Source organism: Nonomuraea solani, assembly GCF_900108335.1.
GTDB classification, from domain to species: domain Bacteria; phylum Actinomycetota; class Actinomycetes; order Streptosporangiales; family Streptosporangiaceae; genus Nonomuraea; species Nonomuraea solani.
This window is the reverse complement of record NZ_FNVT01000002.1, coordinates 115,344-173,014: the sequence shown is the minus strand read 5'-3', so window position 1 is coordinate 173,014 and position 57,671 is coordinate 115,344. Positions and strand designations below refer to the sequence as shown.

Below are 57,671 nucleotides of genomic sequence, written 5' to 3'. Positions count from 1 at the left end.
AGATGCTCAGGCTCTATCCCGGCAACTCCTGGCGCACCGCGCCTGTCGGCGAAGTGTGCCAGGCGGTGCAGGTGTCGGCGTACCCGTCCCGCTACCAGCCCCAGGCCGGCGACGCGCAGCTCATCGTCAACGCCCTCCTGACGCCCACCGGCGGACAGGAGCCGGACGACGCGACGGGTGAGGCCGTGGACTTCGACGGCGATGGCAAGCCGGACCTGCTCGGGACCACAGCGGACGGCACGTTACGGGTGTATCGCGGCACGGGCAGCCCGGGTCGGCCGTCGGTGGACGCCGGCACGACGATCGGCAGCGGCTGGAACTCCATCACCCGGATCACGGTCGCCGACATCGACAACGACGGCAAGAACGACCTGGTGGGCCGAGGCGCCGACGGTGGCCTGTATGCCTACCTCAACAAAGGCTCGGCCGACTTCTCCGGCACACGCGTGACCATCGGATCCGGGTGGGAGGGCATCACCCGGGTGGTGGTCGGCGACTTCAACGATGACGGCAAGACGGATCTGCTCGGTCAGAGCACCGATGGCACCTTGTACGCCTATCTCAACACCGGGACTCCGGGCGCGCCCAACATTTCCACCCGCGTCCTGGTGGGGACCGGCTGGGACGGTATCGCCCGGGTGCTGGTGGCCGACGCCGACAACGACGGCAAGACGGACGTGATCGGCCAAAGCGCCGACGGCACCTTGTACGCCTACCTCAACACCGGCGCGCCGAACTTCGCCAACCGGGTGCAGATCGGTACCGGCTGGGACGGGGTCAGTCTGGTCTCCACCGCCGACATCGACGGCGACGACAAGACCGACGTGCTGGCCCGGCACGGCGACGGCACCCTGTCCGCCTACCTCAACAAGGGCGTCCCCGGCGCGCCGGATATTTCCGACCGCCGCCAGATCGGCACCGGCTGGAACAGCGTGGATCGACTCACCTTCGCCGACATGGACGCCGACGGCCGCACCGACGTCGTCGGCCGTTTCACCGACGGCACCCTGAACACCTACCTGGCCAAGGGCGCGGCCGACATCTCCACCACCGTCACCATCGGATCCGGCTGGCAGGGCATCACCCGCCTCGCCGTCGTCAACTGACACCCCGCAAAGGACACCCCCATGTTCAAGACTCTCGCGCTGACGACCATCACCGCCCTCATCCTGACCACCAACGTAAGCTCCGCCATGGCCGCCCCCAGCCTGCAACTGCCGTTCCCCTGCGGCCAGCAGTGGCGGCTGGACACCTGGGGCCACGCCCCCGCTCTCGACATGGTGAAGGAACCCGACCAGCACGGCACCGAAGGCGCCACCCTGGTCGCTCCCGCCGCCGGCACAGTGAACCAGTCCTTCTACCACAACAACGCCGGCAACGTGATCCAGATCAACCACGGCGGCGGCTACTTCACCACATACCTGCACCTGGAACACCGCGCCGTAGCGCCGGGAACCAGGGTCGAGATGGGAACGGTCATCGGCCGGGTCGGCAAGAGCGGTCCCACCTCCAACGGCCACCCCCACCTGCACTTCGAACTCGGTTACGACGCCGACGGCAGCGGCTCCGCGACATGGGGCTACGCCGGTGCCGAACGGGTCCGGCCGACGTTCAACGGAACCGTCTACGGAACCGCCAACAACCAGACCTCGCGCAACGTCACCAGCCGCAACTGCCAGGGCTCCGCCGAAGCGGACGACACGACGGGTGAGGCCGTGGACTTCGACGGCGACGGCAAGCCGGACCTGCTCGGAACCACGGCGGACGGCACATTACGGGTGTATCGCGGCACGGGCAGTCTGGGTCGGCCGTCGGTGGACGCCGGGACGACGATCGGTAGCGGCTGGAACTCCATCACCCGGATCACCGTCGCCGACATCGACAACGACGGCAAGAACGATCTCGTCGGCCGAGGCGCCGACGGCGGCCTGTATGCCTACCTCAACAAGGGTGACGCCGATTTCTCCGGGACCCGGGTGACCATCGGGTCGGGCTGGGAGGGCATCACCCGCGTAATGGTCGGCGACTTCAACGACGACGGCAAGACCGACCTGCTCGGTCAGAGCACCGACGGCACCTTGTACGCCTACCTCAACACCGGAACTCCGGGCGCGCCCAACATTTCCACTCGTGTCCTGGTGGGGACCGGCTGGGACGGTATCGCCCGGGTGCTGGTGGCCGACGCCGACAACGACGGCAAAACGGACGTGATCGGCCAAAGCGCCGACGGCATCCTGTACGCCTATCTCAACACCGGGGCGCCGAACTTCGCCAACCGGGTGCAGATCGGTACCGGCTGGGACGGGGTCAGTCTGGTCTCCACCGCCGACATCGACGGCGACGGCAAGACCGACGTGCTGGCCCGGCACGGCGACGGCACCCTGTCGGCCTACCTCAACAAAGGCACCCCTGGCGCGCCGGATATTTCCGACCGCCGCCAGATCGGCACCGGCTGGAACAGCGTGGATCGGCTCACCTTCGCCGACATGGACGCCGACGGCCGCACCGACGTCGTCGGCCGTTTCACCGACGGCACCCTGAACGCCTACCTGGCCAAGGGCGCGGCCGACATCTCCACCACTTTCACCATCGGATCCGGCTGGCAGGGCATCACCCGCCTCGCCGTCGTCAACTGACCTCCTCTCCCGCCCCAGGGCCGAGCCGCACCCGGCTCGGCCTTCGGGCTGTCAGCGGAGCGTCTGTGCTCCGATGACGGCCAGCACCTGCAACTTCTCGTAACTCTCACTACCGGGCGTGGCGGTGTAGACGAGCAGCGAGTGCGCCTGCCCCGGATCGACCAGCCGCTGGCAGGTCAACTCCAGCGCGCCGACCTCGGGATGGTCGAAGCGCTTGACGTCATGGGGACGGATCCCGATCTCGTGGTCGTCCCACACACGACGGAACTCCTCGCTGCAGTCCAGGAGCAGGTCGGCCAGGTGCGCGGCCCGGGAGCCCGGCCCGCGGAGGGTGACGAGCTCGCGCAGCCCCGAGGCGTACATGCGGGTGAGGAACGGATGCTCTTCCGGCGCGTAGATCTGCCGGACGGAGGGGTCGGTGAACCACCGGTACCCCGCGCTGCGGGCGGGCCCGGTGTACCGCGTCGTGTCGCCGGTGAGCGCGACGCCCATCGGGCTCTGCCGCAGCGTCTCGCCGAGCTCGACGCCAAGCCCGGCACCCTGTACGGCCCCAGCGGGCCAGGCAACCTCGGCGGCCCGCCCGCCGAACAGCGGCTCTACCCACCGCTGCGCGGCACCGACGCCGCCGCCCGCATCTGGCGGGTCTCCGAGGAACTGACGAAGACCCCCTTCCCGACCGCCTGACCTCCCAGGAGCCGTTCATGAGCGCTCTCACCTGTCCCATCGCCAAGCGGCGAAGCCCCTGGTGGGAGGTCATCGGTGGCGGCACGGCCCATGCCGAACGGCACGTCATCGGAGCCGTCCTCATCGCGACGCTGGGCCGCTACGCCAACCCGGCGGTCAACGGTTTCGACCGGCTCGCCGCCTCCGAGGCGCTGAGCGACATCGCCGAAGGCGGCTCATCGGAAAGGCCACGCGCCCAGATCCGCGACTGATCGACTTCGGGTGCCCGCGGGAAGACGATTCCGGTCTGCGGCGAAGGATGGGTGATCGTGACCGCCGACCGTGAGGCCGACCTTATGCCGGAGACAAGAACGTGAGCGCCGAAGTGAGCGAACAGGTGACCGATGCCGAGCTCGTCGCCCGGTACCGGCGCGACCCCGCCCTGTTCACCGCCGTCCATGACCGCTACTACCGCGACGTCTACCTGTACGCCGCCGGCCGCCTGGACACGCAGATCGCCGAGGACCTCGCCGCCGAGACGTTCCTGCTGGCCTTCGACCGGCGCGACCGGTACGACCCGGAACGCGGAGACCTGCGGCCCTGGCTGTTCGGCATCGCCACCAACCTGATCGCCAGGCACCGCCGCAAGGAGACCCGCCACTACAGGGCGCTGGCCAAGCTGGGTCCCGAGCCCGTCGTGGAAGGCCACGAGGACCGGGTCGTCACCTCCGTCGCCGCCGAGCGCATGCAGCCGCACCTGGCCAGGGCGCTCGCCTCCCTGACCGGCGGCGAGCGCGACGTGCTGCTGCTCGTGGCCCTGGGCCAGCTCAGCTACGACGAGGTGGCCCAGGCACTCGGCATCGCCGTCGGCACCGTGGGCTCCCGGCTCAGCCGGGCCCGCGGCAAGATCCTCGCCCGCATCGACGCCCGCATCGACGCCCGCATCGACGCCCGCATCGACGCCCGCATCGACAAGGAGAACGCCCGTGGATGACCTGAACGCCGTCGCGAGCCTGCTGGCCAAGCCCGAACCGTCCGCCGAGGCGATCACCCGCAGCAGGGGACGTCTCCAGGACAGGATGACGCGGGGGAGCGCCCGCCGGCGCCGCGGCCCGCTCCTGCCGGCACTGGGCATGGCGGTCGCCGCCGCGGCGGCCGTCGCCGTGATCGTCACCAGCGTGGTCTCGCCCGCCGCCGCGCCTGTCTCGGGCAGGGACGTCCTGCTCATGGCGGCGACCAGCGCCGAGCACATCCCCCAGGGCACGGGGACCTATTGGCACATCACGCGTACGTGGCTGATCTCGGACACGCCCGAGGTGCAGGAGAGCTGGACCGCCCGCGACGGCCGCCGCTGGTCCAGGAACGGGCCGTACGCCACTCCCGGCGCCGTCGTCGAGGACTCGGCCCCGTTCAGGCTCATGGGCGCCGAAATCGGGTTCGAGGAGCTCGAAGGGCTTCCGGCGGATCCGGCGGAGCTGAAGAAGCGCCTCGCCGGGCTTCCCCGGGATGACAACGCCATGATGTCCGCCGACCGGCAGGGCGAGCTCGTCTCCCCGCTGATCACCCTGATCACGGAGCTGCCGACGCCCGCGCAGGTCCGTTCGGCGGCGTTCGAGGCCCTCGCCGCGACGCCGGGGGTCACGAACGCGGGGCCGGTCGAGGGCGGGCAGGAACTGGTGATCCCGCTCACCGAGAGCCTGGAGATCAGGATGGTCGTCGATCCCGAGGCCGCGCGGGTGGCGCGCGCCAACATCCTGCTGACCTCCGAGGGGGGCGCGGTGATGAGCAACTCGTTCATCTCGGTGCACACCGAGTGGACGGACGAGCGCCCGCGGTGAACGATGGAATCAGCCACCGTCCGGGCGGAGCGGGATCCAGCCTCGCCGGATGGCATGGACACCCGCCTGGAAGCGGCTGCGGGCGCCGAGGCGGTCCATCAGTTCGGCCGCGATCCGGCGGGCGGTGCGCGGCGACACGCCGAACCGTTTGGCGATGGCCTCGTCGGTGAGGCCCGTGGCCAGGAGTTTCAGCATTTCGGCCTGCTGGGGCGTCAGGTCCTCCGCGTCCGATGGCGTCGCGGCGCCGAGGGGCGTCGCGGCGGACCAGGCGGTTTCGAAGAGGGCGCACAGCGCGGTGAGGATGCCCTCGCCGGTGAGGAGGACGGCACCGGCGCGAGCGTCGGCGGTGTCGATGGGTAAGACCGCCTGACGCCGGTCGAAGATGATCATCCGTACGGGGAGCGTCACGGCCGTGCGGACCGAGGCTCCGTGCCGGGTGAGCCAGTTGACGTGATCGAGCGTCGGCTGGTGGTTACGGACGCTGTCCAGGTAGATGCTCCGGCTGAGTACGCCCCTGCCGAGCAGCTCTTCGTTCGGGCCCCGGCTGGCCCGCAGATCGGCCGCCGTGTGCGCGCCGCCCGGCGCCAGGGTCATGATCTCGGACTCGGTCTCGGCGGCCAGTCGGCCGAGCCTGTCCCGGATCGCCTCCGGACCGATGACCAACTGGTCGTCCGCGCCGTCCGCGCGTACACCCGAACACTCCGCGATCAGCCGGGCCGCGGCGGCCCGCGACGCCTCCACCCGAAGTTGCTGCGCGGCCAGCTCGCTCTGCTGGCGCGCCAGCAACTTCTCCATGGCCGTTTCCGGGTCCATGGCCCGGAAGCCCCGGCTCTCCTGCCGCTCGGGCTGGATGATGGCCAGCGCGCTGAGCTGGTCGAGGCTGTCCCGGATCTCGCCCTGCGTCGCCCCCAGGCGAGCGGCGAGCTGCGTGACGCCCTCGCCGGGGTGGGCGAGCATCGCGCGGTACACCCGTTCCGCCGCCGGCGAGAGCCCCAGAATCTCCAGCACCACATCTCCTTCATGATCGGGTGACTGGGCAGCTTAGAGGCTGCGGGAGCGGAGTGTGGCCCGCATCGACCTCTTTATGCAATGACCTATTGGGGCCTGGGCGGCTCGCTTGTGCAGAGAAATCGGGCACGCGGATGCTCAAGGCATGTATCTGGTTCATGCTGAGCTGCGGCCGAAAGACGGTGGGACTCCACCCGAGCACACAGGTCAGTTGATCTTCGGGTGCCGGCGCCCGGCCGACGGGATCGAGCACGTGGTGCTGCACGCCGGCGCACCGGACGGCGGGCTGGTCGGGCTGTTCGTCCTCGCTCCATCCGTGGAGGAGGCGGAGCACACGGCGGCGGCGGTGTGCCGGCGAGCGCTGGACAGCTCACCAGAGCTGGCCGGCTTCCTGCTGGGGCGGTGCGGGGTGCGGATCGTGCCCGACTATTACGACCAGCGGCTTCGCGACGGCGACCATGGACGAGATATGCCACGGCAGGATTAGGACAAGAATTTCGCCTTCCCTGCCCATCGCCGGTGCGCCAGGTTAGCAATGCGCCGACGCGAGAGCACCGGATCGCCAGGCGCGACGTCGTTTCTTGGACTTTCACTCGAAGGGGCCGTCACCATGGTCGCGTTTCGCGCTGCGTTCTTCCTGACGATCGCCGTCGCTCTCGCAGGGGCGGTGACCATCCAGCCGGCGGAAATGACGCCGCGCCCGCTGGCGGCCGCCGAGCGGGACGTGCCTGTCACGACACATGACGTGACCTGGGGCGGCTGACGACGTCTCCTTCAAGAACTCGACGAATCGGAGGAACCCGCCCGATGAGCGTCATGCACGCCTCTCCGGTACAGCAATGCTCCGGAGAAACCGACTTCCACTCCCTCTGGAGATCGACCGCTTCTCCGGCACGTCAACGGCAACCGATCCGGCTCTCCGAAGGCACGGGGACTCCGGCCTTCTTCGTGCACTGGGGTTCCGGGAACATCGCGTTCGCCCGCGAGGCCGCCGCCGCGTTCCACCCGGGCCGCCCCGTCTTCGGGTTCGAGGCAGTGGGCCTGTGGAGGGAGGCTCGTCCGCTGCTGTCGGTCGGCGACATGGCGGAGCGCTACCTGCGCGAGATCAAGGAAATCCAGCCACGAGGCCCCTATCTGATCGGCGGTCTGTGCTCGGGCTCCCAGATCGCCTACGAGATCGCCTGCCGGCTCGCGGAGTCCGGCGCGGAGGTCGGCCCGCTCACCCTGGTCAACGCGGCCCGCGGTGAACTGTCCGCCGGGCCGCTCCTGGACCTGGAAGACCTGTACGACCTGCGCCTCGCCGCGCTGCGCAGGCAGTTCGCGGTCGCCGATCTGGCCGTCGACCTGCCGTACGTGATGGACGCCATGCGCTCCTTGCGATGGATCGACGACGACATGCCCGCCGGGCACTTCTTCTGGCGGCAACTCGTCTCCGCCGCCGACGCCTACGCGTTCACGCGGTGCGAGCTGCGCCGCTATGAGGGCCCGGTCAATGTCTTCGTGTCCCGCGCCGTGGCCACGGAGCCCGAGGTGCGGTGGCAGGACATCGCTCCCCAGAGCGTCATCGAGGCGCTCGACGCCGAGACGAGCGTCGACATCCTCACCCACCCCGGCTTCGTGAACGCCATGCGCCGCACTTCGGAGGCGGTCGCGTGAGCACCACGATGACGTCGGAAACGACGTCGGAAACGACGTCGGAAAGGCGGCCTCCGGCGCGGCTCGCCACGGCGGGTTCGCTGTTCGCGCAGAAGAACTTCCTGCTGTTCTGGGGCGGGCAGACCATCTCGAAGGTCGGCAACGGCGCCTACAAGGTCACACTCGGCTGGTCGGTCTACGAGCTCACCGGGTCGACCGCGGCCATGGGCCTGCTCCTGGCGCTGAACGTCGTACCCGAGATCGTGTTCCTGCTCGTCGGCGGCGCGATCGCGGATCGTTTCCCGCGACGTGGCGTCATCCTCGCCGCCGACGCCCTGGCCTGCGTGGTGCTGCTCGGCCTGGCGCTGGCGGCCGCCGCGGGCCACCTGAGCCTCGCGCTCCTCGCGACGACGGGTTTCGCGCTGGGCGTGATCAGCGCCTTCTACGGTCCCGCGTACGCGGCGATGAACCGCGACCTCATCAGCGACGGGCAGTTCCGCAAGGCCAACGCGTTCTTCACGGCCACCGACAACCTGGCCCGGCTGGCCGGGCCCGTCCTCGGCGGTGCCCTGTACGCCATGGGCGGCGCCACGACCGTCTTCACCGTCAACGCGGTCTCCTTCGCCGTCGCCGTGGCCGCCATGCTGCTCACCAGGACAGCGCGCGGACCGGCGCCGGCCACCCGGCAGAACCTGCGCCGCGACCTCGCCGAAGGGATCACCTGTGTACGGCGGACGCGTTCCCTGCTCCTGCTCCTCGTGATCTCGGTGGTGGCCAACTGCGTGTGCCTGGCGCCCTATCTCGTCCTGCTGCCGGACCTGGTACGCGCCGGCGGCAACGGCCTCGGCGTTCTCGGGCTTCTCAACACGGCGGAGATCGCGGCCGTCCTGCTGTCGGCGCTGCTGATCGGCCGTCTGGGCGGTCGCGGCGGCGCGGGCAAGGTCCTGCTGATGCTCACGTCGGCGCTCGGGCTGGCATGCGTCGTGCTGGGTCTGTCCGGGAACCACGTTGTGGCCCTGTTCGCCGGTGCCGTACTGGTGGGGGCCGGGCTCTCCTCCAACATCGTCGAGCACACGCTCCTCCAGACGCTCGTCCCGCCTGAACTGCTGTCCCGGGTCTACAGCGTCAACATGGTGTTCTCCTACTCGTTCCTCCCCGTCGCCTATGCCGTGTCAGGCGTGCTGGCCCGCCACGTCGGCACCCACGTCGTCCTCCTCGCCGGCGGGACCGCCCTGATCGCGCTGTGCGCGTACGCGTTCTTCCGCCGGGAGACCAAGAGCCTGAACGCGATCAGCTGGTGATATGACCGTCCACCTTTCGCAGGAAGCAGAAGTCATGCGCTCCGACCTCGAATTCTCGCCGTCTCATGACCTCCGGCAGCCATGTCTGCCGGAGCGGATAGGCCGGCAGGCGCTGCGGCACCCTGATCGCCCCGCGCTGCTCCAGGACCAGGAGGTGGTGACCTATGGGCGGCTCATGGAACGGGCGGCCGCGCTGGCCGTCCGCCTCCAGGAGGCGGGTGTACGCCGGGAGTCGCCGGTGGCCGTGTGCCTGCCGCGCGGCGCCGACCTGATGACCTCCGTACTCGGGAGCTGGCTGGCCGGCGGAGCCTGCCTGCTGATCGACCCGGACACACCCCGGCTCCGCCGCGATCACCTCCTGCGGGACAGTGAGAGCCGCGTCGTCGTGACGACCCCTGAACTCGCCGCCGATTTCCCCTCGGCCCGCACCCTCACACCCGAGGCCGACGGGCATCGGCGCGGAACGCCGGTGGCCGCGCGGCCAGGCGATCTCGCCTACCTCGTCTACACCTCCGGCACCACGGGCGATCCCAAGGGCGTCCTGATCGAGCACGGCAGCCTCGCCGCCGTGGCGGCGGCCCACGAAGAGGTGCTCGCCTCCCGGCCCGCTCGCCTGGTCGCGCTGAACAGCGGCACCGGCTCGGACGTCTTCTACTCCGACCTGGCTCACCTGGCCTCCGGCCGGACCCTGGTCGTCCTGGACGAAGCCACCAGGCGCGACCCGGACCGCCTGGCCCGCAGCATCCGCACGTCCGGGATCGAGGTACTGAACGGCACGCCCACCCAGATCCGGGCCATGCTGCTGGCCGGCCACGCGGACGCCCTGGCCGCGCTGGAGACCCTGATCCTCGGCGGCGAACCGATCGACCGGAACCTGTGGGACCGGCTGCGTTCCCTGCCACACGTCAGGGTCCTCAACTTCTACGGCCCCTCCGAGTGCACCATCGACGTGACCACCGCCGAACTGGCGCGTCACCCGCATCCCGTCATCGGCAACGAGCTGCCCGGCACCCGTGTCTGGATCCTGGACGAAGACCTGAGCCCCGTCCCGGACGGCCGGAGTGGGGAGATCTGCGTCACGGGCAGGAGTCTCGCCCGTGGATACAGCCACCCCGGCCCCGCCGAATCGTCCCGGTTCACCCATGTCCGCCTGCCCGGCGAATCCGGCCCGGTCCGCGTCTACCGGACCGGCGACATGGGCCGCCGCGACCCGGCCGGCGTGCTGGAGTTCCTCGGCCGGACGGACGACCAGGTGTCCATCTCCGGCTACCGCGTCGAGCTCGGAGAGGTCGAAGCCGCCCTGCGTGGTTGCGACGGCGTCCGCGACACCGCCGTCGGCCTGGAGGACGACGGCTCTGGTGAGAACCGTCTCGTGGCATGGGTGGTCCTGGCGGAGCACGCGACGCTCGACCAGGTCCGGCAGGCGCTCGCGGACCGGCTGCCGCGCCACATGCTGCCGCGCCTCCACGAGGCCGGCGCCATTCCCATGGGCCCCACGGGCAAGGCCGACACCGCGGCCCTGCGCGCGGCGGTGGCGGTCCAACCCTCCGCGACGACCGACGACGCCGTGCACGGCATCGTCGAGTCCATCTGGTGCGAAACCCTCGGCGTCGCCGCCATCACGCCGTCGGACGACTTCTTCGATCTGGGGGGCGACTCCGTCCGGGCGACCCAGATGGTGGTCCTCGCGCGCGAGCGCCTGACGCTCGGCATCCCCATCCGGACGATATTCGACCATTCCGAGTTCGCCGTGTTCTGCAAGGAGATCGACGCCGCTATGAGGGCCCGATGACGGTACTGACGGCTCCCTCGTTCACCGACCCCTGGACCGACGTCGAGCTCGGCACGTGTCTCGGCACGCCGCTCGCCGTCGGGGGAGAGCTGACGCCGGAGACCCTGCTCGGCGCCTACCGCAGGGGGATCTTCTGCCAGCCTCGCTCCGACCGCGACATCATCGCGCGCAACGAAGCCACCTACGCGCCTGACGTAAAGGCCGGCCACATCCCGGTGCTGCCCGGTCCCGGCAACCCCTACGCCACGCTCTGGTGGTCTCCCGCCAGCCGCTACGCCATCCCGGTCCGCGAGATCAACGTCAGCCGCTCGCTGCGCAGGCAGATGCGCGAATCAGGCTGGACCAGCACGGTCAACGCCGACTTCGACGGGGTCATCGCGGGCTGCCGTACCGATCGGGAACCGCGCTGGATCACGGACGAGCTCGTCGAGGCGCTCCGGGCGCTGCACAACGACGGCTGGATCAGGACCGTGGAGATCTGGCACGGCGAAACACTGGTCGGCGGCCTGTACGGATGCGCGATGGGCAGTGTCTTCACCATGGACTCCGCCTTCCACACCATGTCCGGTGCGGCGAAGACGGCCATCGCCGACCTGGCGGACCGGGTGGCGCCGAGCGGTGCCGAACTGCTCGACGCCCAGGTCCGTACGGAGTACACGGTCCAGATGGGCTCTCGTGCGCTTCCCCGTGACACCTATCTCGATTGCCTGCGCCGCGGGGCATATGAGCAAGGCGAAATGACGATGGAAAGACGCCCCGTGCATTTCCTCGGCCTCCCCCGCCAGAGCCGGTGACGCGGCCAGGAATCAGCCGGGCTGCTGCCGCGAGGAAATGACGGCCAGCTCCACGAGATGCACGTCCGGAGGAACCGACAGGATGTAGCTCACCTGAGCCGCCACGTCTTCCGGGCTCAATCCCTGTTCCACCTGGCTCCGGCCGACATCCGACCGGAGCTCTCCGTCGCGCACCGTCGCGCCGAGATTCGTCCGTACGATGCCCGGGGACACCGTTGTCACCCGGATCCCATCGGCGTGCAATTCTTGGCGCAGCGCGTCACCGAGCGCGTGCACCGCATGCTTCGTCCCCGAATACACCCCGTGTACGGCCCCCGCGACGCGACGGCCGCTCATGGAGCTGATGTTGACGATCTGGGGGTGACGGCCGAGCCGCAGAAAGGGAATCGCGGCCTGGGTGACGGCCAGCAGCCCCAGGACGTTGACCTCCAGCATGTCCCGCCAGTCCGCGATCTCCCCGTCGGCCACCCTGCCCAGGCGGAAGACACCGGCGTTGTTCACCAGGACGTCAAGGCCCCCCATCTCCCGCGCCGCGTCCTCGACGGCCCGCGTGGCCGAGGGCGGGTCGGTGAGGTCGGCCGTGATCGCCAGCCCGCCGCTGCGCCTCGCCACGTCCTCCAGCCGCGCCGTGTCGCGAGCCAGCAGCGCCACCCGCGCACCGTCACGGGCAAGGTGGCCGGCCACCGCCGCTCCGATGCCGTCGGAGGCCCCCGTGACCAGGACACGCCTGCCTTGCCGAACCTCCACGATCAGCGTCTCCTCTCCGAGCCACAGCATTTGGGTCATCCCTAACGAACGGGATCATCTTCCCAAACGACACAGCGCTGGGTAAGATCCGCCGTGAACATGATCATCGCAGACGGAGAGACGTGACCCGCGAGACTCCGAGGAGAGTGAAACGACCAGGATGCGCCTCTGTTTCGTCTGTAAGGGAAACATCTGCCGGTCTCCGGTGGCGGCGAATATGTTCGTCCGGCAATTGAGCGACCTGGGTATCACCGAGATCACGGTCACCAGCGCGGGCCTGATCGATTACCACGCCGGAAGACCAATGGACCCACGGTCCGCACGGCTTCTCGAAGAGCGCGGCATTTCCACCGAGCACATCGCCAGACAGGTCACCGGCGATGATCTCACCGCGGATCTCCTGGTGGTCATGGATTCGAGCCATCTCAGCGCCCTGACGGAGAGAGGCGTCGACCGCGATCGCGTCCGTACTCTCAGGTCGTTCGATCCGGAGGCGGCCGGTCAACTGGACATCCCCGACCCTTACTACGGGACGCCCGACGACTTCGCGGAGATGTTCAGGCTGATCGAGCGCGCCACGCCCGGCCTGGTGCGATGGGTGACCAATGGGGGTCTCAGATAAATGATGGATTCCGAACTCATCCGGAGCAGGGACGAAGCCAAAGAAATCGCGGAGCGCGGCGATCATCAGCGCGCTCTCGACATTCTGACGAAGCTTCTCCCGGATTTCGAAGAGCACCTGGGTATTGAGCACCTGGAGACTCTCCGGCTGCGTGACCAGATCGGATTGTGGACCGGCGACGCGGGCGACCCGCACAAGGCCGTGTCACTGCTGAGCGAACTGCTGGCGGAAAGAAATCGAATCTGCGGACCCGAGCACCCCGACACCCTCTACACGAAGGGCAGCCTGGCGTATTTCATCGGTGAATCCGGATCCTACGCCGACGGTGCCCGCCTCCGGAAAGAAGTCCTCGAGTCCGAGGAGCGCGTACTGGGCCCTGCTCACCGCCAGGTGTTCGTCACCCGCAACGGCGTGGCCGCGCTCATCGGCCACGCCGGCGACCCCGCCCAAGCCGTCGCGCTGCTCGGCGCGCTGCTGCGCGAGCGCGAGGAACGATTCGGCCCCACGGACTCGGGAACGCTCAGAACCCGCCACGAACTGGCCCGCTGGACCGGCGAGAACGGCGACGCGGAAACCGCGCGGACCTCATTGGCGAAACTCCTCCCCATCCGGTCCGAGACCCTGGGCGAGGAGCATCCGCACACCCTCACCACGCGCCACGAACTGGCCCGCTGGACCGGAGAGGCCGGCGCGCCGGCCGAGGCGGAGACGATGCTGCGCGATCTGCTGCCCACCCGCGAGCGAATCCAAGGTCCGACGCACCCCCGAACCTTGGCCACCCGCTACGAACTCGCCCGCTGGACGGGAGAGAACGGCAACAGCGCCGAAGCCCGGGAGCTGCTCGTCGATCTCCTCCGGCTGCGCCACGCGGTCCTCGGACCCGAACATCCCCACACCGTGGCCACCCAGCGGCTGCTGACGCGGCACTCGTGAGTGGCAGGCTCCGCGCGTCAGGGGATCGAGGTGTTCATCCGGTAGATGACCTTGCCCATGAGCTCCTCCTCGGCCGTTAGGGTCCATGGCCATGGTCGATGATTGGCGGGCGGACAGGATAGGCAGCGCACTCAAAGGCGAGAATCCCACCGTATTGAGGCGGCTCGACGCCGGTTTCGCGGTGATCGGCGACACCCAGTTCCTGCCCGGATACTCGGTCCTCCTGGTGGATGAGCCGGACGTGGAGCGGCTCTCCGATCTGCCACGCGCCAGGCGACTGGCGTTCCTCTCGGACATGGAACGGCTTGGCGAGGCGATCGAGCGGGCCTGCCGGGCACGGGATCCAGCGTTCCGGCGGGTGAACCTTGAGATCCTTGGAAACACCGACGCCTTCCTCCACGCGCATGTCTGGCCGCGCTACGAGTGGGAGCCTGCCCACCTGGTCGGGCGCCCGGTGTGGCTGTATCCGCGCGAACGCTGGAGTGAACGGCGGTTCGCTCTCGGCCCGCGGCACGACACCGTGCGCCATGCGATCGGCCGCGAACTGGACCTTCTCACCGGGTTTCCGTCGTTCTAGAGCTCGCTGCCGGGGCACTTCAGGAAGTTGAGGTTCTTGCCGTACCTGACGTTGTCGACCGACATCCAACCGTGCGTACCGGTGCCCTTGACCCGCGCGTACGCCCACGGAGTCCGGTAACTGTTGAGCACCCAGCAGTGGACGTACAGCACGGTGCCCTTGGCCAGCCTGGTGATGACGGCACACCTGCCGCCCGCGTAGGGCCCGGCCTTGAGATTGAACGAGCCGACCATGGTGACGTAGCCGGTGTCCACGTTGGCCACCCGTGGCCGCGGGCAGCCGAGTTCGGAAGTGGTGGCCGCATTTGCGGCGGGGGCGCCGGCGAAGGCCGCGGCCGTGATGACGGCGGCCGCGGCGAGAGTCTGGAACGTCTTCATCGTTGTCCTCCTGCTCGAGTGCGTGGCGACAGCATGGGACCCGGGTTGTTGAGACCGTGTTGAGTCCGTGTTGAGTCGCGTGAACTCCGCGGGAGGCCGTGGGCGGCACAAGATCATTGATCTACGGGTATGCGAGGCGTTGCCCGCTGGTTGATGGCACAATGTTGAACAATGAGACATGCAAGAGCTCAGCCCAAGCGCACGCGTGTTCTTGACCGAATGTGCCCTCGATCCGTCATGGAATCCGCTCGGTCGCGGAGCCATGGCCAAGGCCGAGCTCGATAGCTTCCCCACAGCCAATGGAAGGTTGATGATGGCCGACGAATCCGTTCGCGCGGACAAAATCCGGTCACACGTGCCGCACACGGCGCGGATCTGGAATTACTGGCTGGGGGGTAAGGACAATTTCGCCGCGGACCGGGAGGTCGGGGATCGGGTCCGGAAAATCTTTCCGGTGGTGATCGAGCTGGCACGGGCCGACCGGCTGTTCTTGGGGCGCGCCGTGCGATACGTGGCCGCCGAGGCGGGGATCAGGCAGTTCCTCGACATCGGCACAGGATTGCCGAGCCAGGACAACACCCACGAGGTCGCGCAGCGGGTGGCCCCCGAGTCGCGGATCGTCTACGTCGACAACGACCCGCTGGTGCTGGTGCACGCGCGAGCCCTGCTGACCAGTTCCGCGGAAGGGGCCACCGACTACATCGAGGCCGATCTGCACGACCCCGACACCATCCTCCAGCAGGCGGCCAAGACGCTCGACTTCTCCCAGCCGGTGGCGATCATGCTGCTCGGCATCATGCACTTCATCAGCGACGACGACGAACTGCAGCGCATCATCGACCGGCTGCTGGCCGCCGTGCCGTCCGGAAGCCACGTGGCGGTGGCCAACACCACCACGGCGGTCAACGGCGAGACCACCGCCGAGGCGGTACGCGTGTGGAACCTCGACGCCGAGCCGAAACTGAAGCTGCGCACTCCCGAGCGGATCGCCGAGTTCTTCGACGGGCTCGAAGTGGTGGAACCGGGCTGGGTCTCGTGCTCACGCTGGCGCGCGGAGCCGGAATACGACGGTAGCCTGCCGGTCGAGGTCGACCAGTGGTGCGGGATCGTGCGCAAGCCCTAGAAGAGTCGCTTACTCGTACTCGAACCAGTAGCGCCCTTGGCCGCCGGGGTCCGTGCACGCCATGATGATCGTGTAGTCGATGTCGTATTCCCGTTCCGACCTCCTGCACTCCGCCATGCTCGAGAACGGGCCCACCAATCGGCCCATGACCTGCCCGGCCGGCGGCTCGGCTCCGCGCGATTGAGCGTTCGCGGCGATCGCGGGGGCGAGCACCGCGGCGGCGACGGCGGTGCCGACCGCCATTCTCTTGACGAGTTTCATAGGGCCATCTCCCAGGAAAAGGTGACTGCGGACGTGGATCACGTTAAGCGGGTCGCCTTTCACGTTCCTGTCGCGAGGATGTCGCCTTCGATATCGGGCGAACACGCGGCCGCCATGCCGCGTCTAAACCGGCGTGGAGACGCGAATCGGCGACTACGTGGTGGCCGGTCGGCTGGGTTCGGGTGGACAGGGCGTGGTCTACGACGCCTACGATCCCGACGGCCGCCGGGTGGCGGTCAAGGTGCTGTATCCGGGGGAGAGCCGTGACCGGCTGGCCAAGGAGGCGGCGGCGGCCAGGCGGGTGGCCTCGTTCTGCACGGCGAAGGTCCTGGCCGCCGACCTGACCGGGGGCCGGCCGTACATCGTCAGCGAATACGTGGCGGGCCCGAGCCTGCGCCGCGCCGTGCGCGAGGGACGTACGTTCGGCGGCGACGACCTGCACAGGCTCGCGACCGCCGTCGCGACCGCGTTGACGTCGATCCACGACTGCGGCGTCGTGCACCGCGACCTGAAGCCGGACAACGTGCTGCTCGGCCCCGACGGGCCCCGCGTGATCGACTTCGGCATCGCCAGGACCGCGGACATGTCGCTCACCAGGAGCGGCGTGGTCTCGGGGACACCCGGTTACATGGCGCCGGAGGTGCTCACCGGGCAGCGGGCCGGGCCGGCGGCGGACGTCTTCGCGTGGGGCGCGGTCATGGTCTTCGCCGCCACCGGCGAGGATCCCTTCGGCGGCGAGAACGTGAGCGCCGTCATGCACCGGGTGCTGTCGGCGCAGCCGGACGTGAGCGGGCTGCCCGAGCCGGTACGGTCCCTGGTCAGGGCCGCTCTGGCGAAAGATCCGGAGGCCAGGCCCACGGCGCGCGACCTGCTCCTGGCCCTGGTGACCGGCGGCGCCGCGGACACCGCCGAACTGCTGGCGGCCGGCAGGCGCGCGGCCGCGGGCGTCCTCGCTCCCGCCCACGACGACCCCTCCCTGGGGACGCTGGCCGAGGACGCCTACGCCGCCTTGGCGCCGCAGGAGCGCGAGCATGCCGCCCGGGTGTTCCTGCGGCTGGTGGCGATGGGCGAGCGCGGGGCCACCGCCGAGGAGCTCGGGCCGGAGGCCGAGCCGGTGCTGCGGGCGTTCGGCTATCTGGTGTCCACGGACGACGAGGTGGTCGTGCTGGCCCGGCCGGCGATCGTGCACGCCTGGCCGCGGCTGCGGGAATGGGTGAAGGCCGAAGGCGCGGGGCTGGACAGGCTGGCCGAGATCAGTGCGGCCGCCCGCGCCTGGGACGACCATGGCAGAAGGGACGGCGACCTGCTGCGGGGCAGCCTCCTGGAGGACGCTCTGACCTGGGCGGCGACCGGCCGTACCCATGCCACGCTGATTTCCCGCGAGCGTGACTTCCTGCGGGCGGCGACCGGCCTGACCCGGCGGCAGACCCGTCGCCGCCGGGCGCTGACCGTCGCCCTGGCCGCGCTGCTGGCCGTCGCGCTGGCCGCGGCGGGCATCGCGGTGTGGCAGGGGCGCCAGGCTCAGGACCAGCGCGACCTGGCGACCGGCCGGCAGGTCGCCGTCGAGGCCGCGCGGCTGCGTACGACCGATCCGGTCAAGGCGATGCTGCTGAACGTCGCCGGCTGGCGGCTGGCCCCCGGCGCCCCCACCAGGGCGGGTCTGACGGAGGCGCTGCAGGCGCCGGAGCGGTCGGTGTTCCGGCTGCCGGCCGTCGCCGGGGCCGGCGCCGTCGCGGCCGGCGGCAACGGGCGGGTGATGGCCGGGGTCGGAGAGCAGGGCGTACACCTCTATGACGTGCCGACCGGCCGGATGATCGCCTCCTGGAGCTGGCCGGCGGGCCAGGCGCTGACGCCCTCGATGGCGGCGCTCAGTCCTGCCGGCCGGATCCTCGTCGTGGCGTCGCAGACGGATCAGATCACCGCCTGGGACGCCCGGTCGGGCCGCAAGCTCGGCGAGCGATCCCTGGGCGAGGGCGGCGAGCTCGCGCTCGTGCGCTTCGGCGACCACGAGTCACTGGTGGCGCTGGGCCGGGGGACCAGCGTCCACGCCCTGTGGGACACCCTCTCCGGGCGCACGTACAGCCTCATCTTCCGGTCCGGCTCCGACCCCGCGACCGCTCCCGACGCTCCCCACGGCCCGCTCATCTCCGCCGACGGGGCTCACTTCGCCGCCGTCCACATCAACGAGCTGAGACTGGTACGGCTGCCCGGCATGACGGTCAGCGACCGCGTCCCCGGGAAATGCGGCTCGGTGGCCACGTTCAGCCCGGACGGCCGCCGCCTGCTGTGCGCCAACGGCGACATCACCTCCTACGACCTGGCGACCGGCCGGCGGGCCAAGGGGCCGTACTGGCAGATCTCCGGACTTGACGGGATGAACGGGGGCGGGCTCAGGTCGGCGGGAAAGATGACCGCGGCGTACAGCGGCGACACGATCACCGTCTGGGCGGGCAGGACCCGGGTGCTGGAGCACAAGATCGACGGAGAGCCGCAGGAGATGTGGCTGGACCCGGACGGTGCCACCCTGCGCTACCAGCGGGACGACACCATCGTCACGCTCGACCTGCGCTCCCGTCTCCGAGCCGAGCGCCTGCCCCAGCCGCTCGGCCGGGCGAACCCCTACGAGGAACGGGCACCGGGCGACCGCGTGCGAGTGATCGAGGAGAACGGCACCCTGGCGGCGTGGGACATCGCGTCGGGCCGGACGTTGTGGACGTACACGATCCCGGCGGGCTGGATGGCCGGCTGGCGGACGTTCGGCCCCGACGGCGGATTCCATGTGGTGGGCCTGGAGGTGGCCGACCCGGTCCATCACCGTGACCGGCTGGTACGGCTGGACACGGCCACCGGCAAGGTGCTCGACGACCGCATGCTCGACGCGGGCCTGGGTCATTTCGTCGTGGCCGCGGACGGCACGACACTGGTGTCGCCGACCGGCGTCATGCTCGACCTGCGGACCGGCGGGAAGATCGGCCAGGGGTTCACCACCGGCAGCCTGTCGGCGGTCGCCGCCAGCCCGGCGGGACCGCTCATCGCGGTCAGCGGCAGCCAGGGCACCATCACGCTGTGGGACCTCCGCCGCCGGATGCCGCTGTCCCCTTCGCTTCAGCAGACCGGCGGCGCGGGCACCCAGCACATCGCCTTCAGCCCCGACGGTGCCATGGTCGCCGCGTACGGTTCCACGTTCGAGGGAGGCGTCGTCGACGTGTGGGACACCGCCACGATGACCCGTCTCGCCGCGGTGCCCGTCGACGACGGTTCCGTGGAGCACCTGAGGTTCACCGCGGACGCCACCCTGCGGATGACGACCGACCGCACGGTGGTCGCGCTGCCGCTGGACGGTGACCGCCTGGCGCTGGCGGTGTGCCGGCGGGCCGGCCGCGACCTCACTCCCGCCGAATGGGAGCGCCATCTGCCGGGGGTGCCTCCTCGCCCGGTGTGCTGACGTCGCGGAATGTCTTTGCCGCGCGGAAGGTTGAAGGGCGTATGAAGAAGATCGGTTTCCTGAGCTTCGGCCATTGGTCGTCGTCGCCTCATTCGAAGGCGCGCAGCGCGTCCGACACCCTGCTGCAGTCGATCGAGCTGGCCGTGGCCGCGGAGGAGCTCGGTGCCGACGGCGCCTACTTCCGCGTCCACCACTTCGCCCAGCAGCTCGCCAGCCCGTTCCCGCTGCTGGCGGCGGTCGGCGCGCGGACGAGCCGGATCGAGATCGGCACGGGCGTGATCGACATGCGCTACGAGAACCCGCTCTACATGGCCGAGGACGCCGGCGCGGCCGACCTCATCGCCGGCGGGCGGCTGCAGCTCGGCATCAGCCGCGGATCACCCGAGCAGGTGATCGACGGCTGGCGCTACTTCGGCCATGAGCCGGCGGAGGGCGAGACCGAGGCGGACATGGCGCGCAAGCACGCGGAGGTCTTCCTCAAGGTGCTGCAGGGAGAGGGGTTCGCCCAGCCGAACCCGCGGCCGATGTTCCCCAACCCGCCCGGGCTGCTGCGCCTCGAACCGCACTCGGAAGGGCTGCGGCAGCGGATCTGGTGGGGTTCCAGCTCGAACGCCACCGCCAAGTGGGCCGCCGGGCTGGGCATGCACCTGATGAGCTCGACCCTGAAGGACGACGAGAACGGCAAGCCGTTCCACGTGCAGCAGGCCGAGCAGATCGCGGCCTACCGGGAGGCGTGGAAGGAGGCCGGTCACGAGGGCGAGCCGCGGGTGTCGGTGAGCCGTTCGATCATGCCGATCGTCAACGAGACGGACCGCGCGTACTTCGGTCACGAACGTTCCGGCTCCGACCAGATCGGCTTCATCGACGCCACCACCAGGGCCATCTTCGGGCGTACGTACGCCGCCGAGCCCGACGTGCTCGTCAAGGAGCTGGCCACCGACGAGGCGATCGCCGCGGCCGACACGCTCCTGCTGACGGTGCCCAGCCAGCTCGGCGTGGACTACAACGCCCATCTGCTCTCATCGGTCCTGACCCACGTCGCCCCCGCCCTCGGCTGGCGCTGACGAGGCGGCCATGACCCCCGCGTGAGGTGCGGGCCGCGTGTACCCGTGGCTCCGCTCCACTTTCGCCACGTGCAGCGTGTAGCTCTCGTACCACTCGGCCCGCCCGCGCTTCTGCGCCGCCCGGTGCTCGGCGTCGCGCTGCCACTCCGTGATGGCGTCGGCGTCGCGGAAGTATCCGACGGTGACGGACAGCCCGCCAGGAGTGTGCGCCTGGTCCATGCCCAGGAACCCCGGGATGTCCTTCACCAGTTCTTCCATGCGTGCGGCGGTCTCGCTGTAGCCACTCTGGTCCTGGTTCGCACCGCGGTGAAGACGGACACGTAGTAGGGGGGTTCGAAGGCCGCGACAGGTGCTTCAGAGTGATCGCTCATGGCGTCACTGGAGGGCAGATGAACCATTTGATTCAATGCAGGACGTACGCCCGCGCAGCAACTCGGCCCGGCCGGCGATCGCCGCCGCCGCGACGTCGTGCACGGCCGTCGCCTCTTCCATGTCCCCTGTGGTGAGCAGGTCCAGTTGCAGCCCGCGCCACAGGGCCACGATCTCCTTGGCCAGCAGTCTCGCCGGTCCGTCCGGCAGACCGTCCTTGACCAGGGCGTCGGTGGCGGTGTCCACCCAGTCGTGGCCGAAGTGCCGCAGCAGCCCCGGTATCCGGCCAGGCTGGTGCACGGCCAGCCCCACGGACTCGAAGAGCAGCCGCAGGAAGGGCAGGTTCTCCTCGCGGCAGAGGGCGCGCCAGGTCTCGTCCAGCCGCGCCTTCAGCGGAATGTCCAGGCGCGCGATATGGCGGTCGGCGTCCTTCACCAGCGGATAGCGCAGCAATGCAACGTCGAGGGCCTCGCGGACCAGATTCTCCTTGGAGCCGAAGTAGTACAGCAGCATGCGGTTGTTCGAGCCCGCCGCCCGTGAGAGGTCGCGCAACGTCGCCGCCGCGGACCCTTGCTCCAGCATGTAGGTGACGACCGCGTTCAACAGCTCCATCTTGCGCCGGTCGTTCCCGTCCGAGGGGATGACGATACGGCGTCGCCCAGGGGACCTCGTCGCGGCGGCCCGCCAGAGCGCCTGGAACGCGGCCGTCTGCCGGTCGGGGTCGAGCGGAGGGTTGTTCCACGCCGCGAGCACGCGCACCACCGGCTCCAGCTTCGACCATCGCGGCAACCCGCTGCCGCGCAGCATCGCGGCGACCTTCTCATGGCTGACCGTGTCGGCGAAGTCGCCGTCCACGACCGCGCCGGCGATTCGCCGCACTCCTGGCATCCCGGCACCTTGGTAGAGCCGGTGCAGAGCCTCGACCAGGTCTCGGGCCGGGCCGGCGGGCAACCGCTCACGTTCGGGCAGCGCTATGCCGACCACAGCGTTCACATCCTATCGCCGTCAAGAAACGTCAATATACAGGAGGGTTCTGGGCGGCGCAGGCGAACAGGATGTGGGTGCCGCCGTCCACGGCGCCGGGCTCCTGGCAGGCGGCGATCTCGTGCTCCAGGAAGCGCGCCCACCGGTCAGGATCGGCTTCGAGCGCAGCGAGCGCGCCCGGGTCGCCCAGGGCGGCCCAGTTGCTGGCGGCGGCCGCCACGATCTCCCCGCCGGCGGCCTGGGCGAGGGCCGCCAGGTCGCGGTGGCGGAACATCCGGCAGACGTGGCCGTCCTGGTCGCCCTTATGGCGCAGGTCCCCGGTGCGCAGGATCAGGTCGTTGGTGTCCTCGCCGATGTCCTCGGCCATCGTGACCACGCCGGGCAGGAAGTGCCGCCACACCCCGAGCAGGGACATGACCGAGCCGACGACCAGCCCGCCCGGCCGGGTGACGCGCAGCAGGCCGCGCAGCGCGTCCCCGGCCTGCTCGAAGGCGTACGACAGCGGGCCGCCGTACGCGAGCACCAGGTCGAACTCGCCGTCGGCGTACCGGCTGGTGTCGCAGACGTCCACGACCTCCCGGCGCTCCACCGAGGCCTCGGCCGCGCCGCCGCGCAGATGTTCCTCGTTGAGCGCGAGTTGCACGGGGGAGAGGTCCGTGACCACGATGCTCGCCCCCAGGGCGGCCAGTTCGGCGGTGAACCGCCCGGGGCCCGCGCCCACCTCCAGGACCCGATCGCCCGGCCGGACGAATCGGGCCAGGAAGCGGCGGTGCACCTCAAGGCTGACGCGGCCCGCGACGTCACCGGAGAGACGGTCCCACTCGGCGTCCCCGAACGTGTCGAAGTATCTGCGCACCTGTCGCCGTGACTCGATCGTCATGGCGACCATGATGACAAGGAGCATGATCGCCGGTCGATCGAATTTGCCACGTCAGCCGGCTCAGGTGCACGGGTCCCAGGAGAAGCCCCCTTGCTCGACGCGAAGAGAGCCAGAGGCCGAAGGGATGTGTCAGTGGTGCGATCGTCGCCCGCCGTCCATTCGCGTGCGGGCCTGGTGGCGGTATTTGCCGGGGGCGAGGTGGAAGTGGCGTTTGAAGGCGTTGGCGAAGGCGAACTCCGAGGTGTAGCCGACGCGGCCGGCCACGGTGTCTATGGTGGCGGCGGGTTCGAGGAGGAGCCGGGCGGCCGTGGTCATGCGCCACCAGGTCAGGTACGCCAGGGGCGGCTGGCCGGTGAGGGAGCCGAAACGGCGGGAGAAGGTGGCGCGCGACAGTCTCGCCCGGCCGGCCAGTTCCTGCACGGTCCAGGGGTGGGCGGGGTCGTCGTGCATGGCGTTGAGCGCGGCGCTGATGCCGGGGTCGGCCAGCGCCGCGGCCCACCCCGTCGCGCCCTCATGACGGGGGTGTGCCTCGAACCAGGTGCGCAGGACGTACAGGAGGAGCATGTCGAGCGCCACGGGCAGGAGGGCGGTGGCGCCGAGGCGGCCGCTGTCGATCTCCGCGCCGAGGACGTCCACCGCTGCCCGGAGCCCGGGATCGCGGCCCGGGCGGGCGGGGAGGTGAATGGTCCCGGGCAGTTCGCGCAGCAGGGGGTGAGTCCACTCGGGGGTGAGTTCGTAGCCGCCGCACAGGGTGACGGTGATGGCTCTGTCGCCGGTCGCCGGGGTGTCGGCCAGAGCGTATCCGTTGCCGTGCGGGGAGAACACGACGTCGCCGGGCGCCAGGTGCGTGGGTTCGCCGGCGTCGTCGATGAGCCGGCACGTGCCCTGCAGCACCACCAGGAAGCCGGCGGTTCCCGGCTGGTCGGGGAAGTCCTGACGCCACGGCGCGCGCCATTCGACTCGCTCCGCGGCGGGGGTGCCCGCCCGTACGGCGGAGATCACATCGCTGAGGATGTCCATCTCATCGGCTCCCTGGATTGATACGATCGCGTATGAAAATGCGTTCGACGATTATTCATTATCTCATCGATTCCTTCTAGCTTGGCTTCATGCCACAAGCAACAACGCGTCGCTGGATAGCGGAGAACGCACGCCCGCTGACGACCACCGACCCGGACGAACCGCTCACCGACCTGGAACCGCTCCGCGCCATGCTGGCCGGCGCGGTGATCGTCGGAGTGGGCGAGCCGACCCGCGCGGCGCGCGAGGTGGTGACGCAGGGACACCGGGTGCTCCGCCTCCTGGTGGAGGAGCTGGGCTTCCGCGTCCTGGCGATTCAGGACGACGAGACGGCGGTCGAGCGGGTGGACGCCTACATTCGCGGCGGCGACGGAGATGCCCGCGCGGCGCTGTCGGGACTGTGGAGACCGTGGCGGACCGAGGAGACGATCGCCGTGATCGAGTGGGCGCGGGGGTTCAACCGGCGGCATCCATCGGACCCGCTGCGGATGGTCGGACTGGAGCCCGTGTCCGCGCGGGCGTCGGACTATCAGGCCGTCATCGATCACGTGGCCGGCGTGAGCGGCGACCGGCTCGACGAGCTGCGCCACCACTACGACACGATCGTGACCGCCCATGAGGTGCCCGAACACGTGCAGCACGCGCGCGGCAGCCATCCGGGACGTCCCTTCGCCGACCACGCACGCGACGCCTACGAGATGGTGGCGTCACTGCCCGGTCCCGGCGCCGCGCTGGAGAAGGCGAAGCTCATCCTCGACTGGCCCGCCGGCGGCTTCGCCGCGGGCGGGTTCGACTACGGCGCGCTCCGGCGCCGTTCGGTGGCCACGCTGACCTCGCTGCTGCGGGACGAGGGAGCCAAGATCGTCTACTGGGAGGGCATGGCGTTCACCGCCAACGCGGCCCAGGTCATCCCCGCAGCCCTGCTCAAACCCTTCCAGAGCGTCGGCAACGAACTGCGCGGGCGGCTGGGCGGCGGATACTTCTCCCTGCTGATCGGTTTCGCCCAGGGAGACGTGAGCGGACTCCATCCGGGTCAGTGGGTTCCGCGGCCCATGCCCGGGTCGGCCGACGCCATGCTGGGGCAGGGCCGCTACCTGCTCGATCTGCGCGCCCCGCGTACGCCGCCGGTGAACGACTGGCTGCGCGGCCCGCACCAATTGCGGATCATCGGCGGGATCTACGACGCCACGGCCGACTCCGAGCACTACCTGACGACCGGCCGGCTCGACGAATGGTTCGACGCCGTGCTGCAGGTGGGCACCGTCACCCCGACCACCCTGCTCTGACCTCGCAAGAAAGGGAACCCCTTATGCGTACGACCGTGGCCGTCGTCGGCGGTGGATACGGCGGCATCGCCGTCGCCGAACAGCTCGACGACGTGACCGATGTGGTGCTCATCGAACCGCGAGACGCCTTCGTCCACAATGTCGCCGCACTCCGCGGCCTCACCGACCCGCAGTGGACGGACCGGCTGTTCCTCCCCTATGACCGGCTGCTGACCCGCGGCACGGTGATCCGTGACAAGGCCGTGCGCGTCGACGCCACCTCCGTCACCCTGGGGTCGGGAACGCGGATCGAGGCCGACTACATCGTCCTGGCGACCGGCTCGGCCTATCCTTTCCCGGCCAAGGCCGGCACGGAGGACAGCGCCACCGCCAAGAGCAGATATCACGCCACCCGCGAAGTCCTTGCCCAGTCCGGCAGGGTCCTGCTGCTGGGCGGCGGCCCGGTCGGGCTCGAACTGGCCGGGGAGATCAGGACGGCCTGGCCGGACAAGTCGATCACCATCGTCGACCCCGGAGACGAGATCGTCCCCGGCGACTACTCCGACGAGTTCCGGGCCGAACTGCGCCGTCAGCTCGACGCGATGGGCATCCGGGTCATTCTCGGTACGCGGCTGCGCGAGCAGCCCCCGTCCGAGCCCGGGGAAGCCAAGACGTTCACCGCGACCCTGCACTCCGGCGAACAGGTCACCGCCGACATCTGGTTCCGCTGCTTCGGCGCCGTGCCGGCCACCGGCTACCTGGCCGATGATCTGGCCGTGGCGCGGCAGGCGGGGGGCCTGCTCGCGGTCACCGCCGACCTGCGCCTGCCCGGCCAGGAACGGGTGTTCGCCCTCGGCGACATCACCGCGATCCCCGAGCCCAAGCAGGCCGGAACGGCGGTGGGTCACGCGGCCGTGATCGCGGCCAACATCCGCGCCCTGGTCCAGGGTGGCGGCGAGCCGACGACCTACCGGCCCGGCCCGCCGGGAATCGTGCTTCCCCTCGGCCCGCACGGCGGCGCCACGTACGCACCCGACTGGCAGAACCACGTGGACCCCGCCACCGAGGCGCACATCAGGCAGCAGGCGAAGGAGCGAGAAGACTCCCTGCTCGCCCTGAACATCCTGGGCGCCGAGATCACCTCCCAGCTCAAGGGGCGACACCTGAACATCGAGGAGTACGCGGAACTCCTCCACGTGAACCAGGGCGAGGGCTGACGCGGTCGTACCGCATCAGCACCACCCGCGCATCGCAGGTACGTGAGTCAGCCAGGCTGGACCCGCCGGTGAGTCGCGGTGGCGGAACATCCGGGGCCACCCGGCCGGGTGACGCGCAGACGTTTGCACGGTGGCCGGCAGCAGCTTCTTCTCCGCCCGGTACGCCAGCGCTGACACGGCCTCGGCGAACAGCTCGGTGTTCAGCAGCCCCGCGGCCTCGGCCCGCCGCAGTTCCTCCACCGCGAGCTCCGCCAGCGGCAGGGTGGCCGCCGGCAGCAGGCGGACGAAGTCGAGGACCGGGATCTCCTCCGGCTCCGGCCGCAGCGCCCGCCACAACGTCACGAACGGGGAGACCTCCTCCGGGCCCGCGGTCAGGAAGCGGCCGGCGCAGCCGTCGATCAGCGTCCGGCGCGGCACCCGGCCCTGCCCGGCCAGCGCGGCCAGCTCGTGGATCAGGCTCGCGCTCAGCGGCACGGTCACGCCTGGGGCCTGGAACAGGCGTGGCAGCAGGGTTTCGAGCAGCGGGTCGCCGTCGAAGCCGCGCCCGCCCCAGCGTGCTCGCAGAGCCACCTGCCAGACCCATCCGATGACGAACGTGTCATCGTCCGGCGGTTCGAGACCGGTGCTGGACACCAGCGCCGCGGCCAGATCCCAGCCGGGCACGCCCTCCACGCGGCGCCACCGCCGTCTCCCGCCGGTCGGTGGCCGCAGCCGCTCCACCAGCCGGGCGGCCAGGTCACGCCGCCACTCCAGAGGACGGCGGCGCAGCAGGGTGAGGATGCGTTCGGTGTCGTCCTCGGGGTCGCGTGGCGCGCGCAGCTCCCGGCGATTCAGCCAGGCCGCCACCTGCCGGGCCTCGGGGAAGCAGGCCGCTCCCGCCATCCGGAAACCGGGCGCCAGGTCTTCGATCTCCTGCCGGGCCATGAACCCGCCGAGCAGTTCCTCGGTCATGTGACCGGGAAGCCGCGTGGCGACCGCCCGCCGCCCCAGGTCGCCCAGGTCGTCGAGGAACGCCGCCAGGCCCTCGTCGTCGCCCTCCTCGATACGGTCGAGGACCTCCTGCCAGGGATTCATGCGGGCCCTTCCTTCCACCGGCCGCCGCGCTCCGAACAAGCGATCATGGCCTCGGACCCTAACGCCCGGCTCCGACAAATCGGCCGGACGTCCTGGAGGACGGCGCCCGCCGGGCCGCGCGGACCAAGCTCGGGCCGGGCGGGCGTCGCCGGCAGGAGGCTAGGCGCCGCGGGCGGCGTCGTAGCGGGCGATGACGTCGTTCCAGTTGATCAGGTCCCACAGTTTCTCGACGTAGTCGGGACGCACGTTGCGGTACTGCAGGTAGTACGCGTGCTCCCAGGCGTCGAAGACGAGCAGTGGGGTGCTGTTCATGCCGATGTTGCCGTGGTGGTCGTAGACCTGCTCGACGATCAGGCGGCGGCCGAGCGGCTCCCAGGCCAGCACGCCCCACCCGGAGCCCTGGACGGTGGCCGTGGCGGTGGTGAGCTGCTTCTTGAAGGCGTCGAAGGAGCCGAAGTGCTCGGTGATGGCGTCGCCCAGCCGGCCGTCGGGGCGGTCGCCGCCGTCGGGGGACAGGTTCTGCCAGAAGATCGTGTGCAGGACGTGCCCGGACAGGTTGAACGCGAACGTCTTCTCCAGCCCGACCAGGCCGCCGAACTCGCCCTTGTCACGCGCGTCGGCCAGCTTCTCCAAGGTGTCGTTGGCGCCCTTGACGTAGGCGGCGTGGTGCTTGGCGTGGTGCAGCTCCAGGATCTCCCCGGTGATCGCGGGCTCCAGTGCCGCGTAGTCGTAGGGCATGTCCGGAAGGGTGTACTCACTCATGGCGTCTTCCCAAAGCCTCTAGTTGCACATAACTTGCAACAACCATAGCCATGCAACTAGATCTTGTCGCGCCTCTCCGCGGGCGAGATCAGCGGCGTGTGGTGGCCACTTCCGGACAAATTCGAGCCGGTGTGACGGGGTGTCCCGGTGATGTGGCTGGTGAGAGGGCCGACCGGTCTTTCGTGGTGGCAGTGTGTGACCGAACTTGCCACTGGACAGCCAGTGATGAGCGATGTTATCGATGAGGCGCGGCGCTGATCACTTTATGCCGCCTTTATGCCAAGTCCTGCACCCCCTCAGTGCGACTGTCCCGAGCTTGGAGTGGTGAACGTGTTCAGTATGCGTTCGCGTGTCTTATGCGTGGTCACAGGCTTAACCCTGTTCGCGGCCGGGCTGGCGCCGGCGGTGACGCGGAGTGCGGCCGCCGAGTCCGTCTCACCCGACTGCATCCCTGGAGCGCCGGCTCCGGCGCAGAGCCAGGCTCCCCTGACAGACCTTCAGCGCGGGGCCGTCCCGCCGGCCCATCGGGCCACGGCCGACGGCAAGAGCGCCACGACGATGACGTACGACGAGGCCCGGCTGGACATCGGGACCGCGGCGCTGGACGAGCCGGCCGAGATCGGGATCACGCCGCTGACCGAGGGGCAACTGCCGGTGCTGGGCGCCGGGATGGAGAACGTGACCGAGGGGCCGCGCGCCGGCTACCGGTTCACGCCGACGCCGTTCGAGTTCGAGCAGGACATCACGATCAGCATGCCGTACGACGCGGCGAAGCTGACCACGGCGGGGCTGACGCCGCAGGACGTGCGGACCTTCTACTTCGATGAGCAGGGCAGTTGCTGGCGGGCGCTGGTGCGGGTCGCGGTGGACACCGAGCAGCAGCTGATCATCTCCAAGACCGACCACTTCACCGACATGGTCAACGCCACGGTGAACGCGCCGGAGGGGCCGGAGCAGATCTCGTTCGACCCGACGCGGATCACCGGCATCCAGGCCGCCGACCCGTCGGCCAAGGTGAACCAGATCGGCACGCCGACGGCCAACGAGCTCGGCGAGGCCCGGATGTCGTACCCGATCGAGACACCGGGCGGCCGGGCGGGCGTGCAGCCGTCGCTGACCGTGAACTATTCGTCGGGGGCGGTCAACGGCTGGCTGGGCGTCGGCTGGGAGCTGTCGCTGCCGTCGATCTCGATCGACACGCGGTGGGGCGTGCCTCGTTACGACGCCGAGAACGAGACCGAGACGTACACGTTCGCCGGGCAGCAGCTCACCCCGGTGGCGCACCGGGGGGCGGCGCGGCCGCGTACCGCCGACAAGGTGTTCCACCAGCGGGTGGAGGGCGAGTTCTCGCGGATCGTGCGTAAGGGGAGCTCGCCGAAGACCTACGGCTGGGAGGTGACCGACAAGTCCGGCACCCGCTGGCTGTACGGCGGCGAGGGAGCCGTGCTGGCCGACGACGCCGGCAACATCTTCACCTGGGCGCTGCGCGAGGTGCGCGACGCCCACGGCAACACGCTGCGCCACCAGTACGTGACCGTCGAGGACGCCGGGGTGACGGGCGGATCGGTCACCGGCCGCGCGCTCTACCCGAAGAAGATCACCTACACCGGGCAGGGGGACGCCGACGGCCCGTATTCCGTGACGTTCGTCCGCGACCGCGAACTGGCCGAGCAGCGCCGGCCCGACGTGCTGATCAGCGCTCAGGGCGGGTTCAAGCACGTGGTGGCCGACCTGCTGCGCCGGATCGAGGTGCGGCTGGGCGCGGACCTGATCCGCCGCTACGACTTCGGCTACGCCGAGGGGGCCTTCCACAAGACGCTCCTGAAGACGATCCAGCAGTACGACGCCGCCGGAAAGCTGTTCAACAGCCACGAACTGGGCTACTTCGACGACATCCGCGACGCCGCCGGCAAGTACACGGCCTTCCAGCGGGTGGACTGGGCCTCCCCTGACGACAACGTGTCCAACGGGCTGGTCAACGGGGTGCGCCCGGGCGCGGGCGAGGCGGGCGCGCTCAACGGCAACACCTCCACCAGCGCGGGCGGGCACCTGTACACCGGCTGGGGGCCGCTGCCGAGCAAGCGCAACTCGGTCGGCGTGAAGGCCGGCTTCAGCCGCGGCTCGGACAAGGGCCTGCTGGCGCTGGCCGATGTGGACGGCGACACCCTGCCGGACAAGGTCTTCGAGGGCGGCGGCGGGTACGTCTACCGCAAGAACCTCTCACGCCCCGGCGGCGAGCCCCGGTTCGCCGCGCAGACCACCCCGCTGCGCAACCTGCCGAGCATCTTCGGGCAGAGCTCCAGCTCCCGCACGGTCGGCGTCGAGGCGTACCCGGGCGCCGCCGCGGTGCAGCTCGACTACGTCGACACCATCAGCACGCAGGACCGCTACCTCAGCGACGTCAACGCCGACGGCCTCACCGACCTGGTGAACGGGGAGAGCGTGCTGTTCGGGCGGGTCGGCGCCGACGGTGTGCCGGTGTTCGGGGCGGCGGGGGACACGCCGGTGCCGATCGGCTCCAGCGAGGTGGACGCCCAGGGCCTGCTGCCCGACTACTCGGCGGACCGCGAGCGGCGGATGCAGTCGTTCCCGCTGGTGGACACCCTGCGCCGGTGGACGGCCCCGTACGACGGCACGGTCAGCGTCACCGGCGCCGTCAGGCTGACCGAGGTCGAGGGCGAGCTGCCGGCCTTCGCCGACCCCGACGGGGTCAGGGTGGCCGTGCAGCACGAGAACGACGAGCTGTGGTCGGCCCGGATCACCGACCACGCCGAGCACACCCCGCAGGGGGTCGGCGCCATCGAGGTCGATAAGGGCGAGCACCTGTACTTCCGGGTCGGTTCGGTCCTGGACGGCGCCGCCGACCGGGTGACCTGGGATCCGGCGGTCACCTACACCAGCCTGCCGGAGACGGCCGACGCCAACGGCCTGTCGCTGACCGCATACACCGCCTCGGAGGATTTCACGCTGGCCGGGCGCGCCGCGACGGTGACGGTGCCGAGGGACGGCACGCTGACCTTGGCCGGCTCGGTCACCAAGACCGCGGTGACCACCGACGACGTCACCATCCGCGTCACGCGGGCGGGCCAGGCCGTCTTCGAGCAGCAGGTGGCGGCCGGGTTCACCGGAGAGGTGCCGGTGGCGGCGACGGTCCCGGTCACCCAGGGTCAGGTGCTGTCGTGGCGGATCAAGACGGACTCGCCGATCGACGTGACCGCGCTGACGTGGCGGCCCACGGCCACGTACACGGAGACCTCGCCCGTACCGGATGAGTTCGGGCAGGTGTTCAGCGCTCCTTACGACATCGACACCTACACGGTCACGAGCGGCTCCGCGCCGCCGCAGCCGTACACCGCCGCCGGGACGCTCAGCGTCACGCCGCAACCGGTCGCCGCGGAGGGCGCGACCGGCCAGGTGATCTTCACGGTCAAGAAGCAGGGAGCGCTGCTGGCCAAGCAGGCCGTCACGCTCGGCGCCGAGCCGGCGCCGGTGCAGGTCGAGGCCGCCGCGGGCGACCGGCTCTTCTTCGAGTTCACGGCCGCGGCAGGTCTGCTGACCGGGGCGTCGGTGCTGGCCGACGGCGTCGAGACGGCGGCGACCGTGCACAGTCCGGCACCCGAGGGCGTGTACGGGCGGCCGTACCGGGGCTGGGCCTACGCCGGCTACAACGGCAACGGCGACCGGGCCACCCAGCCCATCAAGCAGGGCGACCTGGAGAAGGTGGAGGACGTCCAGGCCCAACTGCCCCAGGACGTCGACCCCGAGCGGGACCGGCCGGCGTTCGAGCAGGACCCGCGGGTCACCCCGCCGAAGGCGATCCTCTTCGTGCCGCAGCCGGACCGGAACCGCTGGGCGTCGGGCGAGGACCTGTGGATCTCCGGCGCGACGGTGACCAGCTCGCGGCTGGGCGGGCAGTCGATCGGGCTGCCCACCTCCGCCGACGTGTCCGGCGTCCGCGCGGTGCCGAGAATGTCGCGGTCGCAGCAGATCTCGGTGACCGGCAGCGTCGGCGGGGGAGTGGGCTCGGTCGGCGGCAGCGTCGCCAGGGGCACCTCCACCGGTGAGCTGGACTATCTGGACATGAACGCCGACGGGTTCCCCGACGTGGTGGGCTCGGGCGGCATCCAGTACACCGACCCGACCGGGGTGCTCGGCCGGACGCGCGGCGACCTGCCGGGCGGGTCCGTACGGACCTCGGAGAACGTGTCGGGCAACGCCAGCGCGGGCAGCGCGGCCAGGACGATCACCACCGGCCGCGGCGACGCGGCGCCCAGCGGGACGAAGACGGCCAACACCTCCTCCTCCGGCAACGACATGCCACCGCTGGGCATCGGCGGCAACCTGGGCTCGGGCACCTCGGACGCCGAGTCCGACCTGCTGGACATCAACGGCGACGGGCTGCCCGACCGGGTGTTCGAGGACGGGCGCGCCGCGCTCAACCTCGGTTACCGGTTCGCCGCGCCGGAGCCGTGGCCGGGCGGGCCGCTGAACGACGGCGGCAGCGACAACTCCGGCGTGAACATCGGCTTCAACACCGACTTCTACGGCTTCGCCGGCGGCGCGTCGTTCAACCAGGGCGACGGCTCCACCTCGGCCACCCTCGCCGACGTCAACGGAGACGGTCTGATCGACCGGGTCTTCGCCGGCAACCCGATCAGGGTGGCGATCAACACCGGCGGCGGGTTCGCCGCTCCGGCCGAGTTCGCCGGCAGCCTGTCCGGGCTGAGCGGCGACGTCAACGCGCGACTGGGCGCGGGGGCGTACTTCACCGTCTCGATCCCGATCGCGTTCGGGATCGGCGGGTTCGTCATCATCAACCCCGGCGCCGACACCTCCACCGGGGCTTCGCGCGCCGCGCAGATGATCCGTGACATCAACGGCGACGGCTTCGCCGACCACCTGGCCTCCACCGGCGACAACCAGCTCACCGTGGCGGCGAACCAGACCGGCAGGACCAACCTCCTCAAGTCGGTCAAGGAGCCGCTGGGGTCGGCCATCGAGCTGGACTACACCCGCGACGGCAACACCTACGACCAGCCGGACTCGCGGTTCGTGCTGAGCTCGGTCAAGACCGACGACGGCCTGGCCGGCGACGGGCCGGACGTCCAGCACGCCACCTTCACCTACGCGGGCGGCGTGTTCGACCGGCTGGAGCGCGAGTTCCTCGGCTACGGCAAGGTGACGACGCAGGCTCGCGACGTGAACGGCGCCGTCCACCGGACCCTCACCTCCGAGTACGACACCCGCGGCCACTACACGCGTGGCCTGGTCACCCGCACGCTCACCGCCGACGGCGAGGGCCGGCCGTTCAACGAGACGGTCAGCACCTACGAGCTGCGCGACGTCGCCACCGGCGAGGCCGGCAACGTCAAGAGCACCACCGCCTCGATCTTCCCCATGCCGGTCCGCAAGGAGCAGCGCTGGTACGAGGGTCAGGCGGCGCCCGGCAAGCAGACCCGTACCGAGATGGTCTACGACACCTACGGCAACGTCACCAAGACCACCGACTACGGAGAGAGCGGCGGAGGCGACGACGTCGTCACCACCACGGGTTACACCGACTGCGCCGACACCTACATCGTCGGCCTGCCCAACAGGTCGGAAGTGCGTGGCGGCGGGAAGGTGATGCGGCGCGGCGAGGCCGACATCGACTGCGCCACCGGCGACCTGACCAGGCACCGGGCCAAGCTGGAGGACGGGTCGGTCGCGGTGACCGACGCGACCTACCACCCCAACGGCACGCTGGCGACGCTGACCGAGCCGGCCAACCACAAGGGGCAGCGCTTCAAGCTGACCTACGCCTACGACGAGGTGACCGGCACCTACGTCACCTCCACCCGGGACAGCTACGGCTACGAGTCCACGGCCACGTACAACCTCAAGTTCGGCGAGACCGAGACCTCGGTCGACATCAACAACCAGCGGCTGTCCTACACCTACGACGACGCCGGCCGGGTCGCCACCGTGACCGGCCCGCACGACGTCGGGGCCGGCAAGCCGACCATCGCCTTCGAATACCACCCCGAGGCGACGGTCCCGTACGCCACCACCCGCCACCTGGACCGGGCCTCGGACGGGACGGTCAAGGCCGACACCATCGACACCGTCACCTTCACCGACGGCCTGGCCCGGGTCGTGCAGACCAAGAAGGACGCCAGGATCGGCGGCGCCGACGCGATGACCGTCTCAGGCCGGACGGTCTTCGACGAGTTCGGCCGCACGGTCGAGCGGTTCTATCCGGTCAGCGAGCCGAAGGGCGCGGCCAACACCAGGTTCAACGCGGCCTTCGACCGGGTCTACCCGACCGTCAACGACTACGACGTGCTGGACCGGCAGGTGCGGACCGTCCTGCCGGACGGGACGGGCAGCACCACGGCCTACGGCTTCGGCAACGACCGCTCCGGCACGCGCCAGTTCTCGACCGCGGTGACCGACGCCGAGGGCAACACCAAGGCGACCTTCAAGGACGTGCGGAACCAGATCACCTCCGTCCGCGAGCCGAACCCGGTCAACGGCGGCCCGCCGCTCTGGACGAGCTACATCTACGACCCGCTCAGCCAGCTCACCAAGGTCACCGACGACCAGAACAACGCCACCACCAGCGCGTACGACGACTTCGGCCGCCGTACGACCGTGACCAGCCCCGACTCCGGCCGGACCAGCACCGGCTACGACCTGGCCGGCAACACGACCAGCAAGGTCACCGCCAACCTGGCGGACAAGGACAAGAAGATCACCTACGAGTACGACTTCCGCCGGCAGGTCAAGGTCGACTACCCGATCTTCAAGGACAACGACGTCCGCTACACCTACGGCGCGCCCGGTGCGCCCTACAACGCCGCCGGCCGGCTGACCAAGATCGAGGACGCGGGCGGTGTGACCACCCGCCAGTACGGGCCGCTCGGCGAGGTCGTGTCGGAGACCAAGTCGCTGCCCGGTCCCGGCTATCACGACAAGGCGTTCAGCACGGAATACCGCTACGACAGCTTCGGTCGGGTGCTCCAGCTCACCTATCCCGACGGGGAGATCCTGACCTACGGCTACGACTCCGGCGGCCAGGTGATCTCGGCCACCGGCGTCAAGGGCGGATACACGTATCCGTATCTGCGCGACCTGCAGTACGACAAGTTCGAGCAGCGCACCAAGATCACGCTGGGCAACGGCACCACGACCACGTTCACCTACGACGCCGCCGACCGCAGCCTGGCGCTGCTCAGCTCCACCCTGCCCTCGGGGTACGAGTTCCAGCGCTACCGCTACGGCTACGACGACGTCGGCAACATCACCCGGCTGCAGAACGACACCAACATCCCCGAAGGGTCCACGACGCCCAAGTTCGGCGGGCCGTCCACGCAGACCTACATCTACGACAACCTGTATCGGCTGACCCAGGCGAGCGGCCAGTACACGCCGGACATCCACAAGACCGACACGTACGCGTTCCGGCTGACGTACGACACCGTCCACAACATCGTCGGCAAGCACCAGCGCCACGCCATCGTCAACAGCGAAGGCGTCGAGCAGGTGCAGCAGGGCACCACCTACACCCACGTCTACGAGTTCGACGGCTCCCGCCCGCACGCGCCCACCGAGGTCGGCCCGCTGGACCTGCGCTACGACGACAACGGCAACGTCATCAACCAGGAGTCCGACGAGCACGGCAAGCCGCGCAGGCAGCTCATCTGGGACGAGGACAACCGCCTGGCCTGCGTGCACGACACCACCAAGAACGACACCCAGCCGCAGAACCCGTCGGCCTGCGACGACCGCCACAAGCCGCCCACGGTCCGCTTCACCTACGACGACCAGGGCCAGCGGGTCGTCAAGGACGGTCCGCAGACCACCCTCTATCCGAACCAGACCTACACGGCCCGCAACCAGACCGAGTACAAGCACGTCTTCGTCGGCACCACGCGCATCGCCTCGAAGACCGCCAAGCCGGGCAACGCCTTCGAGAAGGACCAGTTCTTCTACCACGGCGACCAGGTCGGCTCCACCACCTTCGGCACTGACGGCACCGGCCGGCTGGCCGAGCATCTCAACTACTTCCCCAGCGGTGAGACGTGGGTGGAGGAGAGCCCGGGCCAGCCGAACCCGTACCAGTTCACCGGCCAGGAGCTCGACCCGGAGACCGGCTACACCTACCATGGCGCCCGCTACTACGACGCTCGCCTGGGTCTGTGGAAGTCCGCCGACCCGGTGATCGGCGACTACCTCAGCGGCGAGGGCAACGACGGCGTCTACAACCCCGGCAACCTCAACCTCTACGGGTACGGCTACAACAACCCGGTCCAGAACACCGACCCCGACGGCAACCTCGTCTTCCTCGTCCCCGCCGCCATCCTCGTCGGCAAGGGCGTCATGTGGGGCATGACCGCCTACAGCGCCTACCAGGGAGCCAGGGCGGTCGCCAACACGGTCAGCGACGTCCAATCAGGGCGCAAGACCTGGCAGGAAGGCGCCACGGAAGCCGGCTGGGCGGTGGCGGAGGCGGGAGCCGAGGCCACTCTCGGCAAGCTGAGAGTCGTCGAACGCGCCGCCGGCTGGGTCGCCAACACCCCGGTGGGCCGCCGCGCCGCCGACTACGTGGCCGACAAGTCCAGCGAGATCGCCCAGCGATTCCGCAGGACCGACGCTCCCGGCGGGTGCCCGTTCAACAGCTTCACCCCCGAAACCGGCGTCCTGATGGCCGACGGCGGCTCCAAGCCCATCGAGGAGATCGAGATCGGCGACGAGGTCCTCGCCACCGACCCCGCGTCCGGCCGCACCGAACCCAGGCTCGTCACCGACGTCATCACCGGCGACGGCGCCAAGAACCTGGTGAAGGTCACCGTCGACGTCGACGGCGAGCAGGGCGGCAAGACCGCCGGCATCACCGCGACCGACGGGCACCCCTTCTGGGTGGCCAGCCTGGGCGGCTGGGTCGACGCCGGAGACCTCAAGCCCGGCATGTGGCTGCGGACCTCGGCTGGCACGTACGTACAGGTCGAGGCGGTCAGTGCGTGGAGCGCGCCGCAGCGGGTGCACAGCCTGACCGTCGACGGCCTGAACAGCTACTACGTGCTGGCGGCCGCCACCCCGGTCCTGGTCCACAACGTCAACTGTCTCGGTCTTCCCGACAGGATCCCAACGGATTTCCGGGCCATCGGCGATCCCAACGCCAAGGGTGGCGTCTACGCCCTGGTGAGCGAGAACGGCCAGGTGATGAGGACCGGCATGGCCGTCGACCTGCGCGACCGGCTCGGCGACCATCGGCTGAAATATCCCGGTCTCAGAGGCGTGGTCCTCTACCGGACGGACGTCCGGGATGAGAGAAGAGGGCTGGAACAGTTGGCCGAGGACTACTACAAGCCCATCCTCACCAACAACCGGGCGGTCGACATCAAGAACGAAAGACTCCCTGAATACCTGCAAGCCGCCCGGGACTTCCTGTCGCGGCAGGGCAACCAGTAACGCGCCGGAACCTCAGCCTCGGAACCTCAGCCTCGGCAGCCCCCTGCCGAGGCTGAGGCCGCCCAGCACGAACACCACCGCGGTCACCACGAGGCCCGTGCCCTTCAGGTACAGCCGGGTCGCGCAGGGACGGAAACGCCGGGTCGGCCGGCAGGATCGGCAGCGCCACACCGAACACGGCTCGGGGCGCTGTTCGGGGTGGCGGTGACCGGGCGGGAACGCGAGGTGGCGCCGGCGGTCGGCCAGGGGAAGCCGAACGCGATGAGCCGCGCATGAGCGTGGGCACCGTGAAGGGGTACATCTCCCGCATTCTCACCAAGGCCGGTCTGGACAACCGGGTCCCGTTCGCCCTCATCGCCGGCCTCGCGGAGAGGCTCGTCCCGGAAGAGGAACGGAAGAAGAACGGAAGGGCGGCGTCGTAACGTCCTCTGACGTCGCGCCAGTGTGGAAGAGATTCGTCCGGTCGCCCCGTGATGGTCGGGGGCGGCGACCGGACGACGGAGGGCCATGCCGGCGCAGCACGAAGAGGGCTGCGATCGCGGGAGCGGCGCGATCCAGCCGGACCCGGGGCCGGCGTCACGGAGCGGCGGAGAGTTTCGTGACGTCGCCGGATCTTGAGGTGTCGTAGCCGCCCAGTGCGGAGATCCTTTTACGCAGGATCGGCGTGCGCAGGGCCGCGATGAGGTGGACCGCCGAGCCGAGGGCCTGCCCGACCAGCCCGATGTCGAAGTCCTCCCAGGTCAGAGGGATGAACTCCAGGTCCAGGTCGGTCGCGGCCGAGCGGACTCCGAGGCCCGCGTCGACGGTGCCGGTGGCGACGGTCAGGGCGACCTCGAGATGGGAGCCCACCTGCGGTCCCCGGAGGGCGTCCGGGTCGTGACCGGCGGCCAGGAGCAACCGGTCCAGCAGGATTCGCGTCCCGGTGCCCGGGCGCCGGGTGGAGACCCGCCGTCCCGCGAGGCCGGCGATGCCGGTGATGCGGTGGGGGTTGCCCGGCGGCACGATCAGCCCCTGCTCGCGTCGCCAGAGGTGGATCAGGTGCGGTTCCAGGTCCCGCAGCATGCCGAGCGCGAAAGGCGCGTTGTAGACCCCGGTGTGGTGCAGCAGATGGATCGCGGCGCCGTTGGCGTGGCCCTGGCGTACCGCGCCGAGGCCGGCGACGCTGCCCTCGCGCGTGACGATTCTGAGCTTGCCGTCCAGCGCGCCGGTGAGCAGGTCGAGGGCGGGATCGTCGCTGCCGGCGAGGGTGAAGACCGAGTCTGCCTGCAGGAATCGCCGGGCGGCGAGCGCGGCGCCGGGGGCTATGCGGGCACGCCGGCGGTCGGCCAGCTCCAGCACGCCGGCGTCGGCGAGGCGGCGCTGCGCCCGGCTGACGGTGGAGGCCGTGGTGTGCCACTGCCGGGCGAGATCGCGTACCCCTGGCAGTTCGTCTCCGGGGTGGAGGGTTCCCGCGACTATCCGGCGGGCGAGGTCTGTGCAGATCTCCCGATATCGGGTCACAGCTGTGTAATTTACACTTGCATTGCTCTGCAGTAGCACAGATTGGGCCACCGTGATGTGTAGCAGGCTCTTGGTCGTTTGTGCGTGGGTCGCGACGGTCGTACTGGCCGGATGCGGGGCCACCCCGGTGCCGGAGAAGTCCCTGATCTTGGCCACCACGACCAGCACCCGGGACAGCGGGCTGCTCGATGAGCTGCTGCCGGCGTTCACCCGCGACAGCGGTTGGCAGGTCAAGCCCCTCGCGGTCGGCAGCGGGCAGGCCATCGAGCTCGGCCGTCGCGGGGAGGCCGACGTGCTTCTGGTGCATTCCCCCGCGGCGGAGGAGAAGTTCGTGGCCGAGGGGAGCGCCGGCGCGCGACGGCTGGTGATGCACAACGACTTCGTGCTGGTCGGCCCGCGGGCCGACAAGGCCAAGATCCGAGGGGCGAGCAGCGCGGAGGCGATGAAGAAGATCGCGGCCGCCCAGGCGATGTTCGTCTCCCGGGGGGATGAGTCGGGTACGCACACCAAAGAGAAGGACCTTTGGGCCAAGGCGGCGGTGACCCCGGGCGGATCCTGGTATCAGTCCACCGGGCAGGGCATGGGCGAGACCCTGCGGGTCGCCAGTGAGAAGGCCGCCTACACCCTCTCGGACCGGGCCACCTATCTCATCCAGCGCGGCACCCTGGCGCTGGAGGTGCTCGGCGAGGGCGATGCCGGCCTGCTCAACGTCTACCACGTCATCGAGATGACCAAGAAGGCGGGCGATCGGGTACGAGCCGACGGAGGGAAGGCCTTCGCCGACTGGATCGTCGCCCCGTCCGCGCAGGGGCTCATCGGCGCGTACGGGCGAGCGAAGTTCGGCCGGCCGCTGTTCACCCCCGACGCGGGCGCGGACGAGGCGAAACTAGGCCGGTGAACGTGCTGTTCGACGGGCTGGCGGACGCGATCGGACTGCTGCTCTCCGGCGACCAGGACAGCTGGTCGATCATCATGCTGACCCTGCGCGTCTCGCTGACCGCGACCGCGATCGCCCTGCTGATCGGACTGCCGCTGGGCTCGGCCCTGGCGCTGGCGCGCTTCCCCGGCCGGCGGATCGTCCTGGCGGCGGCCAACACGGGGATGGGCATGCCGCCGGTGGTGGTCGGCCTGTTCGTCACCGTGCTGCTGTGGCGCAGCGGGCCGCTGGGCGGGCTCGAACTGCTCTACACCCCGGCCGCGATGGTCGTCGCCCAGGCCGCGATCGCCACCCCGATCGTGGTCGCCCTGGTCGCGGCCGCGCTGCAACAGGTCGATCCCGACTTCCGGGTGCAGATGCAGGCGCTGGGCGCGACCCGGATCCGCTCGTTCGCGGCGCTGCTGGGCGAGGCCAGGCTGCCGCTGCTGGCCGGGGCGATGGCCGCGTTCGGCGCGGTGGTGAGTGAGGTCGGGGCCGCGCAGATGGTCGGCGGCAACCTGGCCGGGCAGACCCGGGTGCTGACCACCGCCGCGGTCCTGGCCACCAGCCGGGGCCAGTTCTCGCTCGCGATCGCGTTCGGCCTGATCCTGCTGCTGATCGCGTTCGCCGTGAACCTGTCGCTGACCCTGATCCAGCAACGACGGACGGTGCCGCGGTGAACGGGATCGGGTGCCGGGACCTGCGCGTGCGCGCCGGCGGCCGGGAGTTGCTGAGCGTGCCGGAGCTGTACGTCGCGTCGGGACGCACACTGGCCGTGCTCGGCCCCAACGGCGCCGGCAAGTCCACCCTGCTGCGCGCGCTGGGCCTGCTCAGCCGCCACCGCGTCAGCGGGCAGGTCCTGCTCGACGGCCGCCCCGCGACGCCGTCGCTGATGCGCGACGCGCTCGCGGCCGTGCTGCAACGGCCGATCCTGCGCCGCGGTACGGTGGCCGCCAACGTGATCAGCGGACTGCGTTTCCGCGGCGTGAGCCGCCGCGAGGCGCGTACCCGCGCATGGCCGTGGATCGAGGCGCTCGGCCTGGCGCCCCTCGCCGGCCGGGACGCCCGCAGCCTGTCCATAGGCGAGGCCCAGCGGGTCAGCATCACCCGCGCGCTCGCGGTCGGGCCCCGGGTGCTGCTGCTCGACGAGCCGTTCAGCGGGCTGGACGGCACCACCCGCGCCGACCTGCTCGCCGACCTGCGCGCCGCGCTGGCCGGGCGGCCCACCGCCACGATCCTGGTCACCCACGACCGGCAGGAGGCCCTCGCCCTGGCCGAGGACACCGCGCTGCTGATCGACGGCCGGATCCGCCAGCACGGCCCGACCGCCGAGGTGCTGGACCACCCGAGCGACGCCGACACGGCCCGGCTGCTCGGGTACACCAACCTCCTCCCGCCCGCCCTCACCGGCCGGACGCACACGCTCGCGGCGCGGCCCGAGCACACCCGGCTCGTTCTCGGCCCGTCCGACGTTCCCGACGTTCCCGACGGCCCGTCCGACGTTCCCGACGGCCCGGCCGATGAGGTGTTCGGAACGCTGCGCCGGACCGTCGCGCTCGGCATCGCCACCCGGGTCGACGTCGACACCTCCAGCGGCCTGCTGACCTGCCTGCACCCCGGAGACGTGCTCGCCTCCGAACTGCCCCCGATCGGCAGCGACGTCCGCGTCAGGATCCGGCACGCGCGGTCATTGAATCACCGCTGACCGACCGTCAGGACCACGTTCCCGACCTTCTGCTCGGTCTCGACGTACCGGGTCGCCTCGACCACGTCCCGCAGCGGGTGGCGCCGGTCGATCACCGCCCGGTACTCGCCCGCCTCGATGAGCCGCCTGAGGAGCAGGACGTCCTGGCGGTCGTAGCGAGGCGGGACGGGGAAGATCACTTTCCGGCTCCCGAACCGCGCCGTCCACCTGGCCAGCAGCACGTTGCTCAGGCCGTCGGTGGCCAGGTAGGCCCCTCCGGGCTTGATGGAGCCCTCGCAGCGGCGGAAGGAGTGCTTGCCCACCGCGTCGAAGACGACGTCGTAGCGGCGGCCGTTCGCGGTGAAGTCCTCCCGGGTGTGGTCGATGACCTCGTCGGCGCCGAGCGAGGCGAGCAGGTCGACGGCCGCGGTCGGGCACACGGCGGTGACCTCGGCTCCGAAGTGCCGCGCCAGTTGCACGGCCGCGGTGCCGATGGAGCCCGAGGCCCCGTACACGAGGATCGTCTGTCCCTTACGCGGGCTGACCGGTTTCAGCGCCATCAGCGCCAGCGTCGCACCGTCGCAGACCGCCGCCGCGTCCTCGAAGCCCAGGCCGTCCGGCATGCGCGCCATCGGCGCGGTCTCCGGTACGGCGACGAACTCGGCATGCGCGCCGAACCGCCACGGATTGACGCCGAAGACCCGATCGCCGGTCTTGAACCAGTCGGCCCCCCTGCCCGCCGCGACGACCTCCCCGGCGAACTCCACCCCGAGGATCGGCCACTTCGGCCGCCGCAGCCCGGTGGCGAAACGGCCGGCGAACGGCTTGCCGCTCCGGAAGGCGCAGTCGGTACGGGTGACCGTCGTGGCCGCGACGGCGACCAGCACCTCATCATCACCGGGAACGGGTTGCGGGACCTCCGCGAGCCGCAGGACCTCCGGCGGCCCGTACCGATCGTGGACCACGGCCTTCATCGACGCCCCCAGACGGAACGCACCTTGACCAAAAGCTACTCCGCCCGGCCCGATTCGCCCAGGGCGGGTGGAGATGTCGGGCGGTTGGCCGCCGGGTGAATTTCCGGAGTGAGGGCCTCACAGGGGATTAGTCATCCGATGACGGGTGAGGGCGGCGGTATGGATGCGAACACCCTGTTGCTGGCCATCGTGGTGGCCACCGCGCTGGTCTTCGACTTCACCAACGGATTTCACGACACGGCCAACGCCATGGCCACCTCGATCGCCACGGGCGCGCTGCGCCCGAAGGTCGCGGTGGCGTTGTCGGCGCTGCTGAACTTCGCCGGGGCGTTCCTGTCGCTGGAGGTCGCCGCCACGATCGCGACGGGCATCGTCGAGACGGGCGCGATCACGCTCACCGTGGTCTTCGCCGGTCTGGTCGGCGGTCTCGCCTGGAACCTGCTGACCTGGTATTTCGGCATTCCGTCGAGTTCGTCGCACGCGTTGATCGGCGGCGTGGTCGGGGCCTCGCTGATCGCGGCCGGCACGTCGGCGGTCAAAGGGGGCGCGATCGTGGGCAAGGTCCTGATCCCGGCGGTGCTCGCGCCGCTGGCGGCCATCGGGGTGGCCACGCTGGGGACGTACCTGGTCTATCGGCTGACCCGGTCGGTGCCCGAGCGGCTGAAGGAGCGCGGGTTCCGCTATGGGCAGATCGGGTCGGCGTCCCTGGTGTCGCTGGCGCACGGCACCAACGACGCGCAGAAGACGATGGGCATCATCACCCTGGCGATGATCACCAGCGGTGCGATCGGCTCGGACGCGGGCACGCCGACCTGGGTGATCGTGGCCAGTGCCACCGCGATCGCCTTGGGCACGTACCTGGGAGGCTGGCGGGTCATCCGCACGCTGGGCAAGGGGCTGACGGAGATCGAGACCCCGCAGGGCTTCGCCGCCGAGAGCTCCTCGGCCGCGGTGATCTTCGCGTCGTCGCATTTCGGGTTCCCGCTGTCGACCACGCACGTGTGCACGGGCTCGGTGGTCGGATCCGGCCTGGGCAAGCGGCTGGCCGAGGTCCGGTGGGGAGTGGCGGGCAGGATGCTGGCCGCCTGGCTGATCACCTTGCCCGCGGCCGCCGCGGTGGGCGCGCTCGCCTGGGCGGGGGCCAGCGGGATCGGCGGCGCGCTCGGCGTCAGCGTGGTCTTCGCCGTCGCGCTGCTGCTGTCGGGTGGTCTCTACCTGGCCTCGCGCCGGCAGCCGGTGCACGCGGGCAACGTCAACGACGAGTGGACCACCGGGCCCGCCCCCGTGCGGCCGTGACAGGATCCGGCGCGAGATGAACGCCGAGACGGCCACGTTGCCCTTTAACGCCTTTCGCGAAGAGTGACGACCTGTGTTCAGGTCGGAAGCTCGGTCCCGGTCCGCTCGGCGATCATGTACGTGGCGTACCAGGTGGGCCAGTCGGCGTCCGGTTCGCCGGTGCGTTCTGCCCGCTCTGCGAATGCACCGACTTCCAGCAGGAAGAAGGCCGGCTGGACAGTCGATGGGGCGTGACCTCGCACCGCATGACGTTGATGATCTGCAACCGCTGCCGCTACGTCCTGCACTTCTACGACAAGCACTCGATCTTCGACTTCGACTGACGCGATCTTCCCGGCGGCCGTCAACCAGCGCCATGGTGCTCGTCGCGAGCGTGATAGGCGAACCGGGGCAGGAAATACTGGGCGATCGGGCCGACGGCGAGGGCGTACAGCACGGTGCCGGCCCCCACGCTTCCTCCGAGCAGCCATCCGGCGGCCAGCACGGTGATCTCGATCAGGGTGCGGGTGAGACGGATGGAGAGCCCGGTCGCGGCGGCCACCCCGGTCATCAGCCCGTCCCGGGGGCCGGGGCCGAAGCGGGCGCCGACGTAGACGGCGACGGCGAATCCGTTGAGGAGCACGCCCCCGGCGAGCAGGCCGGCCCGGGCCGGCAGGCCGAGGTCCTGGGGGATGAGCGCGAGGCCGAGGTCGGACGAGGTCGCCAGGACGACGATGTTGGCGACGGTGCCGAACGTCGGCCGTTGCCTGAGCGGAATCCACAGCAGGAGGACGACCACCCCGACGACGGCGCTGATCGTGCCGAAGCTCAAGGGCGTCTGGCGCTCCAGCCCCTCGTACAGGACGGCCCACGGGTTGACGCCCAGCGCGGCCCGGACCAGCAGCGAAAGGCTGAAACCGTAGAGGGCGAGGCCGACGAACAGTTGGGAGAGGCGTCTCAGCGGACGCTCGCCGAAGGCGACGTAACTGAGGGACGGTGCCGTGCGCGTGCTCATTGGCGAGATTCTGTACAGTGATTGGCCTCGATGACATGGCCAATCGTTGGAGAGTGGTATGGCGGAGCTGGCCGGCCGGCAGCTCGCCGCCCTGCTGCCCGACCTCGACGGGACCAGGCCCGCCTACCGTCGGCTGGCCCAGGCGATCGGCGCGCTGATCCTGGACGGGCGGATCGCGTTGCGCGTGAGACTGCCCGCCGAGCGTGATCTCGCCGTCGCGTTGCGGGTCAGCAGGCCGACCATCACCGCCGCGTACGACCTGCTGCGCGAGAGCGGCTACGCGCACAGCCGCCGGGGATCCGGCACCTGGACGGCCCTGCCCGAGGGCGCTCTTCCCAGCCGCGTCACCCGGACCCTGGCGCCGCCCGACACCGCGATCGACCTGGCCAGAGCCGCGCCCGGACTGCCGGCCCATCTACTGGACGAAGCGCTGCACCACGTCGCCCCGCGGCTGGCCGAGCACGCGCACACACCCGGCTACCATCCCTACGGCCTGCCGGAACTGCGGGCCGCCGTGGCCGACGGTTACACCCGGCGCGGCCTGGCCACCATGCCCGAACAGATCCTGGTGACCTCCGGCGCCCAGCACGCGCTCACGCTGGTTCTCGGGCTCCTGTGCGGGCCCGGCGACCGGGTCATGGTGGAGAACCCGTCCTACCCGAACGCTCTGGAGGCCATGCGCCGCGCCAGGCTTCGCCCGGTGTCGGTCCCGGTGACCGACGACGGCTGGGACATCGAGATCATCGAGTCCACCCTGCGGCAGATGGTGCCGAAGCTGGCCTATCTGATCCCCGACTTCCACAATCCGGCCGGCGCGCTCATGCCCGTCGAAGAGCGCGCCCGCGTCCTGCGCGCCGCCCAGCCCTCCGGCACCTGGCTGGTCATCGACGAGGCGCTGGCCGACCTCGCCCTCGACGTCCCGGCCCCGGCTCCTTTCGCCTCGCTCGCCTCTCCCGGCAGGGTCATCACCATAGGCTCGATGAGCAAGACGTACTGGGGCGGTCTGCGCATCGGCTGGCTGCGCGCCTCCGCGCCCCTCATCACCGAACTCGCCGGCCAGCGGATCACCAACGACCTGGGCGGCTCGGTGCTGGACCAGCTTCTGGCCGTCAGCCTGCTGGCCCGGTCCGCCGAGCTGCTGCCACCCCGTCTGGAACGGCTGCGCGAGCAGCGCGCCGCTCTGGCCGCCGCCCTGTCCGAGCACCTTCCGCGGTGGACCTGGAAGTCGCCGGCCGGTGGCCTGTCGCTCTGGGCCGACCTGGGCGAGCCGATCGCCTCGGCTTTCGCCGAGCGGGCACTGGATTATGGCGTACGCATCGAGGGCGGCGGCTACTTCGCCACCGATCCGGGCCTTTTCGAGCAGCGGCTGCGCATCCCGTACACGATGCGACCCGACATTCTGCGCGAGGCCGTGCAGCGCATGGCCACGGTCATGGCGGACGGCCTTCCGCTTCCGTCGGCCTCCCGGCGGCCGCATTGGATCGCTTGACGTGTTTTCAGAATGCTGTCAACTAGCGAGGCCGCTACCTGTTAGATTCGAATGTCATGACGAAAAGGGGCACGTTTCAGCGGCCGATCCGGCCGGCAGATAAATAGACGATTGGAGCAAGGTGCGAAGAAGGATTTCCGCGCTCGCCACCGCCCTCATGGCGATGGCGTCGTTGTTAACAGCCCCGATGGCGGGGGCGGCCGGCGCGGCGGCCGGGGGCATCACCTGGGGGCCGTGCGAAGAGGATGCCACAGTCGAGTGCGGCACGCTGGCCGTGCCGATCGACTGGTCCAAGCCTGATGGGCCCACTCTTGATCTGGCCCTCGCTCGGCGCAAGGCCACCGACCCCGCGGCGCGGATCGGATCCCTCCTGAGCAACCCGGGCGGTCCGGGCGGATCGGGCGTGAGCAACATGCTTCGCCCCTCCGGCTTCAGCGAGGAGATCCAGCGCAGGTTCGACCTCGTCAGCTACGACCCCCGGGGCGTGGCCCGCAGCAACGCGGTGATCTGCTCGGCGTCGGTGTACAACGAGATGCCGTACCCGGTCATGACCAGCCAGGCCGACTACGACAAGTGGATCGCCTTCACCAAGAGGCTGCGCGCCGACTGCCGCGAGCGCACCGGTCCCGTCTACGACCACGTCGACTCGGCCAACGTCGCCCGTGACATGGACGCCATCCGCGCCGCACTCGGCGAGGACAAGCTCACGTCGTACGGCGTCTCGTACGGCACGCTGGCCCAGCAGATGTACGCCGAGCTGTTCCCGAACCGGATCCGGGCCATGGTGCTGGACAGCAACATGGACCACAGCCTCGACGCCAAGGCGTTCCAGGTGACCGAGGCGGCCACCGTCCAGGACAGCTTCGACGAGTTCATCGCCTGGTGCGCCCGCGACACCGACTGCGTCCTGAAGGGACGCGACGTCAAGGCGCTGTGGAAGGGGCTGCTCGACAAGGCGCAGCGCGGCGAGCTGTACTGGCCGGGCGTCGCCGACCGCCCGGTGAGCGCTCACAACCTCCTCTGGCTGGGCGTGGTGCTCAACGAGGGTCCCGCCTGGCGGCGACTGGGCCGGGCGCTCCTCGCTCTCGACGGCGGGCCGGTGCCGCCGGACATGCCGGGCTTCCCCGGCAACGGGCCCGTGGGCGGGGAGATCGCGGAGCTGCCGACCGCGATCCTGTGCGAGGACTTCAACCTCGGGGTGCGGAACTACCGGGAGTACGCGGACGTCATGCGCGGCTCCAACGCGGTGGCTCCGGACATGCGCTACAACCCGATGCCGATGGGCGACATGCCGATCTGCCAGGGTCACCCCGTCAACAACCCGCAGCACCGGTTGCGCTACACGGGTAGCGCCCCGCTGCTGGTGGGCAACTCCCTGCACGACCCCGACACCCCCTACGTGTGGTCGGCCAACGTGGCCCGCCAGCTCGGCCCCAAGGCCACGCTGCTCACCTATGAGGGCTGGGGCCATGGCATCTACGGCATGACCGAGTGCACCACGGTCGCGATGGACGCGTACCTGATCTCGCTGACCGTGCCGGCGCGGGGCGCCCGCTGCCGGGCGGAAGAGCCCCAGGGCTAGGGTGACCGCCGGTGCGGGACATCCTCGCACCGGCGCTCCTTCGTACAGTGCTCCGTCAGGTTTGTGATCACAGTGACCATGGTGGTCACTGTGATCACATTCCCGCTAGTCCCCGGCCGTCACCGTGAAGGTGAAGCCGGCGACCGTCGTACGGCGGAGTGGAATGTCGCACTTGACCCGGCGTAGCACCTCGTTCCTGCTGAAGCCGAGCCCGTGCGCGATGAGCCAGTCCGGGCGTATCGGCACCGGGTCCTCGAAGACGACCTCCACCCGGACCGGCCACACCCCGTCGACCAGGGCCGGCGGGGCGTCCAGCCGCCAGGCCCCCTTCCAGTCGAGGGTGAAGCGGTTGCGGCGGGCGATCCGCGGATCCAGCAGCGTGGACGCCACCAGCTCCGGATCATTGGTGTGGTAACCGTCGAGGAGAGCCCGATCGAAGGAGCCGACCGGGACCCGCTCGTACACGGCGATCTTGACCGTGCGATCGCAGGACACGCAGCGGACCAGCAGCCACACGTGCAGCAGCTTGCCGTTGGCGTTGACGCGGAACCGGCCCTCGCCGGTGGTGGCCGACTCCGACCCGCAGTCCACGCACCGCGACGACAGCAGCGGCAGCCTGGTCCGGCGGACGACCCAGGGCAGCACGATATGAGGTTGTGAAGACATGATCTCTCTAGACCTGACACGAGGCCGATTGCGCGCGGCCTCAAACGCTGAATGACCGGGCGCTCACGGGCAGCCCGGCAGAGCCGGCGAGAGGGCCGGCTTGAAGGTGAGCGAAGAAGGTGTCAGGTCTAAAGAGCAGGCGGGGTCACGCGGTCATGTCCTCGGTTCTCACTGCGGCAGGGTCGCAGGCAACCTATGGGAACGCGTGCGGAACCCTCAAACGGTTTTCCGGCCTACAACGCAGGGTTGAGACGCGCGGAGACGTACACCGTGCATGTGAGGCAGAGATCAACCCCAGGGTCGATGCCGCGACCGCCCTCTCGCCTTTACCGTTGTGCGGCGATCACCGATGACCGGCCACCTGCGAAAGGACGTCCATTGCGCACCAACTCCAAGACCGTCGCGCTCCCGGAATCGTGTGGCACACGCGCCCGCGGCACCACGTGATCTTGCCCAGGTTACTGAGCTCAAGGTCAGGGGCAGCTTCTGCGGTACGGCAGGCTCGGGACGTAGGTCTTCCACTCGGCGGCGGTGAGAGATCCGCCGGCCCGCCCGCAGATCGCCCGGATCACCCCGGCGGGTCCGACGGCGTGCGTGCGCACCGTCCCGTTCAGGTCGACGGTGACGACGCCGGCCCCGTCGGCCGTGAAGGCGATCGACTGGAGCTGCCCCGCGTCCGGATCCTGCCCTCCTCCGGTGTCGAGCAGCGTCCCGAGGCTCGTTCCCGTGGCCGCGTCGAACACCTGCACCCTGCCGTTCTCCGCGCCGACCGCGATGACGTCCTCACGCGGGGAGTGGGCGGCGATCGGCAGGCTGCCGAAGTCTCCGCGGGCGACCGGCCCGAGGGGCTTCCCGGCGGTGTCCCAGAGGGTCAGGCGGCCCCGGGAGTCCAGCACCACCAAGCCCCGGCTCTGGTGCAGGAAGAAGATCCGGATGCCGGTGGTGTCGCTGCCGCTGGCGCTGAAGGGGCCGGTCACCGGCTTGCCGGTGGCGGCGTCGAGCAGAAGCTGGCCGGCACCGGCGACGGCCAGCGTCCTGCCGTCGGGCGAGAAGGCCACGTCGTTCGTCCCCTTGAGCGCCGCGCCGAAGAGCTTCCGCCCGGCCTTCCAGTCCCACACCTGCACGGCGCGCCCGTCGTCCGAGTCGCGCAGGACGAGCGCCACCCGTGAGCCGTCCGGGCTGAAGCGCACGACGTCCGGTTCCAGGTCACCCGCGACGGGGACGACCTCGCCCAGGGCGGCGCGCGACGCGACGTCCACGATCGTGACCTTGCCCTGGCCGGTCCCGGCCAGCAGCCTGCCGTCCGCGCTGAAGAAGGCGTTCTCCATGGCGGGCAGCGGCCGGCCGCCGCGGGCGTCACGCAGCTCGGTCCGGTCGCCGGTCTGGGCGGCCAGGAGCCGCCCGTCCGGGCTGAGCGTGCCGAAATTGATCGTGGAGCGCGGCGGTGCGGCGGCCAGGTCGGCGACGTCAATGGAGAAGACCCGGTCCTCGACGAGGTAGCGGAACGTCCGGCCGTCGAAGGCGCCCTGGGGCTGCTCGCCGCCGGCGTCCAGGTTGCCCAGCAGCGGCACCGTGGTGAGGAGCTGGGGGTCCGGCATCCGCCAGAACTGCACGTTCTCGCCGGCGACCGAGGCGAGCAGCTTGCCGTCCCCGCTGACGGTCACCGCGCCACGGTTCCAGGTCCCCTGCGTGCCGGCGCCGTCCTTGACGCCGATGTCCACGACGGCCTTGTCCGTCTGGCCGGTCAGGCGCACCGTCCTGGACCGCGGCGTCGCCAGCCACGTGCCGTCCGCGCTCGCCACCGTGTCCGCGACGGCGAGCCGGGAGCGCTCACCGGTGCGCAGATCCCACCGCCGGTGCAGGTCGGGCTCGCGGATCGCCACCGCCAGGTCGTCCACCCGGGTGAGGTCCGCCCAGCCGTTGACCAGGTCGAGCGGCCGGTCGAAGGTCCAGGTCCTGATCACCTTTCCGCTGGACGGCTCCCAGGCCCGGAGCCGCTTGTCCGTCAGGACGACGAGGGTACGGCCCGAGGGAGACAGGGCCACGCCGGTCACCTGGTCACCGGCCATCCCCAGCCGCGGGATCCCGCCGATCCGCTTGCCCGTCCGCACGTCCCACACCTGGGCGGCGTCCTGGCCGACACTCGTCAAGGTACGCCCGTCGGCCCCGAGCGCCCGGACCGTGTCGCCGGCGCCCGCCGGATCCGTGAACACCGCCCGTTCGCGCTGCGCGAGCGCCGCCACCAGCCCCGCCCTCGTCCGCGGCGTGTGGTCCAGGCTCCACGCCGCCGCGCTCAGCCGCATCGCCAGCATCGGATCCGTGACGCGTACCTGGGGTGCGAGCGCGGCCAGCCGGGTCGCCTCCGACCTGCCGAGCGCCACGGTGATCTCCTCGGCGCGCCGGTCGGCGACCGCACCCTGCTGTACGGCCAGGCCGCCGGCCACCACCGAGATCACCAGCAGCCCGCCGAGGCTGAGCGACACCAGCCGGGCCCGCCGCGCGCCGCGCCGGTCCCGGTCCGCGCTCGCCTCAAGGAAATTCCGCTCCACCGGGGCCAGCGTGATGTTCCGCCGCGCGTTCGCCGCCCACGTCAGCGCGTTCTCCAGGCTGCTACCACGGAACAGGTCGCCGTCGCGCCGGCCGGCCCCGTCCCACCGGCGCGCCGCCGTGAGGATCTCCCGGTGCACCGCCAGCCCGTCGCGGTTGGTGTCGATCCAGCGCCGGAACCTGGGCCAGGCGTGCGTCAGCGCCGGCCGGGCCAGCCAGATCTCCTCGCCGCTCCTGGACAGCAGGTACGCGAACACCTCCAGGATCCGCTCGATCGCCGTCACCTCGTGCAGCGCTCTTCCCTGGAGCAGCTCGGCCTGGGCCGCCCGCCGTACGGTGAGGTCCCCGCCCTCGTCCACCGTGACCAGCCGCAGGAACACCTCGGCCACCAGCTCCCGCTCGGCGGGCCCGAGCATCGCGTACGCCTGCTCCGCCAGCGTCCCCAGGGCCGGGTCGTCACCCCGCACGGCGATCTGACCGGCCTCGCGGCCGCCCTCGGCGAGCAGTCGGGCGATGTCCATCCGCCCGCCACCGCTGACCAGGGCGAGCAGCAGCTCGCGCGCGGCCGGCCGGTCGAGCGGATCCTTGGCGAGCGCGGCGGCCACCAGCGAGCGCAGCGACTCTGGCAGCACGCTCAGGTCGGGGCTGGCGGACAGCACGCGGTGCATGACCCCGCCCAGGCTCTCGGCCTGGAACGGGTCGGCGCCGGTGGCGGCGAACATCACGATGCCGCCCCAGGCGAACACATCAGCGGGCGCACCCGCCCGCTGCCCGGTGAACACCTCGGGGGCCATGTACGTCGGCGTGCCCGTGACCAGCCCGGTCTCGGTGAGCGACATCTCCATCGTCCGGGAGATGCCGAAGTCGATCACTCGCGGGCCGTCCGGCCCGAGCAGCACGTTGTCCGGCTTGAGGTCACGGTGGATCACGCCCGCCTCGTGGACCGCGGTCAGGGCGGTGGCGATGGCGGTGGCCAGGCGGTGCAGGTCACCGTCCGCGAACCGGCGGCCGCCGGCGACGACCTGGCGCAGGCTCGGCCCCTCGACGTACTCGCTGACGATGTACGGCCGGGGCCCCTCCAACCGGGCGTCGAGCACACCCGCCGTGCAGAAGGAGGCCACCCGCCGCGCGGCCGTCGCCTCCCTGCCCAGTTGCGCGGCCTGGTCGCCGTGCAGGACCTTGATGGCGACGCGGCGCGCGTCCTCCGTGTACGCCTCGTAGACCACACCCTGACCGCCCGCGCCCAGCCGCCCGGCCAGCCAGTAGGGCCCCAGCCGCTGAGGATCACCGTCGAGCAGCGCCGTCGCCATGCCTTCACCCCGTTGATCGCCGACCATGCGTGATTCGATGCGCCCGGCCGGGACAAAGTTCACCGATGATCTTTTCGGGCCGCCCGGTTCGGGATGGGGCTGAGCGTGGTGGCGTTCGCCTGGGAGCAGCTCAGGCAGACCGCGGATCGTACGGTTCACCCCTCCTTCGGCGCCGTGATCGTGGTGCCCTGAGCGGAGACGAGGCGCCAGACGCCGGGGGAGTCCGCGGCGTACACGTGGGTGTAACGGCTCCCGGCGCTGAACTCGGTGCCGTCGGCGCCGGTGAAGTTCATGCCGGTACGTCCGACCACGATGCCCACGTCCCCGACGAACCGGACGATCGACTCCTCCGGAAAGGAGTCGATCGCGGGGAACCGCAGGGACCCGGAGGCCACCAGGCCGACCAGGAGATCCTTGCCGGCGACGGCCCCGTCCTCGACGCTCACCAGGAGGAAGTCATCGGAGAGCAGCTCCCGTAGCAGGTCCGCGTCGCCGGTCACCAAGGCGTCGAAGAAGCTCTGGTCGTGCTGAAGGAGGAGGGTCGAGTCGGCGCTCATGGGTGTCCGTTCGTCGAATGGCCGGAGCGCCGAGCGTAAACGTTGACGCCGGTGACAAGGTCAAACGGCGCACACGATCCTGGGTGATCCCCAGATCGAGTGGTCGCTGTTGTTGTTGTCCGGCCCGATCCCGGTCACCAGCGTCAGGACCAGGACATTTGTGACGTCGACGTCGAGCGGGACCGCCGGTTCGCCACCCCTGATCACCCCGGTCGCCGCCAGCTCACTCCGGTCGTCGCCGAGCACCTGGAAGGTGACCGAGCCGCGCCGGTTGGTGCCGTCGTCGATGCCCGCCGCCACGGTGAACCTGGTGCAGCGGCGGTCGAGGAAGTATCTGACCTCCGAGGCGGCGTGCGGGGCCAGGCCCTTGGGATAGGGCACACCGGCGATCTTGATGGGCTTGCCGCCCACGTTCGTGTCCCGGCCCATCGTGCCGTAGCCGACGTCGGCCGTGAGCGCGTCGAGGTCGCTCAGCCACTGGTCGCCCTGCGGCGCCTGGGCGATCGCGACGCTGCCGTAGCCGGTGACCTGCCGCCCGCCTCGCGTGGTCACCTGCGAGGTCAGCCCGTAGATGCCCTTGCCCGCGCCGCCGGGCACGGTCACCTCGAAGCGGGCCGAGAACGGCCTGCCGGGCACGACGACGCGTGCCCGCGTGGGCCCCGTCGCCTTGACCGACCAGCCCTCGGGGACGGCCGGCGTGACCTCGGCGTCCCGCACCGGCGGCAGCCCGTCCACGCTGAACCGCACGGTCGCGGTGAACGTCTGCCCGGCCTCGACGAAGCCCTCGGTATCCGTGCGCACGTCGGCGGCCACGGCGGGCGGCACCTTGCCCGGCGGCCCCGGCTTGACGACGAACATCCTGGAGCCGTGCGCGGGCACGGACGCCCGCACCTGGTCACGCGTGTGAGTGTCCGCGTTGGTCCAGACGTCTCTCATCCGGTAACCGGTCCAGGACTTCAGGCCGAGATCGGTGGCCGTGGTGGCGACCTCGGCGCCGACCGGCCCGCGGTTGAACAGGACGACGGCCGCGCCGCCGCGCGACAGCGGCTTGGCCCACACCTCCAGGTCGCCCCTGTCCGAGATCTTGTGGCCCTGGACGCCCGCCCAGTCCTGGTCGATCGCGATGACCTCCGGGTTGGTGAGCATCTCCTTGGTGGCGGCGCTCATCGTGCGCAGGTCGTTCCCGGCGATCAGCGGCGCGTTGAGCAGTGCCCACAGGCTGATGTGGGAGCGGTACTCGACCTCGGTCATGCCGCCGTTGCCGACCTCCAGCATGTCCGGGTCGTTCCAGGCGTTCGGCCCGGAGAACCGCTCCAGCCCGGCCTGCTGGTCGACGATGGCCACCATGCTGCCCCAGCGGTCGGCGATGTCGCCGGTCGTGCGCCAGTAGTGCCCGAGCGCGCCCGCCCACTCCCAGGGCTTGTTGGCGCCCCATTCGCAGATGGAGTAGACGATCGGGCGCCCGGTGGCGGCCAGCGCCTCGGCCATCGTGGTGAAGCGCTCGATGGCCGGGACACCACCGTCGTTGCAGTTGTCGTACTTGAGCAGGTCGACCTCCCACTCGGCGAACTTCCCGGCGTCCGCCTCCTCGTGACCGAGGCTGGCCGGCAGGCCCTGGCAGGTCTTGGTGCCGGCGGAGGAGTAGATGCCGAGCTTGAGCCCGCGCGCGTGCACGTAGTCGGCCAGCGCCCTGATGCCGCCGGGGAAGCGGACCGGGTCGGCCTGGAGGTCACCGTTCGCGTCGCGCTGCGGAGCCATCCAGCAGTCGTCGATGTTGACGTAGGTGTAGCCGGCGTCCTTCATGCCGGACGAGATCAGCGCGTCCGCGCTCTGCTTGATGAGGTCTTCGGTGATGTTGCAGCGGAACTTGTTCCAACTGCTCCAGCCCATCGGCGGGGTCGGCGTGAGCGGCAGCTTGGCGACCGCCGCCTCGGCCCTCGCCGCCCACGAAGGGGTGGCGGCGCCCAGCGGAAGCAGGGCCGCGAGCAGGATCAACGACAGGAATCCGCGCATGATCACTTCGCCGCCGTCTCGAAGGTCAGCGGGGCGCCGTTGATCGTGATGGCCCCCTTGGCGTTGCGGGCCTCGGCCCGCCAGTAGTAACGGGTGCCGGGTTCGAGCCCGGTCACCACGCCCGGCCCGGTGCGCTCGGCGACGATCGTGGTGAACGCGGGGTCCTTGGCGACCTGCAGGCGATATGCGGTGGCGTTGCGCGAGGGCGTCCAGGCGAAGGGCACGTGGCCGGGCCGTACGCCGGTCGCGCCGGGCCGCGGCACCACGGCGTCGAACAGGTGCGGCTGCCCCGTGTCCGCCGGGCCGACGTCGGTGCCGTGCGGGACGATGCTGTACGCCGTGCCCGCCGGCAGGCTGAGCTCGATCCTGCCGCCCAGCACGGGCCGGCTCTTCGCCACCCTGGTCAGGCCGTCGAGCCCGACCCGGTAGACGTCCACCAGCGCCACCCGCTTCCAGTCGGCGGGCAGCCGCCAGGTGCGCGAGGCGTAACCGGCCCGGCTGTAGGCGACGATCTCGCGGTGCCTGCGCCACGACGCGGGCATGAACACGTCCGCGCCGTCGCGCAGCAGCACGTCACCCTGCTCGACGCGGACGCCGCCCTCGACGTTGCGGCTGGTCACGCCGCCGGAGAAGGTCACGACCCCGTCGACGTCGGAGACCCGCCGCAGCCGGTTGAGGTAGTGCCAGGGCAGCGTGGAGGTGGCGAACTCGTCCAGGAAGCCCTTCAGCGTCGCCGGGTCGGCCTTGATCTTCGACTCGCCCTGCATGCTGACGCCGAACCTGGCGTCACCGCCGCCGCCTCCGATGTGCAGCCGGGCCGGGATCCTCATCGGGTCCACGTTGCGCAGGTGCCAGGCCATGGGCTGCAGCCCGAGCAGCGGGTCCTTGCGGTAGCTGTAGGTGAACTCCGAGGTCACGTCGACGCCCCGGTCGCGGAAATACCTGATGATCTTCTTCTGGGTCTCGATCTCCTGGTCCGTGGTCACCCCGTGGTACGGGCTGATCATCTCCTCGCCGTAGCCGGGGATGTACTGGTGGAAGGCGTCGACGTGCAGGGTGCCGATCGAGGACAGATCGACCAGGTCGAAGAACCGGTCGATGCGCTTGGTGGTGAGCCCGGCCGCCCACTCGCGGGTGTAGCTGATCGGGTAGCCCCAGACGTAGGTGCGCAGGGATCCGTCGGCGTTGCGGGCGATGACGTCCTTGTCCACGTACTCCTGCCACAGCGGGCTCTTGTCGCTCGCGTCCAGCAGGTTGACGTGGAAGCTGACCGTGGTGCCGTATTTGCGCGCCTCGGCGATCAGCCACTTCAGGCTGTCGGCGGCGGTCGCGTCCTGGGGCCGCTTGAGCTTGGGGTTGACCACGTCGAGCGCCGGATAGCCGGTGTCGTGCCCGTCGTACTGCCAGCCGACCAGGTAGAAGATCTTGGGGATGCCGCGCGTGAGGTTGTCGACCTTCCGTACGACGTCCAAGGCCTGCTCGAACGTCAGCGACACCTTGCCCTTGTTGTCCGCCATGAACATCTTCATGGTGAGCGTCTGGCTGTAGTCGTGGACGTACGGCCTGGCCGGCTCGGGCAGGACCGTGAGCTGGAGATCGTCGCTGGCCGTGGCGCCGCCGACCTTGACCGTGGCGGTCAGGGTCACCGGGCCTGGACCCGCCGTGCCGGCCCGCACCGTGCCCCGCGCGCCGTCCATGACGGGCGTGGCCATGGCGGGCGCGGCGCTGGTGACGGTGATCTCGGCGCCGGTCAGGTCGGCCGGGGTGCCGTCGGCGTTCTTGCCCTCCACCTTCAGTGAGGTGGTGCCGTCGAGCGGCAGCGCGGTGGTCTCCGCCGAGAGCGTGACGCCGACGGGCGCCGCGTCGGCGGCGGCGGGCAGTCCGGTCAGGGGTACGGCAAGCAGGGCGATGGCCAGGAGACCACGCGTCCGAACACGTCCCACCACAACTCCTCCGGGGGCTGAAGGCTTTTGAGGATGTCTGTTGGATTTGCTCACATTTCAGCCACGTAACGCGGACGTGTCAATGGCTTGCATCCAACTTCCGGTTCTGGGTTGAAAGTTTTCGTCGAAATCTTGCAAGTCGAGGAACGCCGGAGGTAACGTCTCGCGGCATCAGGCCACCTCCGCATCCCCCAGGAGTTCGATCATGGCCAACCTCGACCGACGCCGATTCCTCCAGCTCGGCACGCTGGCGGCCGGCGGAGCCGCGCTGTCCGCCTGCGGAGGAGGAGGCACCGCCGCGGCCCCCGCCCCGTCGGGCCCGACCGGCACCGCCGCGACCGGCAACGTCACCGTGTGGAG

At 70.3% G+C, this 57,671-nt stretch carries 45 protein-coding genes and 2 pseudogenes (2 of these 47 cut by a window edge); 28 read left to right on the top strand and 19 right to left on the bottom strand.

What is annotated here, in order from left to right; genetic code table 11:
- On the top strand, window positions 1-1,106 hold the 3' portion of the coding sequence (locus C4V41_RS06515) for an FG-GAP-like repeat-containing protein (protein ID WP_103954878.1). 439 nt of this gene lie to the left of the window's left edge; the window shows 1,106 of its 1,545 coding nt (coding positions 440-1,545); its start codon lies beyond the left edge, outside the window; the stop codon is at window positions 1,104-1,106.
- Between the two features lie 21 nt (window positions 1,107-1,127).
- Entirely contained in the window at window positions 1,128-2,636 is a 1,509-nt protein-coding gene (locus C4V41_RS06510; protein WP_103954877.1) for an FG-GAP-like repeat-containing protein, read from the top strand.
- A 51-nt stretch (window positions 2,637-2,687) separates the two neighbouring features.
- On the opposite strand, the gene C4V41_RS06505 is transcribed toward C4V41_RS06510, so the two are convergent.
- Complete coding sequence (locus C4V41_RS06505; protein ID WP_235029945.1) at window positions 2,688-3,128, bottom strand: MmyB family transcriptional regulator; 441 nt, start codon at window positions 3,126-3,128, stop codon at window positions 2,688-2,690.
- Window positions 3,129-3,337: 209 nt separating this feature from the next.
- On the opposite strand from C4V41_RS06505, the gene C4V41_RS64015 reads away from it, so the two are divergent.
- From C4V41_RS64015 to C4V41_RS06485, 3 genes are all read left to right on the top strand, one after another.
- On the top strand, window positions 3,338-3,571 hold the full coding sequence (locus C4V41_RS64015) for a hypothetical protein (RefSeq protein ID WP_235029944.1): 234 nt from the start codon (window positions 3,338-3,340) through the stop codon (window positions 3,569-3,571).
- 101 nt (window positions 3,572-3,672) lie between these two features.
- The gene (locus tag C4V41_RS06490; RefSeq protein ID WP_235029943.1) at window positions 3,673-4,293 is read left to right on the top strand and encodes an RNA polymerase sigma factor; all 621 of its coding nucleotides are present in this window, start codon (window positions 3,673-3,675) and stop codon (window positions 4,291-4,293) included.
- Window positions 4,286-5,137 (top strand): CU044_5270 family protein, encoded by an 852-nt coding sequence (locus tag C4V41_RS06485; protein WP_103954876.1) that lies wholly within the window; start codon window positions 4,286-4,288, stop codon window positions 5,135-5,137. Before C4V41_RS06490 ends, C4V41_RS06485 begins: the two co-directional genes overlap by 8 nt.
- Before the next feature lie 9 nt (window positions 5,138-5,146).
- Here C4V41_RS06485 and C4V41_RS06480 read toward each other — a convergent pair whose 3' ends face one another.
- The gene (locus C4V41_RS06480) at window positions 5,147-6,145 is read right to left on the bottom strand and encodes a LuxR C-terminal-related transcriptional regulator (protein WP_103955651.1); all 999 of its coding nucleotides are present in this window, start codon (window positions 6,143-6,145) and stop codon (window positions 5,147-5,149) included.
- Window positions 6,146-6,290: 145 nt separating this feature from the next.
- On the opposite strand from C4V41_RS06480, the gene C4V41_RS06475 reads away from it, so the two are divergent.
- From C4V41_RS06475 to C4V41_RS06455, 6 genes are all read left to right on the top strand, one after another.
- Window positions 6,291-6,632 carry a hypothetical protein gene (locus C4V41_RS06475; RefSeq protein ID WP_146103564.1) on the top strand — a complete coding sequence of 114 codons (342 nt, stop codon included), beginning with the start codon at window positions 6,291-6,293 and terminating at the stop codon, window positions 6,630-6,632.
- Between the two features lie 48 nt (window positions 6,633-6,680).
- On the top strand, window positions 6,681-6,908 hold the full coding sequence (locus tag C4V41_RS60610; RefSeq protein ID WP_146103563.1) for a hypothetical protein: 228 nt from the start codon (window positions 6,681-6,683) through the stop codon (window positions 6,906-6,908).
- Window positions 6,909-7,093: 185 nt separating this feature from the next.
- Entirely contained in the window at window positions 7,094-7,801 is a 708-nt protein-coding gene (locus C4V41_RS06470; RefSeq protein ID WP_160150193.1) for a thioesterase domain-containing protein, read from the top strand.
- Window positions 7,798-9,081 (top strand): MFS transporter, encoded by a 1,284-nt coding sequence (locus C4V41_RS06465; RefSeq protein WP_103954873.1) that lies wholly within the window; start codon window positions 7,798-7,800, stop codon window positions 9,079-9,081. Before C4V41_RS06470 ends, C4V41_RS06465 begins: the two co-directional genes overlap by 4 nt.
- A 34-nt stretch (window positions 9,082-9,115) precedes the next feature.
- Complete coding sequence (locus C4V41_RS06460) at window positions 9,116-10,873, top strand: non-ribosomal peptide synthetase (protein WP_160150192.1); 1,758 nt, start codon at window positions 9,116-9,118, stop codon at window positions 10,871-10,873.
- Entirely contained in the window at window positions 10,870-11,667 is a 798-nt protein-coding gene (locus C4V41_RS06455; protein WP_103954871.1) for a leucyl/phenylalanyl-tRNA--protein transferase, read from the top strand. The genes C4V41_RS06460 and C4V41_RS06455 overlap by 4 nt, the downstream gene beginning before the upstream one ends.
- A 12-nt stretch (window positions 11,668-11,679) precedes the next feature.
- Here the strand turns inward: C4V41_RS06455 and C4V41_RS06450 are convergent, their stop codons facing one another.
- Window positions 11,680-12,444, bottom strand: coding sequence for an SDR family oxidoreductase (locus C4V41_RS06450; protein ID WP_160150191.1), 765 nt, complete (start codon window positions 12,442-12,444; stop codon window positions 11,680-11,682).
- Window positions 12,445-12,574: 130 nt separating this feature from the next.
- Between C4V41_RS06450 and C4V41_RS06445 the strand changes: the two genes are divergently transcribed.
- The 3 genes from C4V41_RS06445 (at window position 12,575) to C4V41_RS06435 (ending at window position 14,546) form a co-directional block, all read left to right on the top strand.
- On the top strand, window positions 12,575-13,036 hold the full coding sequence (locus C4V41_RS06445) for a low molecular weight protein-tyrosine-phosphatase (RefSeq protein WP_103954869.1): 462 nt from the start codon (window positions 12,575-12,577) through the stop codon (window positions 13,034-13,036).
- Window positions 13,037-13,969 carry a tetratricopeptide repeat protein gene (locus C4V41_RS06440; RefSeq protein WP_103954868.1) on the top strand — a complete coding sequence of 311 codons (933 nt, stop codon included), beginning with the start codon at window positions 13,037-13,039 and terminating at the stop codon, window positions 13,967-13,969. It abuts the gene before it with no gap.
- A 91-nt stretch (window positions 13,970-14,060) separates the two neighbouring features.
- A complete protein-coding gene (locus tag C4V41_RS06435) occupies window positions 14,061-14,546 on the top strand; it encodes an HIT family protein (protein ID WP_103955650.1) in 486 nt (161 codons plus the stop codon).
- Here the strand turns inward: C4V41_RS06435 and C4V41_RS06430 are convergent.
- Window positions 14,543-14,923: a hypothetical protein gene (locus tag C4V41_RS06430; RefSeq protein ID WP_103954867.1), complete on the bottom strand. Its 381-nt coding sequence runs from the start codon at window positions 14,921-14,923 to the stop codon at window positions 14,543-14,545. The two genes, C4V41_RS06435 and C4V41_RS06430, sit on opposite strands and share 4 nt — an antisense overlap.
- 313 nt (window positions 14,924-15,236) lie before the next feature.
- Here C4V41_RS06430 and C4V41_RS06425 point away from each other — a divergent pair, with 313 nt between their 5' ends.
- Entirely contained in the window at window positions 15,237-16,046 is an 810-nt protein-coding gene (locus C4V41_RS06425) for an SAM-dependent methyltransferase (protein ID WP_200823877.1), read from the top strand.
- Window positions 16,047-16,055: 9 nt separating this feature from the next.
- On the opposite strand, the gene C4V41_RS06420 is transcribed toward C4V41_RS06425, so the two are convergent.
- Window positions 16,056-16,307, bottom strand: a complete 252-nt coding sequence (locus C4V41_RS06420) for a hypothetical protein (protein ID WP_103954865.1) — start codon at window positions 16,305-16,307, stop codon at window positions 16,056-16,058.
- A 133-nt stretch (window positions 16,308-16,440) separates the two neighbouring features.
- On the opposite strand from C4V41_RS06420, the gene C4V41_RS06415 reads away from it, so the two are divergent.
- Window positions 16,441-19,752: a WD40 repeat domain-containing serine/threonine protein kinase gene (locus C4V41_RS06415; protein WP_103954864.1), complete on the top strand. Its 3,312-nt coding sequence runs from the start codon at window positions 16,441-16,443 to the stop codon at window positions 19,750-19,752.
- Between the two features lie 41 nt (window positions 19,753-19,793).
- Complete coding sequence (locus C4V41_RS06410; RefSeq protein ID WP_103954863.1) at window positions 19,794-20,816, top strand: LLM class flavin-dependent oxidoreductase; 1,023 nt, start codon at window positions 19,794-19,796, stop codon at window positions 20,814-20,816.
- Here C4V41_RS06410 and C4V41_RS06405 read toward each other — a convergent pair.
- From C4V41_RS06405 to C4V41_RS06390, 4 genes and pseudogenes are all read right to left on the bottom strand, one after another.
- A pseudogene (locus C4V41_RS06405) lies at window positions 20,772-21,080 on the bottom strand (antibiotic biosynthesis monooxygenase family protein); the annotation flags it as partial. The gene C4V41_RS06410 and the pseudogene C4V41_RS06405 sit on opposite strands and share 45 nt — an antisense overlap.
- Before the next feature lie 111 nt (window positions 21,081-21,191).
- Entirely contained in the window at window positions 21,192-22,178 is a 987-nt protein-coding gene (locus C4V41_RS06400) for a TetR/AcrR family transcriptional regulator (RefSeq protein WP_146103562.1), read from the bottom strand.
- A gap of 22 nt (window positions 22,179-22,200) precedes the next feature.
- A complete protein-coding gene (locus C4V41_RS06395; protein ID WP_103955649.1) occupies window positions 22,201-23,049 on the bottom strand; it encodes a class I SAM-dependent methyltransferase in 849 nt (282 codons plus the stop codon).
- Between the two features lie 129 nt (window positions 23,050-23,178).
- The gene (locus C4V41_RS06390) at window positions 23,179-24,069 is read right to left on the bottom strand and encodes an AraC family transcriptional regulator (RefSeq protein WP_103954861.1); all 891 of its coding nucleotides are present in this window, start codon (window positions 24,067-24,069) and stop codon (window positions 23,179-23,181) included.
- Between the two features lie 89 nt (window positions 24,070-24,158).
- On the opposite strand from C4V41_RS06390, the gene C4V41_RS06385 reads away from it, so the two are divergent.
- Both C4V41_RS06385 and C4V41_RS06380 read left to right on the top strand, forming a co-directional pair.
- Complete coding sequence (locus C4V41_RS06385; RefSeq protein WP_103954860.1) at window positions 24,159-25,355, top strand: erythromycin esterase family protein; 1,197 nt, start codon at window positions 24,159-24,161, stop codon at window positions 25,353-25,355.
- Window positions 25,356-25,378: 23 nt separating this feature from the next.
- Window positions 25,379-26,551, top strand: a complete 1,173-nt coding sequence (locus C4V41_RS06380; protein ID WP_103954859.1) for an FAD-dependent oxidoreductase — start codon at window positions 25,379-25,381, stop codon at window positions 26,549-26,551.
- 15 nt (window positions 26,552-26,566) lie between these two features.
- Here C4V41_RS06380 and C4V41_RS06375 read toward each other — a convergent pair whose 3' ends face one another.
- Together C4V41_RS06375 and C4V41_RS06370 are read right to left on the bottom strand one after the other, a co-directional pair.
- Window positions 26,567-27,625, bottom strand: coding sequence for a hypothetical protein (locus tag C4V41_RS06375; RefSeq protein ID WP_103954858.1), 1,059 nt, complete (start codon window positions 27,623-27,625; stop codon window positions 26,567-26,569).
- A gap of 159 nt (window positions 27,626-27,784) precedes the next feature.
- A complete protein-coding gene (locus C4V41_RS06370; RefSeq protein WP_103954857.1) occupies window positions 27,785-28,387 on the bottom strand; it encodes a superoxide dismutase in 603 nt (200 codons plus the stop codon).
- Window positions 28,388-28,747: 360 nt separating this feature from the next.
- On the opposite strand from C4V41_RS06370, the gene C4V41_RS06365 reads away from it, so the two are divergent.
- Window positions 28,748-37,840, top strand: a complete 9,093-nt coding sequence (locus tag C4V41_RS06365) for a SpvB/TcaC N-terminal domain-containing protein (RefSeq protein WP_160150190.1) — start codon at window positions 28,748-28,750, stop codon at window positions 37,838-37,840.
- 272 nt (window positions 37,841-38,112) lie between these two features.
- Complete coding sequence (locus C4V41_RS61695; protein ID WP_160150189.1) at window positions 38,113-38,262, top strand: helix-turn-helix domain-containing protein; 150 nt, start codon at window positions 38,113-38,115, stop codon at window positions 38,260-38,262.
- Between the two features lie 154 nt (window positions 38,263-38,416).
- Here the strand turns inward: C4V41_RS61695 and C4V41_RS06360 are convergent, their stop codons facing one another.
- The gene (locus tag C4V41_RS06360; RefSeq protein ID WP_103954855.1) at window positions 38,417-39,340 is read right to left on the bottom strand and encodes a substrate-binding domain-containing protein; all 924 of its coding nucleotides are present in this window, start codon (window positions 39,338-39,340) and stop codon (window positions 38,417-38,419) included.
- 127 nt (window positions 39,341-39,467) lie between these two features.
- On the opposite strand from C4V41_RS06360, the gene C4V41_RS06355 reads away from it, so the two are divergent.
- The 3 genes and pseudogenes from C4V41_RS06355 to C4V41_RS06345 form a co-directional block, all read left to right on the top strand.
- Window positions 39,468-40,238, top strand: a complete 771-nt coding sequence (locus tag C4V41_RS06355; RefSeq protein WP_200823793.1) for a substrate-binding domain-containing protein — start codon at window positions 39,468-39,470, stop codon at window positions 40,236-40,238.
- Complete coding sequence (locus tag C4V41_RS06350; RefSeq protein ID WP_103954853.1) at window positions 40,235-40,936, top strand: ABC transporter permease; 702 nt, start codon at window positions 40,235-40,237, stop codon at window positions 40,934-40,936. Before C4V41_RS06355 ends, C4V41_RS06350 begins: the two co-directional genes overlap by 4 nt.
- A gap of 26 nt (window positions 40,937-40,962) precedes the next feature.
- Window positions 40,963-41,961: pseudogene (locus tag C4V41_RS06345) on the top strand (ATP-binding cassette domain-containing protein); the annotation flags it as partial.
- Here C4V41_RS06345 and C4V41_RS06340 read toward each other — a convergent pair.
- The gene (locus C4V41_RS06340) at window positions 41,952-42,914 is read right to left on the bottom strand and encodes an NAD(P)-dependent alcohol dehydrogenase (protein ID WP_103954851.1); all 963 of its coding nucleotides are present in this window, start codon (window positions 42,912-42,914) and stop codon (window positions 41,952-41,954) included. The pseudogene C4V41_RS06345 and the gene C4V41_RS06340 overlap by 10 nt on opposite strands.
- A 159-nt stretch (window positions 42,915-43,073) precedes the next feature.
- On the opposite strand from C4V41_RS06340, the gene C4V41_RS06335 reads away from it, so the two are divergent.
- Window positions 43,074-44,210: an inorganic phosphate transporter gene (locus tag C4V41_RS06335; RefSeq protein WP_103954850.1), complete on the top strand. Its 1,137-nt coding sequence runs from the start codon at window positions 43,074-43,076 to the stop codon at window positions 44,208-44,210.
- A 343-nt stretch (window positions 44,211-44,553) separates the two neighbouring features.
- Here C4V41_RS06335 and yczE read toward each other — a convergent pair whose 3' ends face one another.
- On the bottom strand, window positions 44,554-45,204 hold the full coding sequence (yczE, locus tag C4V41_RS06325) for a membrane protein YczE (RefSeq protein ID WP_103954849.1): 651 nt from the start codon (window positions 45,202-45,204) through the stop codon (window positions 44,554-44,556).
- A gap of 58 nt (window positions 45,205-45,262) precedes the next feature.
- Here yczE and yczR point away from each other — a divergent pair, with 58 nt between their 5' ends.
- Both yczR and C4V41_RS06315 read left to right on the top strand, forming a co-directional pair.
- Entirely contained in the window at window positions 45,263-46,693 is a 1,431-nt protein-coding gene (gene yczR / locus C4V41_RS06320; RefSeq protein WP_103954848.1) for a MocR-like transcription factor YczR, read from the top strand.
- A 121-nt stretch (window positions 46,694-46,814) separates the two neighbouring features.
- Complete coding sequence (locus C4V41_RS06315) at window positions 46,815-48,275, top strand: alpha/beta fold hydrolase (protein ID WP_146103561.1); 1,461 nt, start codon at window positions 46,815-46,817, stop codon at window positions 48,273-48,275.
- Between the two features lie 105 nt (window positions 48,276-48,380).
- Here the strand turns inward: C4V41_RS06315 and C4V41_RS06310 are convergent, their stop codons facing one another.
- From C4V41_RS06310 to C4V41_RS06290, 5 genes are all read right to left on the bottom strand, one after another.
- The gene (locus C4V41_RS06310; RefSeq protein WP_235029942.1) at window positions 48,381-48,920 is read right to left on the bottom strand and encodes a DUF1062 domain-containing protein; all 540 of its coding nucleotides are present in this window, start codon (window positions 48,918-48,920) and stop codon (window positions 48,381-48,383) included.
- A gap of 494 nt (window positions 48,921-49,414) precedes the next feature.
- The gene (locus C4V41_RS06305; RefSeq protein ID WP_160150188.1) at window positions 49,415-52,798 is read right to left on the bottom strand and encodes a WD40 repeat domain-containing serine/threonine-protein kinase; all 3,384 of its coding nucleotides are present in this window, start codon (window positions 52,796-52,798) and stop codon (window positions 49,415-49,417) included.
- Window positions 52,799-52,953: 155 nt separating this feature from the next.
- Window positions 52,954-53,355, bottom strand: a complete 402-nt coding sequence (locus tag C4V41_RS06300) for a YybH family protein (RefSeq protein ID WP_103954844.1) — start codon at window positions 53,353-53,355, stop codon at window positions 52,954-52,956.
- Between the two features lie 60 nt (window positions 53,356-53,415).
- On the bottom strand, window positions 53,416-55,368 hold the full coding sequence (locus tag C4V41_RS06295) for an NPCBM/NEW2 domain-containing protein (protein WP_103954843.1): 1,953 nt from the start codon (window positions 55,366-55,368) through the stop codon (window positions 53,416-53,418).
- 2 nt (window positions 55,369-55,370) lie between these two features.
- Window positions 55,371-57,311, bottom strand: a complete 1,941-nt coding sequence (locus C4V41_RS06290) for an endo-alpha-N-acetylgalactosaminidase family protein (protein WP_103954842.1) — start codon at window positions 57,309-57,311, stop codon at window positions 55,371-55,373.
- Between the two features lie 205 nt (window positions 57,312-57,516).
- Between C4V41_RS06290 and C4V41_RS06285 the strand changes: the two genes are divergently transcribed.
- A protein-coding gene (locus tag C4V41_RS06285; RefSeq protein WP_103954841.1) for an ABC transporter substrate-binding protein crosses the window boundary here: on the top strand, window positions 57,517-57,671 show its beginning. The gene runs 1,192 nt beyond the window's last position; the window shows 155 of its 1,347 coding nt (coding positions 1-155); the start codon lies at window positions 57,517-57,519; its stop codon lies beyond the right edge, outside the window.

Bases quoted from the DNA above. Each gene is read 5' to 3' on its own strand.
- C4V41_RS06370 (WP_103954857.1), bottom strand. From the start codon at position 28,387: ATGAGTGAGTACACCCTTCCGGACATGCCCTACGACTACGCGGCACTG.
- C4V41_RS06420 (WP_103954865.1), bottom strand. From the start codon at position 16,307: ATGAAACTCGTCAAGAGAATGGCGGTCGGCACCGCCGTCGCCGCCGCG.
- C4V41_RS06475 (WP_146103564.1), top strand. From the start codon at position 6,291: ATGTATCTGGTTCATGCTGAGCTGCGGCCGAAAGACGGTGGGACTCCA.
- C4V41_RS06510 (WP_103954877.1), top strand. From the start codon at position 1,128: ATGTTCAAGACTCTCGCGCTGACGACCATCACCGCCCTCATCCTGACC.
- C4V41_RS06425 (WP_200823877.1), top strand. From the start codon at position 15,237: ATGGCCGACGAATCCGTTCGCGCGGACAAAATCCGGTCACACGTGCCG.
- C4V41_RS06375 (WP_103954858.1), bottom strand. From the start codon at position 27,625: ATGAATCCCTGGCAGGAGGTCCTCGACCGTATCGAGGAGGGCGACGAC.
- C4V41_RS06445 (WP_103954869.1), top strand. From the start codon at position 12,575: ATGCGCCTCTGTTTCGTCTGTAAGGGAAACATCTGCCGGTCTCCGGTG.
- yczR (WP_103954848.1), top strand. From the start codon at position 45,263: ATGGCGGAGCTGGCCGGCCGGCAGCTCGCCGCCCTGCTGCCCGACCTC.
- C4V41_RS06300 (WP_103954844.1), bottom strand. From the start codon at position 53,355: ATGAGCGCCGACTCGACCCTCCTCCTTCAGCACGACCAGAGCTTCTTC.
- C4V41_RS06440 (WP_103954868.1), top strand. From the start codon at position 13,037: ATGATGGATTCCGAACTCATCCGGAGCAGGGACGAAGCCAAAGAAATC.
- C4V41_RS06305 (WP_160150188.1), bottom strand. From the start codon at position 52,798: ATGGCGACGGCGCTGCTCGACGGTGATCCTCAGCGGCTGGGGCCCTAC.
- C4V41_RS61695 (WP_160150189.1), top strand. From the start codon at position 38,113: ATGAGCGTGGGCACCGTGAAGGGGTACATCTCCCGCATTCTCACCAAG.
- C4V41_RS64015 (WP_235029944.1), top strand. From the start codon at position 3,338: ATGAGCGCTCTCACCTGTCCCATCGCCAAGCGGCGAAGCCCCTGGTGG.
- C4V41_RS06335 (WP_103954850.1), top strand. From the start codon at position 43,074: ATGGATGCGAACACCCTGTTGCTGGCCATCGTGGTGGCCACCGCGCTG.
- C4V41_RS06450 (WP_160150191.1), bottom strand. From the start codon at position 12,444: ATGCTGTGGCTCGGAGAGGAGACGCTGATCGTGGAGGTTCGGCAAGGC.
- C4V41_RS06385 (WP_103954860.1), top strand. From the start codon at position 24,159: ATGCCACAAGCAACAACGCGTCGCTGGATAGCGGAGAACGCACGCCCG.
- C4V41_RS06460 (WP_160150192.1), top strand. From the start codon at position 9,116: ATGCGCTCCGACCTCGAATTCTCGCCGTCTCATGACCTCCGGCAGCCA.
- C4V41_RS06410 (WP_103954863.1), top strand. From the start codon at position 19,794: ATGAAGAAGATCGGTTTCCTGAGCTTCGGCCATTGGTCGTCGTCGCCT.
- C4V41_RS06455 (WP_103954871.1), top strand. From the start codon at position 10,870: ATGACGGTACTGACGGCTCCCTCGTTCACCGACCCCTGGACCGACGTC.
- C4V41_RS06435 (WP_103955650.1), top strand. From the start codon at position 14,061: ATGGTCGATGATTGGCGGGCGGACAGGATAGGCAGCGCACTCAAAGGC.
- yczE (WP_103954849.1), bottom strand. From the start codon at position 45,204: ATGAGCACGCGCACGGCACCGTCCCTCAGTTACGTCGCCTTCGGCGAG.
- C4V41_RS06380 (WP_103954859.1), top strand. From the start codon at position 25,379: ATGCGTACGACCGTGGCCGTCGTCGGCGGTGGATACGGCGGCATCGCC.
- C4V41_RS06395 (WP_103955649.1), bottom strand. From the start codon at position 23,049: ATGACGATCGAGTCACGGCGACAGGTGCGCAGATACTTCGACACGTTC.
- C4V41_RS60610 (WP_146103563.1), top strand. From the start codon at position 6,681: ATGCGCCGACGCGAGAGCACCGGATCGCCAGGCGCGACGTCGTTTCTT.
- C4V41_RS06430 (WP_103954867.1), bottom strand. From the start codon at position 14,923: ATGAAGACGTTCCAGACTCTCGCCGCGGCCGCCGTCATCACGGCCGCG.
- C4V41_RS06340 (WP_103954851.1), bottom strand. From the start codon at position 42,914: ATGAAGGCCGTGGTCCACGATCGGTACGGGCCGCCGGAGGTCCTGCGG.
- C4V41_RS06295 (WP_103954843.1), bottom strand. From the start codon at position 55,368: ATGCGCGGATTCCTGTCGTTGATCCTGCTCGCGGCCCTGCTTCCGCTG.
- C4V41_RS06390 (WP_103954861.1), bottom strand. From the start codon at position 24,069: ATGGACATCCTCAGCGATGTGATCTCCGCCGTACGGGCGGGCACCCCC.
- C4V41_RS06505 (WP_235029945.1), bottom strand. From the start codon at position 3,128: ATGGGCGTCGCGCTCACCGGCGACACGACGCGGTACACCGGGCCCGCC.